This window comes from Fluviicola taffensis DSM 16823 (assembly GCF_943372375.1).
Taxonomy (GTDB): Bacteria; Bacteroidota; Bacteroidia; order Flavobacteriales_D; family Crocinitomicaceae; genus Fluviicola; species Fluviicola taffensis_A.
Genome location: NZ_CALRYJ010000006.1, coordinates 115,344 through 173,014, shown reverse-complemented (window position 1 = coordinate 173,014; position 57,671 = coordinate 115,344). Strand labels below are relative to the sequence as shown.

Below are 57,671 nucleotides of genomic sequence, written 5' to 3'. Positions count from 1 at the left end.
CCGATGTTGATAAACGTATTGGACTTGTACAGGTTGTAATTCGTTCCGTCAAATGCAATTCCATAATAGGTGAGGTTGGTTCCATCGTTATAGGTTGAAACGATTTTCATGTCCAAATTCTGTGCTAAGCTTGGATTTTGATTCAACTCTGAACAAAGACCACCGGTATTCAAGACCACATTCGTAGAATATGCCGCAGGTGCAGGTGAAGGCGCACCTTCATAACCCTGAATCAATACCTCCAGATTCGATGCAGAACGTCGGTTCAAGGATAAAGTTGCGTTGGTGTACTCTTTCAAAAGAGGAATCCAGGTAGCTCCACCATCCGTTGTTCTTCGGATGACTTTCACTCCATTTTCAGTGATTCGTGCAATCCCGATAGTAGCATTCAACATGTGAATCTGGTCAATCAATCCCTTTGCATCCGATTTTTGAAGACGCTGTCTGTATGAACTTGCTGCAGTACCATCCACCCGCGATAAGTTTCCGTCCGCTCCTCCAATAAATCCAGCTGTCGTAGAATAGAATGAAAGTGCATTGAGGTCTCCCACCTGTACTTTATCTATTTTAAGTCCGCCACCGGTAGTTACCGTACTGATAAATGTTGCATCGAAGGTTTCAACACCATCAGAAACAGTCAACAAGTATAAAATACCCTTAAAGTCTGTGACATTTCCCTGCAGTGTAAAATCCTTCACTGTTGAAACCGTATATCCCGGAATACTTCCCAAAGCATTCAGGTAAACACTTACAACTCCAGCAGGAGTAACTTTGAAAATTCGACCGTTGCGATTCAAAATATAAGCATTCACTCCTACCACTTCCATCGCTACGTATTCTCCGTAATTCGGAATGGGACCAGGGCTCATATCCAACAAGTCCCAATTTAATCCCCCATCTTTGGTAATTAAATTCAATCCTTCCAATGACATCGCATAACCGGCGGTGGTAGAAACCATTTGCACTTCTTTTAAATCCGTACCTAAGGTATTCGTTATACGCACCCAGTTCAAACCGCCATTGGTTGTTTTGAATAAATATCCGCGATTGGTCAATGGAGCAACTCCTGTTGCATCCATGAAACCTGTAAGATAACCTTGGTTCGCATCAATCATCTGGATTCCAGTAGTTGTTAACGCAACCGGCAAACCATTCGGCAAAATCGGTTCAAACACCTTGATTGCATCCTGATCCGGCATATTCTGAGCCACCAACTGGTTCAATGAATTATACAAATACGTGGTCGCCATCCGGTGATTCGTGATCACCTTGTGGGTATTATTCAGTCGGTCGGCTTTGATTCCGGTTTTGATAGTAGGATCACTAATATCAACAAATTCAACCCCTTCCGGTGGAATGGTCTTGATCAGATTTCCTGCCTGGTCGTAATAATACAAGGTGAAATGGTGTTCAATTTCGTTGTAAGACAAGGACAGTCCTTCAGTAGCCTTCATACAATGAGCAATGTAATCCTGCCCCAATTGGGTATAAAAGTCCTGAATTTGCTGATTGTAATGGATTTGTGCATTTACCTCGTTGTTACTTGCATAGAAAGCGGTACATGGGTCTTCAAAGGCAATTTCAAATGTTTCAAAATTTGTCGCTACGGTGTCTGTTACGCACGGAACTTCTCTTCCGGATAAACAGAATACCAATAAATCCGTCTGTTCATCTTCCTGCAAATGATTCAATGTCAAACTTAGGCTTGAACAATAATCATCCACACAATAACAGAGGTCATTTTCCACGAACACATCGTAATCCACAATTGGTAAGGCAGTTGCACCGCTATTGTCATTGAAGTAATTCGTGCAACTTACGTATTGATCATATTGTGTGCTGCAGGTATTTGTTGGTTCAGCATCCATTAAACCACAATAATCTGAAATACTCATTGGATGACTCAACTTTTCATCCGCTAAAGCAGATATATACTCTAACAGATAGAATGCATAATTTGCAAAGCAACGACATTTAAAGGCAGATGACGAAGCCACATCAAGATGAACCCCGTTAGCTGAAGCCCATGCAGAATTATTAAAATAACCAATTAACGCTACATATTGGACGTATACTTCAATACAAAAACTACTTCCTGCGTTTTGCCAATCAGGAATAGTACAAGTTGTGATCTCTCCAAGTCCATCAGCATCAAAATTAGCATCAATACTACAACCACTTGTATTTAAAGAATATAAATCATTGAAATAATTCACTACACCATAAAAATTATCCTCGCAGCAATACCCATAGGTAACGAATTGCTCATAAGTCAGGATTGGTTCATTGATCGTAACACTTATGCAACCAGCATGCATCATTTCCTCAACCTTGTTATTAATAAGGGCGAGATAATCCTCATACAAATCCAGACAATACAATTCAGAATCATTGTCAATCTCCGTAATCAATTCTTCATTCAGGGTACTCAGGTCAACAACCCCGTCCGTCTGTTCTGAGGTTGCAGGATGTACTTCTTCTGTATCATTCGGTGTTCGTGTACAAGTCTCACATGTTTTCAATTTGAAACAGGAAGTTCCTAAAATGGAATCCTGGTAGAAATTACCACCGTAAGAATAAGTCACATATAATTTGAAATCGTTGAATGAACCATAAACCGTCTGGTTCAACAATTTAATGTCATTTACAGAAACGATGTTATTGAAATTGAAATTCGGGCTTGATCCGTTGTAGGTCAAAACCAAATCACAGGATCCTGGAAGGTCATAAGTCAAGATATCTCCCGTTGGATTATCAACGTCTCCTATAATAGTAGTTGGTGTGCTCACTAATTGCTCATTCAAAACAGATGTCCAGAGTGGAGTATTGTAAAGGCTGAATGGTTCATTTTGGTTTTCAAGCGAGAATTCCAGCACAGCCATTAAATCATCATAGGTTTCGTATTCCAAACCGGTACAAATAATAGCCTCATCCAATCCGCATTTTCCAACCGGAATTGCTATGTTGTCCGAACGAATCAACTCACATGAAAGGGTTACCAGGTAAGTGTTCAATGAGTTTTTACAAACCAGTTCCATGGTATTGTTTGCTCCTGCTTTCAATTCATCAATAAATGCAATGGTGGATAATGAGGATAAACTGAAAGTACTTGGATTTGTACCTGTAATTTTGATATTGATTGTTCTTGTAGCATCCGTCAGTACAAATCCAGGAATTGCCGCATCGTATTTCCATTTAATAGCTGCTCCTGCATAAGTAGGATTCACGGTGTATTTAACGGCATTATTTAAAAAATTACTATACGGAATTGCCGTCAAATCAATATAACTCGTGCTCGACAAGGTTCCCATTTGAGCCAAAGATTTGGTCAAATTTTGAAGCGTTTTTCCGAAATCATTCAATTTACACACATCCGGGAAAGAGCAATTTCCGATTTTAAAGGTCGTTGTTCCTGTCAGATGCTGTATAACAAAATTTCCACCAATACTCACCTTTACATCAACAGTAAACTCATAAAGTGAACCAGTTAATACTGTGAACTGCAAATTATTGAATGAAACTACATCCGACCAAGCATATGTTGCACTTCCAAGAGCCTTCGACAAACTGAAAGTTGCAAATGTTGAGCTGGTTTCCTCCAGGGCCAATTGCAGTGAGCTACTCGTATTGTTACCTGTTAATACTGTCCAGGTCAAACTCGGAATGGAAGTAGGAATTTCAAAATTTTGCATTGCCATGATCAATCCTGACAAACTATTCATGGTATTCGTAGCCGAAAAACCGGTATTTGCCAAATTATGGTCTGAAGCGGCTTCCGATAAAAAACGTTGGAATGCACTTGCAATTGGACATTGACCGGTCTGCAGATACATCTGGTAAGCAACTTGCGAAGGATCCGAATTGACATTTACCAATTGATTTCCAAAACGCGGTTGTTTGTGCGTGTAATATCCTAAAGTATAAATGGAACATGGCTGATTTGAGTTAAAGAAACCACCGGAGAAAAAAGGTGTGGTTGCCGGTGCGACAACCAAGAATCCATAATCAAACGCACTAAAGGACGAATTCCCAATACAACCGTTGTATCCAGGATCCGTGTTTATGGCGTACGTTCTTGCAGCTGTATATTGAAGTTCTTGTTTTGCAGCCAGGTACAAACCTCTGAAAGTCATCCATTCCGCATCACGCAATTGGGTGTTTTGAAGAGTTGAATATCCTGCGACATCGATTCCCAAATCCAAATCTGTTGAGGTCGGAACAGTTCCAACCAGGTTATTACCTCCACGGTTCATCATGGCAGCGACCTGCATCATGGAATAATTTGTCCCGTTAATGGTGGCATAATTCATGATTTTGGTATTCAATGCAGCAGTTACTAGTCCGTAAGGATCTCTCAAAAATGCTCCCGGAGAACCAGCCGGTGTATCCCAGAAATGATTGATCCGGTTATTCACAGCAACTCCTGAAAGAGGTGTCGTTGAGGTAATAAAACCAGCAATTTTAGCATCATCCCATGTATTGAAAGTCATCATGTATTGCTCAAATGATTCGGAAGAATACGGATCTGCCGGATTCGCTTTTACATAATATTCTTTGTACTTCGTTAAATAAGGATACTCCGGGTGGTAATAAACCAATGAATTTGCCCATTGTGGATTAACGCTATAATAACTGATAAAATCACTCACCGAATTCAAAAACTGCGGATAGGTATAATAATTTCCGGTAGCATTATCCAGGAATACGTTCGTTCCAAGTACCGGCGTTGTTAACAATGCAGGAGTAGCTCCCGGAGACACTCCTGTAAATACGACGTTAGTCAACGGGATACGTGAACGTGTAACTCCATCTTCATCAAAGTAATAATTTTGAATAACTGATTCCGCATCATAACGTGGATTTCTCCAGTTCGCATTTACTTTCGGAAGTTTATTAGTTGCCGTTGCATTCAAAACAGAAAGCGGATAGATGGTAACATCGATCACATTTTGATTATTCAGGTATTGCCCATATTGTCCATCCGGAGTAACATCCATCATTAAGATCGCACGCATGTTTTCATAGTACGAAGCCCCTTTGCACGGTGCATTACATTGTTCCAATTCATAGTTGTACTGTTCTTCCGTACCACCGGCAGTAATGTATTCCAATAAGCTTCCCAGGTTAGTGACACATTGCGCACAACTGAAATCCTCCGAACAATCATCGATATTCGAGCTTGCGCCTACTTGGTCCAGGATATCATCATATTGGTCGATACACGTATTGATCCCAAGAGAGGAAGTATCCGTATACATTTGCAGGTAAGTTTCCAAAGCCTCCTGGTTTACCGTCAGTGTCTTGGTGATCTGGTAAGTTCCAACCGGTAAGGCATCCGTTACAAATGTGTTCGTGTAATTGTAGTCTTGACAATCTGTCAGGAAAGTAATCGCTCCTCCAGGTCCTTCTGTAAAGCGTCCGACCATCTTGGACGACATCGCGACAGGACTTTCCAATTCTCCACATAAATTTCTTACTTCAATGGAAAGATCGTATACACAGTTCAAACATAAGCTTCCCAAACATGGGCTTGTAAAGCGATTGACTGCTATATCATACCGAATAGTTAAGGTCGAACTGGAACTCAATGAAACAGTCTGACTGAACTCCTTTGCCATCCCATCAAACGACAGCTTGTTAGCTGTTGAATTTCCATTCGCATCCTTTGCAAATAGATCCACAGATAATGGTGCTGACGTTCCTGCTGATGGAAGCGCAACTAAATTACCATGCTCCTCTCCAGCAAGGGAAGTTGCAATCACTCGCCCTTCCTGATCCAAATAAGAAACGCTCACTTGTCCGTTCGGATCCACCACCATATTTTTCTGGTAATGGGCTGCATCTCCAACTTCCGATCCGAACAAACGGTCCAGTTGTTCCTGGAAAGGATGTGAATAATAGTACTCTGTCGGATGCGTTGTTACATCTGCTTCTAGCTGAAAATCTTTCCCAACTCCACCTTGTCTACGAATACGGCCTGTATTGTCAGGAGTGTATTCCACCTGGCTGAACGGGTATCCGTGTGCATCCGGAACATAACCCTGACTTCCTGAGTTATCGGTATTATTTGTCGAATAATACTTGGAAGCCCCGGCACTTGAACTCATCGGATTAATCTCCATTGCGTGACAACTATCTCCCGGATCCGAAAGATCAAAATCAATTTTCGAATACGATGTCGTTCCAGCCTCATTTTTGTTGAACTCCGGATAGAACTTCAATGAATTTTCCGTATCCGGCACTTCACAATCTGCCGGATCTGTAACTGGAACAGGTAGTATCTGAATCGCTGGTCTTCCTTGATGATCATAAATCGTTTCACCAACAATGGCATTATGATCCGTACTTATTTTGGTCACCATCTGACGGTTGCGCAACGAACCGTCATAAAAGGAAACTACCTCTTTCTTCTTTCCTTCCTCAGCGTAAGTAGCACTATACTGCCAGTTTTTCTTGACATCGTAAGGATCCACGTTTTGTTTTGCATCTGTTGAAATGGTTGACATGACTTGAGGTCCATCCAAAATAGACCATGCTGAAAACAATAAATTATAAGGCGAAGTACTTGATCGTCCGACTGCACGGACACGGAAAGCAACAATCCCCCGATCAAATAACAAGGAAATCTTATAACTTAAATCTATCGTCGAAATACGGGTTGAATTATTCTTGAAATCAACCTTCAAATTATTAATCTCCGTTGTTGTGAGACCAACCGTATTGATAAAGGTCCATTCCAATTGATACTCTTCCGCTCCGGGAACCGCATCCCAGGAAACGGTTATCTCATCGTCCACTCCATCACAATCAACGTCAAATGGATGATCAGCAAGCAGATGATAGGAATTGAAGGTTACTTGTGAAGCAAAATCGTAGATGCGATCTACAAATACATCTGCTTGTAAATAGAGGTTTGCAGGTAATGTTGTTTGAATCACTCCATTTACTTTAATCTGAGTGATCGTGACTTTCACCTTCTCCACATTGTCAATAGTAAGGGTGTTTTCATCTACATAACTCAATGAATCAACCGGATAGTAATAAACAGTCATGATCTTCGTTTCGGTCGAAGTTGGAGTTGTCGCGGAATAAGTGCTAAATTTCTCTACAAAAACGGTTATTTCCGTTGTCGATTGACTTACATAACTTGAATAATGGTGATCTACACCAAAGGTAATAACCCCTTTTCGGGTTAAATCAACCGTTGGAGTCAATGACCAACCCGGAGGTGTTATAGAAGTCGTTCCCGAAGCCGTGGAACCGGTTAATACCACTGCAGTATGTGGCACTAATGCCGCAGTTGCATTTAGGCTTGCAAAGAACAGAACTAGAAGTGGTATGAATCTTAAAACAAACATGGATTCGATTATTTAGGTGATTTGTAACGTGAATCTTTTAATTGAAAACCTACCATTTTAGGAGATAGTAAATATTCTCCTGTAGCAGTTTTCTCTAATATATTTTCCAGGGAAATCAGGTTTGCCGTTTCCTTTAGTTTTTTCATGGGTTCGAAAATGATCGTCAGGTAAGGTGATTCGACACTTTCATCTTCCATCGACTCGGAAAAGTAATTTCCGGGCGGATAGAACATATTGAGTTTATACAACTCTGTAGATTGTGTATGGACGTAAAACTCCATAATTCCAATGGAGGCATTTTCCGGTTCTGCCCGCAGTATATAGTAAGTCGGAAAAACAATCTTCTCGAGCTTATACCCCTTCAATGCATCTGCAGGAATTTGCTGTAATTGCGTCACCTGCTGCAAGGTTGAATCCACATTGCTGATAATGACGATTCGTTCCAACGAATCCACCACCACATTCAGGTTTCTTGTTTGAAAACTGATCATTCCGGGATTCACCATTTTATATTCCAATCCTTTTCCGCGAATAATCTGTCCGGAACTAGATTCAATGATTACAGACGAATTGATATCCTTAAAAATCTCCTTCTTGAACTTTACTGAGATCAACTCGGCATTCATTTTTTTGCCCAACTGAACCATTTCGGCGTTGAAGGATTTTGCATCCAATGTTTTTCTTTCCTGACTAAAACAGCCAATTGAAAGACATAAACAAACGAGTAATGTAATTTCTTTCATATTTAATATGATCCTTGTACAGATGAATTTTCCTTATTTTCCTGAATGGTCATGATTCCTTTCTCCGTCTCTTTTTTCACACGAATCAGTTTTCCTTCTTCATCGTATTCGTAGATCTTGGCAAAATTTCGTTCATCCAATTCAGCTATTAAGCGCATGGTCACCGGATCGTAAACATAGCTCACCATTGAACCTGCAAATGGGATCACCCGGATGTCATCAAAGTAGCATTCATTGCCGGCAGATGCACTTAATTCGATAGCAAAATCACCCGTACTGCTCGCAGTGATAGTCTTTTCCATCCGTTGCCAGCCATCAATAATCTGCCCAGAAACCGGAATTACGGTTGGCACGCCACTTACAATAACCTTCATGAAGCATTTGTCATAAGCAGTTTTTGCTTCCCCATCTTTTTCCTTCACCCATCCGGTAACAACATATTCACCATTAGCAGGTTGAAATTTAGGGATACAATTTTCACAGTCAAGAGTATATCTGGAACAGTTTAAACTATAGTCCTTTAATGTGAATGCAACTCTTCCCGCACAAGATTGCGAGGTAACTTCCAACACGTAATGCTTATTTCCGGTTAATGCGGATGTCATAGCAATTACAGCTGCCGAAGGTCCTCCTGCAGAAATCGGAGCAACAGCATTGTTCTCTATCCAAGTAGCGTAATCATCATTTACATTAAATGGTCCAAACAATTTATAGCTGATTGTAACCGGCGTTCCTGTCCCTGCATTTGCATATCCTCTGAAACTGATGGTTGAAGAAGCATAATTGACTTCAGGTTTGAAAAGAAAATACTGCTTTGTGACTCCATTGTTGCAGATAAAACCTGTTGAAGAATTATATAATACTGCTGACGGATCAGAACACATCACCCAAGCCCGGTTGGCCGAGTAATTTCGTAAAATGGTATCTTGTCCGACTGAGGCAAATACATTAAAAATGATAAAAATGAATGCGATATATCTCATAAGTGAAACTGATTTTTAATATTGAATGTTCTCTGTAACAACTACTCCTCCTACTACCTTGTATTTTTTTGCTGTCTTACAACCAGCCGCGTCAGTTAACGTTATCACTAAAGTATTTGTAGCAGGTGATGCACTGATGGTTGGGATGATTTGAGTTGCTGTAGTCATTTCAGCACTACACGTACCTACCACTTCATAATCCATTGTATAGGGAGCTGTTCCACCAGTGATATTGATGGCTGTACAACTTACCCCTCCAGTAGTACAATTCAGCACCAAGGAGCAAGGAGGTGTAACCGTGCAGGTTGTTACTACATTTTCAAACTTCACAGGTGTTGAAGATGTAACTCTGATACTGGTTTTTCCTGTATGGGAGTTTGTTGTAGAAATAGAACCCGCAGGAATAGTTACCAAATTCGTACCACCTGAAATCTTTGCTTTTGAGAAGAAATTCTGGTCCATACAGTTCGTATAGGCCAAATCTTCAAAGCTTCCACTTGCAATCTGTGTTCCTTTTGAATTCGCAGCAACTGCCGAAGTCAAGGTATTGTTATAGCTGAATAAACTAGCTGAATACCTTCCTAAGGCATCTCTTGTCTCCAGAGTCATTCCATTAGGGGAGAATTCCGTAACCTCTGAAACAAAAGTCCAGTTTTGTCCATTTTTCTCCCAACCGGTAGGTCCAATTTTGTAGAACGGGGCGTACCCTTTGAATACTCCGTCTTTGCGGATATTTGTATTCCCATCGTAGTTCGTTTGAGTTCTCTCTGTCAAATAAGTATATGATCGGATTGGTCTCCAATTCCCTTTTACTCCTATAACATAAGGATTTGAAGATGCATTGAAACAATCACAATAAGTTCTCCAGTCTTGTCCAAACTCAATAGCACCGGCATTCAAGACGTCTTTGAATTGATTTAACTTCACCCCCACAATCGGATTATTGAATGAGGTCATACTCGCCATGGAAGTCGTTTGTTTATTTCTATATCCTGAACGAATTACTTTAATCGTCACATTATTTCCCGTAAATGGTGTACCATTCTTCTCAACAATTCGAATTCCGCTTGAGTTGACATCCACTACCCATCCTTTTTTAATGGTGGATCCTATGCTCACAGAAACCTCATCGCCCTCTGCAAAATAATTGTATTGAGAAGGAATCGCAGCAAAACCATTATTGGTCACATTGCTTGCTTTATAAGAGTACAATACGTTTTTCGAGGCTTGACCGAATGAAGGGTATTTCCAATAAGCCGGGTAATTCAATGAATATACTTTATCATTAAAATTCGTGGTTGTTTGAGTGACTAATACTTCACCTGTATTTTTATCAAAAGCCAGATTGTTTGTTTCCACAATACTTCCATCCTGATTGGCAACTGTCTTATCCAAAACCGCAAAACGGTTAATGGTTTTGTTCATGGTTGCGCTTCGGAAACGGTTCGTTGTCTGATCGTATCCCGGATAAACAGGTGGAACTGCAATCACCAACATGGCTAAAAGGAAACTGTTCGTATTAATGTGTATTTTCGGAACGCGTGATTTGGTTTCACTTTCTCTGAAATCTCCAACCAAATCGTAACGAACACCGACGGTTGCTGAAGAACTCACTCCTTTTTCGTCAATAACCGTAATATCATTCTTTAAACGTTTGTTCGAAACTCCATCCAAATTCAAATCCTCACTTTTGTAATAATATTCAACCACCGACAATGGTTTGGTTTGGTCTTCACCATAAACACTTTCCTTCTTGGATTTTCCATGCATGTTGTTTAATTCAATGGAAAAACCTTGGTTTGCGGTCAAAAACTGGTATTTAGGTCCGATCGGGAATAAACTGTGATCCGTAAGCATGTCTACATCTGTGCGCGATACAATCGTTGGAAAGTCTTTGGCTGTATAGAATTCTTTCACCACCTTTCCTGTTGCAGTTCGCTTCACACCTTCATGATACAAGTCTTTAACAACGACTCTTGAATATCCAACGGATGGAGAAGGGAATTGAGATTCCATGATCGGATCGTCAATATACATCTTGTCATCCATTGCCAATCGTTTCTTATTGTTAACCATATAAGCCGTATGCCACGGATTCTCATCACCACCCAATTGTGGTTCATAGGAAGCCACTCCGGAAGAAGTACCGTCTTCCAAAACATACTCGTATTCCTGTCCGTAGGTGCTGGAAGCCCCACCATCCATATCTAACCAGTTATCTTTGATCTCGATTTTAGCGACCCGGCTTCCTCCACCGAATTTGTGACCGGAAGGACAATCCAGACGGACCCAGGATTTATTGAGAATGATGTTCTTTCCTTTTCCCTGATCATAAATAGCCAAACTCGGACCCGTTACCAATTCCTTAAAACTCGTGATCATGTTCACAGTTGCATTCACAAAACTGATGATAGCCTGTTCGCTTTCTCCCGACTCACTGCTCGGTGTAAAATTGTTATTGATTGTTCTTGAAAGTTGTGTCCGCCCCAATAAGATGGCTTGCGCAATCAACGGACTGTAATCTGATGAAAAACCATCTTTTAACCGTTCTCCCTTTAATTCGATACATCCGTAAAACGGACCCGTACCCCCGATTTGGATCTTTGAAATGGATTCAATGACTCCATACCCGGAAACAAACTCTGTCTTTCCTTTAAATCCGTTACCAGTTGGGATCAATTCGGACAATACCCGGAAATAGAGTTGTTGACCGTTCTTGCCATACTGGGAAATATTGTCAGCCTGATCGTTCAATTCAAACAATAGACGTCCATTCTTATCACTGCCATTCACTAATGATTTGGATACGGCAGACCCGTCCGTAACCATATCAGTTGTTCCGTTTGCAAACCGAATCCCCATAATCTTGAACATTTGTCCCGCCTTTTTGTGCTGGACATACGCATAATCATCGGATTCATAAGTGACTTCGATTTGTCCACCGGAAGGTAAATTGATCGTTTTCAGAGACCAGGCACCTGCATTTGCATCAGCGGTTGTTTTATCCTGAATAGCATACGGATAATCCGAGTTGTTTAGTGGTGAATCCATATCGTCTTCACTTTCTGTACTTGCGACTGGTGTTTTATAGGTTCCCCAACGATCAGACCCTTTTAGATTATAATTTGGATTAGCTGCTGTTCCGGATCCGTAATCAAACTCGTAATCCCGGTACTTCATTTTTTTGGAATTCTGGTAAGAGAACTTGATTTTCTTCAAAGTCAGCTTACCCGTTTCAAGCGGATTTGTATTCGATGGACTGGTTTGATCATTTCCCGGATAATTTCTACACAGACTGTAATCGTATTCAAACTCCACTTTTTGGACTGGTGTTGCATTTGCAAGGCTCGTATTTACATTCGCATCGTATTCTGATCTTGTATATAAGGTAATACTATTTAGTTTTCTTGTACTCAGATTGTCGGCGCTATTCAATCCTCCGTTTCTGCCTACAGCACTTCTACCATCATGACGTGCTTCGGTTTCAAAAACAGCCACGTAATTTTTTGTTCTGATGACATGCAAATACTTGAGGTCCTTTTTTCCGTAAACAAAACTTGCCTTGTCATCCGTTTTGTCTGATCGCATTCCCTCATTGTGATATGCTTTCCCAGCTTCAATCGGAGTGCGCCATTCGTGACCAGTTACTGTTTCATAATCGAAAGCAACATATGAACCCAAGTCATCTTTACTTGGTCCGGGTGTAACATCCGAATCCACATAATCATCACTCAACACTGCTGAAAGCATATACGAATGGGCATACGGCGGGACTTTCGAACTACTGAAATAATGGTCAATTCCTCTGTCATTTCCCGGAGAAGCATCACCATATGTCTCATTTCCTGTTATCACACCAGTGATTAGACCGCTTTGATCATTCTGGTAATTAATTCCACCGGATCCTAAAAGTCCATCGCCACAGGCGAAAGTTGCATCTTCCTGGAAATGATTGTACACAGGCATTGCAAATACGTACCTTCTTCCATCCTGTCCCAATTGTGTAATTTCACCAATGTGATGCGCTGGTGCTACTGAAAATAAGTTACCGCTGTTAAAGGGAATCACACCAAGTCCTTTCTCAACTTCAATACGACTTAGAAAATACAGCTGATTATTTGCATAATCACGAAGTGACTTTTGGTTCTTGGTAATCGCTTTAATAGTTCCGCCTTGATTTAAACTATTGTTCAAACGCGGCGAAATTGCACTCCCCCCCAGTACCAGACGCTCTGCTTGTGTACCGAAGAATTGCGTATTCATTAGATCATCTCTCGTCACGGAACTTTCACTTGCTTCAGTGAATGAGAAACTCGGAACAATGTTTCCAACACCGCCACTTCTGAATTTCAGACTGTTGTATGCTGCATTGTCATCAGACCAGGGACCGTTTGTAGAGATTGTAATCGGAATGTCAATATCCACTCCAATATCGGTTAAGTTTCCAAATCCCAATTCAACTCCCACATTGGCCCCAATGTCATTCGCAGAGCTAAAAGGATCGTATACATACCCCACGTCATTACGCATTGGGCGAAAACTTCCCCCCGTTCCCTGAGCCGCTACAGTGAATAAGTCATAAGTTTGAAAAGCTGACGGAAGATTGACACTGTATTTTGAAAATGCCTGATCGTTATCGCGGTTAAAATCCAACTGGTTACTGGTGGAACCCAAACCGTTCTGTGAAAACAAATATCCGTAAGAAGGAACATTGATCGTTTGATGCTCCTCCGGAATCCAGGAACGCGACATGGAAACTCCAATGTTTCCTTGACCATCTACACCAAATACGGATCCGGATATATTCATACGGAAAGCAGCAGATGTAGCAAACTTGCTGTGCTGCGGTGTTGGCAGATATTGAGCCACTCCGAAATCGAAAGCCCCACCCATACTTGCAGATGTACTACCTGATGGCGTACCCCGAAATGTATACTCGTACCCATCCCCAAAAAGATCTTTTTTTGTCGTATTATAACTAATCTTCGAGGCACTAAATCCATAACTTACCTGCTGCAAACCGGCACGGGAGTTAAAAGCAGTACCAATAGTTCCTGTTTTTTTATTGTCCTGCGCCTCACTGACTTTTTCTTTATAACTCAAACTCACGTTCGGTGAAAAAGATGCTCCATTTTCACTACTTCCCGATAAGGAAAACCCGGCAGTCAAATTACCTCCCAAAAATTTTCCAAAGTCAAAAGAAGGACCAATACTTACTGTAGAACTGTACCCTGAATAGTTATTGAAACCCATTCCGACACTCAGGTTCAAACCTCCTCCTCCACCGGAAGGCAAGCTGAATCCTACGATTTCAAGCCCAAGCCCGGCATCAATATTGATATTGAAATTGGGTTTGGTGCTTAATTTTTTCACCACTTGGTCCCCGTTAAAATCATCCGGTAATCCACGAAGTCCACGGGTAATTGCTCCTGCATTCAGGTTCCATCCCAAACCAACCCAGGAAGCATCCTGATCCATGCTCACGCCAGAATTATAAGCAATGTTAATGGGATAGCCTTCAATATCCATCAAGGGAATATTATAGGTGAAATCACCAGTGAACGGATCAACCATATCAGAAACACCGACCGGTGTAAATGCACTCGCTTCCGGTTGTGTAGGTCCACCCGCGTAACTTAATGAGGGTTGAAAAGTTGACCACAGAAATACGATTAATAAAAACCAAGAGATGCTTTTGGTTCCTTGTGATGTTTGCTTCTTATTCATAATTTTTTTAAGATTCAAAGTCGGTACGTTATTTTTGGTTTATTCAGGGATTGAAAACTCAAAAAGTGAGTTATTAATCAGTCTATCGTAAAATTAAAGGTGTACTGCCTTTTGGTTTTTAAATTCCAGGAAACTTTATACACTCCTTTTTCCAGATCCAGGTCTTTCAGATTCAACATGTAAAAACGCTTAGTTCCTTTGTATTCACTTACTTCATCTGTCTTTTCCTCTCCATTCAACAGTTCATTCAAATAAACCGTCTTGACAATCTGACCTCTTGTAGAAAGGGTGACTTTCAAATTCAAGGATCCGGTTTCATCGGTCAACAAGCCGATCTTCTCGTTGACAATCGAAAGCATTTGCCCATCATTCTTAAATGCTACCGGATAAAAATTCGGTAGTGGATCTTTTGGTTTTAGAATGGTAAATTGATACGGCTCCGATTGATCGACTATCAAACTGTTAAACAAAATGGAAACCTGCCAAACATAGGTATGACCTTCTTCCAAAGGAGTTGCACTCGATGAATACGAATGCATGGTATTTTGATAATCATCCAAAACCAAAATAGGAGTATTTGCAGCTATTGCATCTCCCTTTAATTGGTTCTCTTCCAATTCACATAGTACGTAGCGCTGCGAATAACGTGGATCTGTTTGGAGTGCCGTGATATTGGTTTGCCAAATGAAATTCGGTTCCGTCTCTATAATCGTATCGTAATCCATTGGATTTGATAAGGTGACTGGAAAAGCGCTTTGTTGAGCGTTCAGATTACCGAATGCAAACAGCATCAGTAACAATAAATAGCCGGCTAATTTCACTTATTTCAATTTAGTAATGATACAATACTTCATTAAAACCGGGCTTTCAGCGCATAGTAATAGCTGGTAAACAATCAATGGAAAGCATTAATTGAAATCTACTGTAAAACGCACTTTTGAAATTTATTGAAGATTTAAGGGTGGCTCAATGAATATCTGAAAGTTTGGTTTTTATCTATGAAACAAATGTAATAGAAAAAAGAATTACACAACCAATTGTTAATCATTTTTTTTTAGAAAAATTTAACAACTAAAAAAACAGTCGTGACTTTGCCTAGCAATATCAATTCATTGCAGATAATTAAGCACTTGAAAAGTATTTTCTTCTTAGTTCACTTAAAACTTCATCACCTTTCGGCTATACCAAACTCCATTGGATTGACAACGCAAAATATACGTTCCTTTTTCCCAGGCAGCAGTTTCAATGGATGAAATTTGTGAACTGGAAGCATAAACTTGCTTACCTGTTAAATCAAGTACTTCAACAAACTCCAATGAGACGGCAGCATCAATTTGGATTAACTCCGTAAATGGATTGGGGTAAATGGAAATATCGGTGTTGCTTTCCAAATCTTCCACTCTCAAAATGCTATAGATCGATGGGCTTCCACTTGCCGGAAAAGCTGTGTCACTGCCAAGTTTCACAATGAAAAGGGAACTTCCTCCCGTGCTGAATCCCGGATCTGTATGATAACCAACAAGCACAGCGTATCCATCATTGGTTTGAACAATGTGGTTGACCTGATCTTGTCCAACGGCATTGTATCCTGCTCCGTACCCATCCCAAAAGAACCCGAACGCGAAACGGTTGATTACAAAGTCTTCTCCTCCGGGATACGAATATTGCGGATCATTTCCTTGGGTTACCACAAAGTACTTATTTCCGGGTGCAGCAGTGTAATTCACAAATCCGACATAGCGACTCGGATTAGCCATATAATTATCATCCGTCAAAATTAAACCTCCTGCCAGCGTCAGAAAAATATGGTAATTATCGGTATCCGTTTTTCCTACTTTCAAACTTTCTCCAACACATTTCAATTCATTTGAAACCAACTGGACATCATTCAGAATGTATTCACCATTACTCCCTACCAAGGTGTCCCAAATCAAGGAACCATCGATATGATAATAACCCACATATCCTTTTGATTTCAAGGAATCTGCGGAATAACCGGTTCCGACAACTGCAAATGTGGTATCCGTAACCAAAACAGCTTTGTTGAAGTAGTCAATTCCTACTCCTCCCGACTGCTGGTCCCAGATTACATTTCCATCTTTGTCGATTCGAGTGAAATACTGATCCGTAACCTGTTCCGGATTCGCATCTGTTTCTCCCAATAGCACAATGCTTGTGTCAGGCAATAGAATTGCATCATGGAAGCGCTCCCAACCACCGTTATCGTACCATTTTTCCCATTGTTGGTTTCCACTTAAATCCGTAAAAACCACATATCCATCAAATCCACCTGTTCCGTTACTGGAAGAAGTGCCCACGATATAATACCCGTAATTCGGAACGAAAAGGACTCTTCTTCCCTCTTCAAACTCTGCACCACCGTATTCTTTTGACCAAACGTGAAAACCTTGTTTATTCAACTTCAGTAAAAAAGCCTGTGAAGGAGCATCTTCAAAACTGGAGGAAGATCCGGTTACAATGTAACTGCTGTCTGGCAATTGTGCCACACCTTCTGCTTTATCATAGCCATTCCCTCCAAATACGCGGTAGAAAGCAATTTGTCCCTGAGATTCCAAAGAACATAGGAATAAAAGCGAAACCAATAAAACTCTTAGAATAACCATGACAAACGAATTAATGCTGATTGACCAAATCCCTTTTTAGATACCAAACCGTAAATGTCGTCCGTACCCAACTGGATCCCAATTTTATCTCCATGATATCCGAGCATCAAACCTCCACGAACAATGGAAGATCCTCCGAAAGCCACATTGGCAGAAGCCGAAATACGCGGTACAAACCGATAGAACAATCCGACAAAACCTGTCGGAACAATTCCGATTGTCGGGAAAAACCGGATTCCGAAGAAGGTTTGTAATTTCTTAGCTGAAGCCAGATCGACCAACTTCATAATTTGAATGGACGCCGGAACCATTACCCAGCGTTTCACTTGTTTCTTCTCCACATTCAAGGAATCCAACAGCGAGAAATCATCACCGAACAAATTGCCACTATTCTGGATCTGATCCAATGTAAAACCACTATACCGGTAAGTTGAATCCACTTCATAGCGCGATTGCGATTGGAACATGTAAGCCGCTCCCAAATTTTGAACACTGAACAGGAACGTAGCCGAATCCTTCAACCAGGGAACTTTCAAATAGTAATCAAAGTCTATGGCAAATCCGATTCCCTTACTGAAATTCTTGCCGGTCGAATAGGTCATATCCCCATTTAAACGCAGACTGATGGAATCGATATTCGGATCCTGGGATAATTTTCCATTCCGGATATACCCACCAAATTGATTCTGTACATTGACCACATTTAAAGTCAAGGAACTTCCTGTTTTCTTATGATAAAATCCGAAACCCGCTTTTTGGAACTGCATTCCGGAAATGCGTGTACCTGTGAGGTTTGCAGTATCTGCGCCTAAATAACTATTCCCGTAAAAAGTCAGCTTGAATGCATCCTTCGTATAGTTTACATTTCCAATGACGTAATAACCTCCTTTCACCAACCAGGAATATTTTCCTGATTTGAATAAATTGGTTGCACCCGAAACATAGGTCACTTCACCGGATCCGAAAACCCCGATGCGATTATTTGCACGATGCGATTTCAAGGTACGATCCTTCATATCGGAATCAATGGTTCCACCAAATGCCAGGGTGTTTACAAATTCCTTTCGCATGGAAGTTCCTGTCAAATCAAAATTCCCGTTAAACAACAAGCGGTTACTTTGCAATGAACTGTCACTGAAAACCGGGAAAGTGGTTTGACCAAAAAGCGTACTTCCCGCTATGAAAAAAGTGAGTGATGCTAAAACAAGTTTGTTCATTACAAGTGATTTTCAAGAGTTAGATTAGCACCAAGTTTAAACTTGAAAAATGCATTTGCCGGAATAGGAACTTGAGTATTTACACCATTGGCGTCATAGGTATTCAACTTGAGCTTGATCATGCAGTATTTGACCTGACCAATATCGTCACAAACTGTTTCAGAAACAGGAAAATAGACTACACTCTTCTTTTGCATGATTCCATTGATCATGGAACCGAAAATACTGGATTCAATTACACTTGTTCCGGACACCACTGCCACTTGTTGATAATTGGCATCCAATAGATGGAGTTCCAGGTTTCCTTGAAATGGGAAAGCATTCATCGCATTCACCCAAATCTGTCCGGATTTCACATTGGTCTTATTCGGGTCATTCACTAAACTAAGAGCGAAGGTATCCTGAAAAATCAGATCACTTAGTCCGACATTCAACGGAAATAGTCCATCCAGTTTAACACGCAAGGGATACTCATCATAAATTTCATCCCAACCACCGGAGACATTTCCCCATGGATTCATCTGAAGCTGGAAGCTCAATTCGTTCTTCGATCCATGATTCTCGATATATTGTTCGAAATTGCTGTTTCCTGGGGTGAAACTTAAGGTTGTATTACTTGGAGTGATATTCCCATTCGACCCGGTTGCAGCATTAATCGTATTCCAAGTACCGATATTCGGATGAGTCAGTGATACCGAACTGCCCGCTGCATTGATATTTTTAAGTGAGTTAATTTTGAATTTTCCGTTCACTTTCAACCCATTTTCAATTGTCAGGTCAAAAGTCATGGCATCCACATCCAACAATCCGGTCGTGATGTTATTCATCGCATCGATTTGGGCATATACCGTATCCGACACCAATTCATTTCCAAAGTAACCACGTGCATAATCCAGTTGAACATCATTCATTTCGAATTCAAAGATGATGGCATCCGTTGTAAGGACTGTCACGGTTGGTCCGGCAGGATCGGATTTCACCAGCATTTTGGATTGAATCCGGTTATAGGAAGTTCCGAATTCACCGGTCAAATCCAGTTCATACCCACTCAAGTCTACAAATCCGGAAGCAACACCGGGATTGCTTTGTGAACCTGCCGGAGCTATAAATTCTTGTGATAAAACAACTCCGTTCTTTGTAACTCCGGGCAATTGAATCGTGAAAAAAGTCTTTGTCGCAATCGGATTGAATACTTTCAGTACAACTCCACCTTGCTTTACCCGAACTTTCTTCAATTGTACTTCTCCGACATCAATTACATGTTCCTCTACATTGTTTACAAAGGAGGTGCCGGGAGCAGCAGTAATATTCAAAGCCATATTGAATGTATTCCGAACACTTGTGTCAGGCAATTCAACAAAATCACTTAACCGAAACTCGAACAAGGAAGAATTGATATCCAATACATAATTACCGGAAACGACTGTTAACAGTGAATCTGCGACCAAATTAGACATGGTCAGACTATCATGTACAAGTGGAACTTGCCAATCAGTATCCCAAACGGCTTTATCGCGCTTCTTACAAGAAGCAAAAGCAAGACCGATACAAAGCAAAAATAGGAGTTTTTTCATGGTATGATAGAGATACAAAAATTCTACATTGGTTGGAATTAAACCCGTTCAATCACTGTGGCGTAACCTTGGCCTACTCCGATACACATCGTCACCAAGGCATATTTCCCTCCTGTTCGCTGCAATTGATTTGCTGCAGCAAGTAAGATTCGTGATCCGGACATTCCAAGCGGATGCCCTAAAGCAATCGCTCCGCCATTCGGATTGATCCGTGAATCGCGGTCATCCAAGCCCATTGTTCTGGTACAAGCCAGGACTTGAGCAGCAAATGCCTCGTTCAATTCCAATACGTCCATCTGGTCCAAAGTCAATCCGGCACGTTCCAATGCTTTTCTGGAAGCTTCCACCGGTCCGATCCCCATAATACGCGGTTCAACACCCGAAACAGCTGCAGAAACAATCCGTGCAATGGGTTTCAGGTTGTGATTTTTCAATCCTTGATCGGATGCCATTAGTAAAGCTGCGGCTCCGTCATTCAATCCGGATGCATTTCCGGCAGTTACCGAACCATCTTTTTTGAAAGCAGGTTTTAAAGCTCCCAAAGTATCCAGGGTTGTTCCCGGTCTCATGAATTCATCTTTATCAAAAACCAAGGGATCCTGCTTTTTTCGAGGAATGGATAAGCCGACAATTTCTTCAGCCAGGATTCCTGCATTTTGTGCGATCACCGCTTTTTCCTGAGACCAAACAGAAAATTTGTCCTGATCTTCTCTTGAAATTCCGTGCATTTCCGCCAAATTCTCTGCAGTCATTCCCATTGGATCCGTTCCATATAACTCGTCCAGCTTCGGATTGATAAATCTCCACCCGAAAGACGAATCATATAATTGTTGGTCTCTTCCAAATGGAGCTGAAGATTTGGACAGAACCCAAGGTCCTCTCGTCATGTGCTCCACTCCTCCGGCAACATAAATATCTCCGGCACCAACCTGGATAGCCCTTGCCGCATTCACAGCAGCAGACATTCCGGATGCACACAAACGGTTCACGGTTTCTCCTCCGACAGAAATCGGGTACCCGGCCAACAACAATGCCATGCGGGCAACATTTCGATTGTCTTCACCTGCCTGATTTGCGCACCCCAAAATCACATCTTCTATCACACTTGGATCCAAGTTTGGAACTTTTTTCAACAATGCTGCTAAAACGTGTGCTGCTAAATCATCTGCCCTTACCGGAGCAAGAGTTCCACCAAAATTTCCGATTGCTGTTCTTACACCAGCTACTATGTATGCTTCGTTTGTTATCATTAAATCCTTAGTTTAACTTCTTTTCAATTATTCGAATACGAATTTACGGAATATTCTTTGTGATTCGGATTCTGTTAAAAGGTTCTCTGCACTGTTGATAAGTATTGACTTCACTAGGGTGATATTTTACTAAATTCGATACCCTAAACCAAATTACAAGCTATGAAAAAATCCATCTCAGTGATGGCTGGAATGCTATTCTGTAGTTTTATATCTTTCTCCCAGGTGGAAAGTATGACACCCGCAGAAATAAGGTACCGTGATTCAATTACCAAGTTGAATCAAAGTAACGCAGCAATTGCAGCAAGTCAAGAAGCGTACAACAAAGGAATTGAGCTTTTTACCCAAAAGAAGTACAAAGAGGCGATTGCTTCTTTTAACAAATCCATCGCATCCGACCCCAATTTTACAGCTGCCTATTACAATAAAGGAGTGGCGGAAAATGAAGCGGAAATGTATATGGAAGCCGTGGCTACTTTCACCACATTGATCGGAAAACAAAAAGGGTATTCGAAAGCGTATTTCCAAAGAGGAAGAGGATATCAAGGTTTATCGGATTATTTAAAAGCAGAAAAAGACTACGATGAATCGATCAAACTGGATGCAAACAATCCAAAAGCGTACTACAACTACGGAACTTTAAAATTCTTGCAACAAGATTACAACGCTGCAATCAAATACTTTACAAAAACCATCGAATTGGATGCTAACAGTCCAATGGCTTATAACGACCGTGGAAGTTGTTACCGCATGATGGAAAATTATCCGAAAGCAATTGAAGATTACGAAGCGGCACTTCGTAAAAACCCGAATCTTGCTTTCGTATTGAACAATGTGGGAACCACTAAAAAGAAAATGAAGGATTACTCCGGTGCATTGATTGCATTCAATAGAGCTATTTCAGTGGATGCGAATTTCTTTTTGGCATACAACAACCGTGGAGTAGCGTTGATCGAAAAAGGAAGTTTGGACGATGCCATCAAGGACTTTGAAAAAGCTTTATCCATCAATCCGAAATATGCACCTGCAGCTTCCAATTTATCCGGGATCTATTTCAAAAGAAAAGATTTTAAAAAGGCGGAAGATTTGGCTTCCAAAGCAATCAATATCGATCCGAACTATGCCGCTGCTTATGTAAACAGAGGAATGGCCCGTGAAATGCTCCGAAAAATGGAAGAAGCTTGCGGTGATTGGAAAAAAGCAAGTGATCTGGGATCAACAGAAGGAAAAACATGTTATTCAGGAAACTGCAGCAATTAAAATCAAAACGATGAAAAAAATATTGACACTGATCGTTATTGGTTTAACGACAAATCTATTCGGACAAAATGTAGATTTCAAATCTGCAAACTTTAAAGACGACAAGGAAGGTTTAAAAGCGGCAACTACTGCAATCGATAAAGGAGACGAGTTCTACAAAGTAGGAATGGAAGCTGTTTTTGCTGTTCAGGATTATGGAACGAATTTCAAAAGTGCTTTAAGAGAATACGAAAAAGCCCAAAAATTCAATCCGAACAATGCCTTGATCAATTACAAGATCGGAGTTTGTTATGCCAATTCAACAAACCCGGTTGCTTGTATTGACTTCATCAAGAAAGCTCAGACATTGGACCCGAAATGTGATCCGTTCCTGAACTTCTATTTAGGATATGCTTCTCAATTGGAGAGTAAGTACGATGACGCTTCAAAGTATTACACCACGTTTGAAACAGAATACAAGAAGGCGGATAACTTCATGAAATTTGTAAACCAACGCAAAAAACAATGTGCAACGGCTAAAAAATTCGAAGCATCTGCTGTTCGTTGCTGGATTGACAATGTTCCTTCTTTAAATACAGACCGGGACGAAATCGCACCTTCTATCTCTACTGATGGTTCTGAAATGATCTTGAGCTCCAACAGACCGAACAGCCACGATGCGAATGCACTTGGGGTTTACGATTATGAAATCTACTCCTCCACCCTTTTGGAAAACTGGTCAACTCCGACAAAACTGAATGGACCGATCAACTCAAACAACGACGATATCTCCAATTGTCTTTCTTACGACGGTACGAAAATGTTATTGCACCGGGATGCCGGAGGACAAACAGATATTTATGAATCCCGATTGAAAGGAAATGAATGGTCAGATCCTAAAATCCTGAGCATGTTCATCAGTACAGACAAGAACAACGAGCGTTATGCAAGTTACAACGACGATGGTTGGAAAATCTATTTCAGTAGAGACAATGACGTACGTGAAACCGGTTCTGAGGTTATGTTCTCAGGGATGCAGAACAAAATGAAGCAGGATTATATGGTTGCGACCATGTTGACCGGGGTAAACTCGAAGTTCAACGACGGACCGATCTACATCCATATTGATGGAGAAAGCATGTACATCGCTTCTGAAGGACATGAAGGAATGGGTGGATATGACATCTTCGTTTCCAAGAAAGTACAAGGTCAATGGACTACTCCTGTAAACATGGGATATCCGATCAACAGTCCATACGATGATTTCTTTTTTGCTTCAACTGCAAATGGAAAATTCGCATACATCTCTTCCAACAGATCCGGAGGAAAAGGTGGTTATGACATCTACAAAGTAACTTTCTGGGGACCTGAGAAAAAACCAATTTCAGAAACGGAAGATTATCTGCTTGCAAGTATTGTAATGCCGGTTAAAGATCATACGATTGAGAAATCAGTTGAGGTGAAAAAGAAAAGTTTGACTGTATTTAAAGGAATCACCATCGATGCGATTTCTAGAAAACCGGTTGAAGCTCAGATTGACATTACGGATAATGCAACAGGAAAGGTAATCGAGACATTTACCACCAATTCAGCAACAGGAAAATTCATCATTACCTTGAACTCCGGAAAGAATTACGGTATTGCCGTAAAAGCAACTGGTTACCTGTTCCATTCCGAGAACTTCGATATCCCAACAGGTGCTGATGACAACCTGGTAAACAAGGTGATTGAATTGAAGAACATTGCTATCGGATCGAAGATTGCGCTTCGCAACATTTTCTTTGATGTGAATAAAGCGACGCTTCGACCTGAATCGAATGCAGAAATGGAACGATTGGTTCAATTGATGAAAGATGTTCCCAGGTTGAAAATTGAAATTTCCGGACACACCGATAATACGGGGTCTGCAACCTTAAACGAAACACTTTCGCAACAACGTGCTGAAGCAGTTGTAGCATACTTGACTCAAAAAGGAGTTGCTGCCAATAGAATGGTTGCAAAAGGGTATGGTTCATCCAAACCAATTGCTTCGAATAACTCAGAAGACGGAAAACAACAAAACCGCCGAACGGAGTTTGAGATTAAAGGAAATTAAAATCCATCGAAAAAATAGTAGGGCTGCGATTAATCGCAGCCCTACTATTATATATAAATAAGAATAGTTAGTTAATCCATCGGAGTACACACTTCAATCAGGAAGCCGTCCAAATCACGGATATAAGCGACCATTTGACCCCACGGTTTTTCTCGTGGCTCTTCCAAAAGTGTGGCACCTGCAGCAAGCGCTTTATCCACTAATGCCTGCACATCCACCGTTGTAATTCCCAACTCTATTCCGAAAGGCTTTGTTTTCAGGTCACTTTCCTGAAAGCCATCTTTCAAATTGGATTTCGCCAATGGCAGCGCTGCAAAAGACAAGGTGGTTGTCCCTGAATTCAATTCCGCATATTCATCGCCAGGAGCAATGAAGCGAACTTCAAAATCAAAAGTTTTGGAATAGAACTCAGCTGTTTTCTTTACATCTGAAACGTATAAAATGGTATATGCAAATTTGATCATGTTCTTGAGGTTTTAATCGTTTTACAGCCACCTCTCCCCTTATGCTTGCGCTAAAGCTTCAGCCTAGGCGCAGAGTGGAGATTGAGAGGGGTGACCATCCCCCTTATTCCCCCTTCAAAGGGGAAATGAATATTTATTAATCTTCATCATCCTCCGGGGCATTATCCGAATGGGGCAATTCCAAAGCTTTCACTTCCTGCACCGCATTTCCCGCAATCCCTTTAACGGATCCATACATATCGATTGTATTGACAATCACTTTTTCAATTTGTTTTTCACGTTGTTTCCAAATGCGCTGCATGGATCGTTTTTCACTTTCCAAATCGGCCTTCATTTGTGTAAATCCTTCTACAATGGCTTCCACTTGCATTCTGAACGTAGAGCTGGTAAGGAAATCATAAAGCAAATGCATTTTATCACCTTTGTTTTCCTGAGCAACCAATGTACTACTAATTTGAACAATTGTCTCCCTTAGAACCGAGCAAAGTCCTTTGAATTCTTCATAGGTGCAGATCCAGATTCCGTCCTTCAATCCCATTCGCTGCATGTCAGAAGGCATCACTTCAGTAACCAACACCCCGATATCACAGCCTTTGTCGCGAATATCCGCCTTGAATTTTTCGATCCACAAAGGTTGAAAATCTTTCGCTCGTTTGGACTCGTAGTAAATCGTACCACAATTCTGTTGCGACCGGGTATGCACCGTTTGGATACAATCACCGCCACGAGCCCCTTTCCGAATCTCATCAATGGTATCCATCGGGAAATTCGCCATCAGCCACTCCTCTATCGCCAACTCCTGAACTTCACCTTGCAGCTGCATGGAACCTTGCTCCTGCTTGCGTTTCATCTCTTCCGTAAGCTTTTTCTGATCCTCCAGTTGTTTCAATAATTCCCTAACACGTAATTCATTACGTTCTTCTTCCGTTTTTCGGATCTTTTCTTTCTCTTCCTGAATTTGAGCAGTCAGTTTTTTCTGAGATTCGGCTTCCACCACCTCTTTCAACTCGTCTTTCTCACGTTTCAACTTTTCAATTTCAGCCTTCGTCCGGTTCAATTCCTTGATCTGTTCGGATTTCTCATTCAATTCCTTCTGAAGATCTGCAAATTGCTCACCTTGTTCCTGAATCAGTTTCACTTTCAATCGTTCCTCGATGGTTTTGCGTTCCTCCTTCAGTTTTTGATCGAAACGTTCCTGAAAAAGTTCATTTTCTCGGCGCTTCTTTTCCTCAAAGTCTTCCTTTTCACGCAAGAGGACCTCCTGTTTCTTCGCGAATTCATCCCGCGTCTCATTCAGTTGGTTTTGATACTTCCGTTGGATCTGTTCTTCCAGCTGATGAGCCAGAATATCATTCACATCAATCGGGGTACCACAATTCGGACAAGCAATTTGATTCATAATAGCAAAATTGAACAAACTTAAAATTACTAAGGTTTATCAAATAATTTCCGATTATCTGTACCAAAAGCCTAAATTCGTTCTTATTCCATTGAAAACTCAACCTTTAGCGCATGAAAACAGCACGAAATTATTCTTATCTGATAAGAATAACACTTCTCTTTATTCCTTTTTGTGCACTAGTGTCGTTTGGACAAGATTGCACCACCAAACTCACCTATCAATTGGAAAATATCAAAGGAGGTTTTTAAACCTGTTCATATGATCCTATGCGGCTCTTATATTACAAAAGCATAACAAAGTGGGTGAAAAATATGTGGGGACGTGATGCTTCACGTCCCTACATATTTCACTATTTTTACTGAAAATCCACACAATGGCAGAAACTCTGGAAGAGAAACACATTCAATTTTTCAAAAACCTACTTGATAACCGCATTCAGGTTGGATCAGCGATAGATGCTCACTATGCATCAGATCACACGGAAGATTTTGTGTTCTACCCTTCCATCGTTCTAAAACCCGAAACCGTTGAGGAAGTCTCTGCCATCATGAAGTATTGCTATGCCCATGATTTGATCGTAACTCCATCCGGGGCAAGGACAGGTTTAAGCGGAGGTGCATTAGCTAATTATGGCGGAGTTCTGCTCAGTTTGGAGCGAATGAATAAGATTATCCGGATTGATGAGAAAAATCACCAGGTAATCACGGAACCGGGAATTGTGACGGAAGAACTTCAGAATGCCTTGAAGGCGGTTGGATTATTCTACCCTCCTGACCCGGCTTCAAAAGGATCTTGTTTCATAGGAGGGAATATCGCTGAAAATTCCGGCGGACCGAAAGCCGTGAAATATGGTGTCACCAAGGATTGGGTACTGAATCTGGAAGTCGTTTTACCCAACGGGGAAATTTTGTGGACAGGAGCAAATGTGATTAAAAACGCAACCGGATACAATCTTACTCAGCTTATCATTGGAAGTGAAGGAACCTTAGCCATTGTGACCAAGATCGTTCTTCGCCTGATTCCGCATCCGACTCACAATTTGTTGTTACTTGTTCCATTCAGAAATGGTGTTGAAGCTTGCGAAGCCGTCGGAAAAATCTTCATGGCCGGAATCATTCCCAGTGGCTTGGAATACATGGATCGCGATGCGATTATCTTCACTACACCTTATGTGGATGATGCACCAAACCTACTCAAAGACGATCACGATGCCCACCTGCTAATTGAATTGGATGGATTCAACATGGAGGTTCTGATGCAGGAATGCGAGAAAATCATGGAATTGATGGAGCAGTTTGATATTGATGAGATCCTATTTGCCGAAACCGAAGCTCAAAAAGACAGTTTGTGGCGTTTACGTAGAAAAATCGGAGAGTGTGTCAAAACGCATTCCATCTATAAGGAAGAAGATACGGTTGTTCCGCGAAATGAATTACCGCAGCTTCTGAAGAAAGTGAAGGAATTGGAAAAGAAATACGGATTCAAATCGGTTTGTTACGGACATGCCGGGGATGGAAATCTGCATGTGAATATTATTAAAGACAACCTGGATGATGACACCTGGAATAACCAACTTCCTTTTGCCATTCGTGAGTTATTTACCGAAGTCGTTCGCCTGGGAGGAACTATCTCCGGGGAGCATGGGATTGGATTGGTCCAAACACCGTACATGGATTTGGCATTCAACGAATCCGGACTCGGTCTGATGCGTGCGATCAAGCAGGTTTTCGATCCGAAAAACTTATTGAATCCGGGAAAAGTCTTACCAATCGGAAAGCAATGAATCGTGTAGACCGTTTATTTGGAATAGTTACCTTACTTCAATCCCGCAAATATGTAAGTGCTGAACGCATTTCTGAGAAATTTGAGATCAGTGTCCGAACAGTTTACAGAGATATCAAAGCCATTGGTGAAGCCGGAATTCCGGTTAGTTTCGAACCAAATAAAGGTTATTTCATTATTCCGGGATACTTTACCCCTCCTGTTTCGTTCACCTTGGAAGAAGCAAATGCCCTGCTTCTATCACAAACATTAATCGGAGGTTTTGGAGATCGCTCTGTCCAATCAACATTTGATAGTGCATTAACAAAGATCAGAGCTGTCTTGAAGCAGGTAGACAAAGAAAAGGTGGCGCTCCTGGATCAAAGCATCAAGTTACAATTACCGGAACGACTTACTTTCGAATTTGAATACCTCTCAAAAATTCAACACGCGATTACAGAGCAAACTCAGATTAAGATCAGCTATCTAAGTTTGAAGGATGAATTGCTGGAACGTATAATCGAACCGATCGGCTTGGTGTTTTATGCTTTTTCCTGGCATTTAATCGGATATTGTCATTTGCGGAAGGATTACAGAGATTTTAAAGTCGAGCGCATCAAAGATCTCCGTAATTCAGTCACTGCTTTTGAAATCACCTCCCACATTCCGCTCGGTGAATATAAACTTCCGGTGAATTATTAATTCAAAAAGCAAAACAGCAGATCTCCGGACCAACCATTTTGCATTTTTAATTTTGAATTCAAAAAACAGGCTGCCATAGGGTTGTCAGTGCGACGTTGTTTCTTTGTTTAAAATTTAGAAATCATGACAAGAAAAGAGCAATTACAAGCACAGTTAGCTGCCGAGGCAGAAACCACCCGAAAATTCATTCAAGCATTTCCGTTTGATAAAAAAGAGTATCAGGTACATGAGAAAAGCATGAAACTGGGAGATATCTTTCTTCATGTTCTTGATCTTGCTCTTTGGGCAGAAATGGCGGTTACAACCAACGAAATCGATTTTGAAACTGCTCCTTATGATCCAAAGCAATTGAATTCGGTAGAAGAAGCTATGAACTACTTCAATGAATGTGTTGAAAAGGGAATGAATGCTTTAAAAAACACTGAAGATTCGGTTTTTGATGAAAAATGGACCCTTCGTTCTGGTTCAACGATCTATTCTGTAAATACGAAAGAAGAAATTGTACGAATGGCACATAATCAAACAGTTCATCACCGGGCTCAATTAGGAGTAAACTACCGATTGCTTGGAATACCTGTTCCACAAAGTTATGGTCCAACAGCAGATTATCCAGAATTTCAATAACAAAAAATGGCGGGAAGATTTTCCCGCCATTTTGTATCGTGTTTCTTTTTTATGACCTCATTCATTTTTTATTCTTCATACCGGCAATTTGTCATTACCGAACTCAGCTTAGCTTTCTTAAACTTTGTTTACTCTTGCCTCCAGCTAAATCTTATTTCAGCATATTCACATGCCCTTCGAATCTGCGAGCTTTTTTATCGCCTCCTCCTTTAGCAACAATTGTCCAAGTATAAGTACCTTCTTTTACTGTAGTTCCATGATAGGTTCCATCCCAACCAAATTGAACATCGTGAGATTCGAACAATACTTCACCCCATCTGTTGATAACCGTAAATGTGTAGTCATCTAAAACCATTCCTTCCGGAACCACTGGTCTAAACACATTGTTAAACTCATCCCCATCCGGAGTAAAGGTATTTGGCACAAAGATCAAGAATTCTTCAATAAATACTATTGGTTTACAGATATCATTTCGACAACCTTCCGGAGAAGTGACCGTTAAACAAACCTGGTAACTTCCGGCATCGATATCTCCATAATTGATAATTGGATTTTCTAATGTCGATGTTCCAAAAGTTCCGAAGTCCCAATCATAAGTAGCGGCATTCACAGAGTTATCGGAGAAATGAACCGTTGAATTAATCGTTGTTGGGGGAACCGGGCTCCAAGTGAAGTTCGCTATCGGATCCGGCACCACACAAACAATATTAGCTAAAGTGGTATCTGTGCTACAACCATCTGTTGTCGTAATCTGAACCGATACATCGTAACATCCGACCGGAGTATAGACATGCGAAACATTTGATGTTCCATTTCCTGTCGAACCATCACCGAAATCCCAAGTTGCGCTTGCAATTGAACCGGCAACTACCGCAGGGAAATTAAATGTTGTAGTCAATGGTGAACATCCTGAAGCAGGTGTCACTAGGAATTCCGGACTAGGTAATACATAAATTTGAACCGTTACCGGTAAGGTATCGTATCTGTAACATTCATCGCGTGCTACCATCAATACCGTTTCCGAACCATTTGGAGTGTAAGTGTAAGAAGCCCCATTTGCGAGTGTATCAAACGTAGTCGGAGTTAACCATTCGTATGTGTATCCAGGCAAACCATCTACACCGGAACCTGTCATAGTAACTGCTTGTCCCGGACATGCCATTACAGGAGTTGTCACAGATGCAACAAATGGAGGTCTGACAGTTACGTTTGCTGTCTGCGCATTCGATGCACAACCATTCTGATCGTAAACCGTGCAGGTAAATGTTGCAGGTGCAGTCAAGTTCACATTCAAATACTGAGTCGTATCTCCCGTGTTCCAAACAAAGTAATATGGTGCTGTTCCACCGGTTGCATTACCGGATAAAGTACCATACCCGTCATAACAGATCAACAACCCATCTTCAGGAATAAGTCCTTGAACCAATGGTTGTGGTTGACCAACAGTGATCGTACCTGATTGGGTACATCCTGCCGCATCTTGTATTTGGATCGTGTATGTATTGGCACAAAGTCCTGTGAATGTATTGGCAGCTTGGAATGTGGTTCCGTTGTTAACGCTGTATCCAGTTGCCAGATTCGAGTTAATTGTGATTGTACCATTGCAATCACCGCTACACAATGCATCTGTTGCACTTGTACTTGTAATCACCAATAATGGTGGCTGAGTGATATTGAAAGGTTGAACAACAGTACACAAGTTGCTATCTGTAACTGTCACATCGTAAGACGCAGCACACAATGCATTCGTTGTATTAGAACCTGTCGCTCCATTTGACCATGCAAAACTGTAAGGGGTTGTACCACCATTTACTGTAGCAGTAGCATCACCATCACAAACTCCGTGACAACTAGCATTGTTCGTTGCAATATTTTGAACAACCAATTGAGCAGGTTCTGTAACGATTACAGATGTATTTACCAAACACCCATTCGCATCCTTCACAACCGTATTGTAAGTACCTGCACTTAAGAATTGAACAGTAGTTTGATTGGAGAAAGAAACCCCATTATCCGTACTGTAAGTATAAGGTGCTGTTCCACCTGAAGCATTAAAGGCAATTTGTCCTGAATTGTTATTGAAACAAGTCAATGCTGTCGGTGTTACAATAGCAGCCAGTGGCGCCGGTTCGGTAACAGCGATCGGTTGCGTATCCGTACATCCGTTTTGATCTGTAATAGTCAATGTATAGTTTCCGGCACAAATATTTGTAATCAATGATGCAGCCTGAGGAGTTCCTATTGAGTAAGAAATTGCTCCGGTACCTCCTGAAACCGTCACTTGCAACTGACCGTTACAAGCAGCATTACAAGTAACATTCGTAACAGCAGCTCCAATAATGATCGGTGAAGCCAAATTCGAAATCGAAGCTGAAGTGCTTGCTTCACAGTTATTCGCATCGTGAATGAACACATCGTAAACTCCTGCCGGTAATCCGGTATAAGTTGATGTTGCAGAATAAGTAACCGAGTTATCGATACTGTAGGTATAAGCACCTGTTCCACCACCTCCTGTGATTGCCAATTGACCATTGGAAGCAGCACATGTCTCATCCGTTGGAACAACATTCAATGTAACAGCCGTTGGTTGTCCAATCACTTGAACAGCCGTAATGAAACAGTCATTGTCATCTTTTACTTGTAGATCAATGTTTCCTGCACATAAGTTTTGAAGTGTTGCTGAAACAAAATAATTCAATCCATTATCCGGGCTATATAAATATGGAGCTGTTCCACCTGCAGCATTCACAACAATTTGTCCATCACACACACCATTACATTGTGCATTTGTAGGAGTATAAGTAGCTGTTAATTGTGCAGGCTGATTCACTATTGCAGTTCCGGTAATTTGACATCCGACAGCATCCTGAGTAATCAAGTTGTACGTTCCAGCTGCCAAATTGAAGAACGATTCAATTGGTGAAAAAGTAGCTCCGTTATCAATACTGTATTGGTATGCACCGGTTCCTCCCGTAGATCCGATTTGAATTCCTCCTGAGTTATCGTTAAAACAAGTCAAGTCGAAAATAGTAGTTGCCAATGTTAATGGCGGTGCCTGAATCAATGACACGGTTGCAAAAACCATACATCCATTAGCATCCATAACTGCCAAATCATAGGTACCTGCAGCTAAACCTGTGAAGTTCGGACTCGCCTGAAAGTTTGCTCCATTATCAATACTAAATTGATGTGCTCCTGTTCCTCCGGTAACATTGATGAAATCAATTACCCCGGTATTTCCACCATTACAACTGATATCGGTGATGTCTGCAGCAAACTGAATTTCTGCTGGTTCCAGTACATTGAATGGAATTGTGAACACACAGAAACCACCATCATAAATCGTTACGATATGAGATCCGAAAGGCAAACTTGGGAAGAAACCTGAAGATTGAGTAGTACCTGAGTTATCCAATTCATAGGTAATCGGAAGTGCCCCACTTACGTTTTGAACTTCAATGGTACCATCGGCAACTCCAAAGCAATTCGCATCCGTTTGGAAAAGGGTGATACCATCCATTTCAACGTCATTGATACCAAAGAAAACAGATTCAGAACACCCTAATTGGTCCACCGCTGTAATTTCATAAGCTCCTGCGAACAAATTCGTATAAACCCCTGATGGATCAAATGGTCCACCATTCATTGAATAAGTAAACGGTCCATTCGTACCATTAGCAACAACAGTGATTGCCCCATTATTAAATCCACAGTTGGATTCAACAACTACAGTCGTATCAATTCCAAATCCCGGAGGATCAACTAATGCCTGAACAGAAGTAAATTGACAACCATTTGCATCTTGAATCATAATAGTATTGTTTCCACCACATGCTCCGGTAATTGCATTCGAAGCTTGCAAAGCTCCACCATTCAATGAGAATTGGTAGGTTGGTGTACCACCGGAAGGTGTCGCAGTAATCGTACCGTCACAAGCCCCGTTACAAATCGGATTAGTATTAACAAATGTACCTGATACAGGAGTTGGCTGCGTAATAACAACGTTCGTATTAGTCAAACATCCGTTAGCATCCTTAACTACTATAGGAATTGTCCCTGCACATAAACCAGTCAATGGATTCGCCAATACATAAGTAACACCATTATTGGATGAATATTGGTACGGAGCTGTTCCTCCTACTGCATTCACCTGAACTTGTCCATCACATACACCGTTACATGAAGCAGGTGTAAGTACCGTAGTAAATGTTAACTGAGGCGGAGTAGTAATGATAATTGTTACTGTTCCAGTACAGTTATTCACATCTCTTACAGTTCCGGTATAGGTACCGGCAGTCAAATTCGTGAATGTATTGGATGATTGAAATGGCCCTCCAATAGAATAGGTGAACGGAGAAGATCCTCCGGCAACTCCTAAAATCACTGATCCGTTAACACCTCCAAAACAACTTACGTTGGTTTGATTTAAAATCGATGCAATCGGAGCATTTGATGACGTAATGGTAATTGATAAGTTTTTTGTACATCCGTTTGCATCGGTTACAACCACATTATGAACACCTGCTGTCAAGCCGTTAAATGTAGGACTTAGCTGACTGGCACCACCGTCTATTGTGTATGAATAAGCTGGTGTACCACCTGAAGAAGTAACTGTCACCGATCCATTATTTGCACCACAAGTAGCTGGAGTAATTGATCCTTGTACCAAATTCAATACCGCAGGTTGTGTAATATTTTGATTTAGTAATACCGTACAGTTGTTAGCATCCCTGATCGTTATAGCATATGTACCATTACATAAACCTGTAAATGTATTGGACGCTTGAAAAGCCCCTCCATTTATACTATATTGATAAGGTGCTGTTCCTCCTGAAGGAGTAACTGTTATTGTCCCGTTACAAGCAGCATTACATGAAACATTCACAGCTGCAATAACACCAGTTAATGCGGTAGGTTGAGTAATAATGACATTTGCCGTTGCAACACAACCGGAGTTATCGGTCATTGTTACTGTATAGGAACCGGCTCCTAAACCTGAAGCTGTTTGAGATGTCTGACCTCCACCCGTCCAAGAATAAGTATATGGTGCCAAACCGGTAGGTGTCGCTGTAGCTGACCCGGTACTTGTGCCATTACATAAAATGTTCGATCCAGCTGCTGTTACACTACAGCAAACGATACCTGCACCAATTGTAAATGTTCCATTCGTTGTACATCCATTTGCACCGGTTACCGTATACGTGTAATTTCCGTCCGGTAAATTCGTAAAGTTAGCTGTAGCTCCGGCAGTATTGGCCTCGACGACGGAGCCTGTGGCTGGTCCGGCAATATTGACGGTATAAGGTCCCGCCCCCGCAGGATTATCAATAATCACCGATCCATTGTTATAGTTTGCACACGATTCCGCGGTTGGTGTAACGGTTGGAGGCGTTAAATTCGAGAAATTCACTGTCAGAGCATCACTGGCAGTTACTGTTGTTCCGTCACAACGGTTATAGGTAACCACTGATGTATAGGTTGTTGTGGCGGTTGGACAGACGTTGATCGTATTACCTGTTCCGATTTGCGTAGCCCCTTGAAACCAAGCAACCGAATAATTCGGTGTACCTGTTGGAGTAAAACGCCATCCTTCCGGAGTAACAACCGTCCAGTTTGCCCCTGCATTTCTACCTGGCGCTGCAACTCCCGCAGTACCAGCCGGATTTTGAATTCCGATAATCGCACGACCACCGTTCCAGCCGGCACAAGTAGCTTTATTTTGAACGTAAATATCAATCACGTTTGTCGTCTCATATAACACCATCATAGTCGTACTGCGCAATGCATTACAACTGAAGTGGCCTAAGTCATTGTAAGAAACAACGAAAATACGACAAGGAGCCGTACCTAATAAATACCAATTTACAGTGCCGTTAACAGTTGGATCAATATCATGATATACACCGAAAATATCTCCGGCAGTAGTCAATGCTGTACTTGGACAACTTGCCGTGTAAGACCATGGCTGGAAAGTCCCTCCTGCTGTACCTCCACCAAATTGAATCGTACCATTCGACCCCACATTGATTGTACTATAGTTGGTCCCGTAGTAACAGAAGTTAAATGGCAATGAAATCGGGTTTGACCAAACGTCATCCGTTCCAACCGAAACAGCATTACCACCTGCCTGATTATAAGCAATCGGTGGAGTATGCGGGATAGCACCAACGGAATAAGTTGTAGTTGCACCAGTCGCAAACGGTGTTGCCGTCAAGTTCGTACAAGGTGTCGAACATGGCAACGTTTGATCCGGACCAGCATTAATCGCCGGACAACCAGGGAATTGCGCTGAGGATACTGTTGAAAAACCCAACGTGAACAATAGCAATAGTAGCGAATTGCAGATTGATCTGAAAGCAGTAGTTATTTTCATAGTCATAAGAGTCTAGTTCAATGTATTGACTTGTTTTTTTTAAAAGGGTTGCCTTGAATTGTTAATTATTTCAAATAATTTAAAATCCAAACCTTTTGTTTTTTCTTCATTTTATACTCGGTAAATGTATTAGAAGCAAGCTGCTGGTCTAAAGAATAAAGAATCACAACGTAGTAATAATTATTTGACTCATTGATAACCAGATAGGACGTTGGATATTCACTCAAATTCTTGGACAACATCACATCCGCATTTTGTCGGTTAGAGAAAACACCTGTAATCACATAAAAACCATCCGGAGATTCGCTTTTGTCCAGATTCACAAAATGATATCCTTTTGCAACGGGAATCACTTCAGGTGTTGGAGTTGGCTTTGGAGTTGTGACTTTCGGCTTCACCGTATCTACTGGCACAGGTTTTACTGGTGTAGGCGTGACCTTAGCCAAATTAGCCAATGAATCTTTTTCTTGTTGTAATCGGTCCTTTTGCGCCTGATCTTCCAGGATGCGTTTTAACTGATCTTCCAATTCATCCTTTAACTTCTGAACGGAGTCACGCTCTCTGGCAGCCAAATCATCCACAACTTTCACTTCCTTCTCCACGATCTGAATTTCTTTCTCGCGTTTCCCCTTGAATGAAAATCCCAGGAAAATCTCATGGTTCATCCCCGTACTGTATTGCTTGATGGAACCTATTAATAACTCATAGCTATAACCGACTCTCAAGAAATCGAGTACCCGAACACCTGCATTGAACTGAACGGCATAATCCGATTTATAGGTTGCTGAAGCCCAAATCATATTATTATACAATGCCATCGCTGTCACATCGTATTGAAGCGGAATATTCGGCATGTATCTCAAAACAGCATTCGGTCGGACAATGAATTTTTCCCCAACGTGAAAATCATACTCCAAGGACATCATGTAGTGTCTTTCCAACTGATAGTATCCTCTACTCTTTTCACGGGCATATTTCACCTTTCCACCAATGATTTGCGGTACAGAGATCCCAATTCTTAAATCTTTCCAATTGTACATCAATCCGACATTCATATCAAATACCGGAGCCGTTGGTCTTAAACCTGTCAGATAAGGATCGTTTAGTTCTTGCGCATTGATCTGATTGTAATCGATTCGATTATCCAAAACACCGGCTGAAACTCCAAATCGGATATTTTGTTCATCGTTGATCTTCAGCTTATAGCTGTAATTCAGACTGGACATCAACTGTTGCTGAATCCCTTGATTCTGATGAGCAACAATCAAACCCAACCCCATATTTCCTTTTGCAATAGGACCTTCAACTGTCAAATAATTATTGACTGCTGTTGAACCAAAAGAGGAATAACGTTGATTACGAACAAAACTGGCATTCACATAATCACTCGCCCCAGTTGAAGCAGGATTATAAACAAATGGATTTATTAAATAATGATTGTAAAAAGGAACTTGTTGTCCGTATAAATTTCCCCAGCACAAACAAACACAAAACAGTAGTAATTTATTCATTTCCCAATAGTGTAATTGTTCCTTTATATTCTTCTTCAGTCCCACCTTTCATAACAACGTAATAGTAAGTTCCGTTCGGCAATTTAGAACCGTTAAAACTACCATTCCAGTCATTCTGATAATCTCCATTCTCATAGAGCAATTTTCCATATTGGTTAAACACTTTGACCGCTGTCATCGGGAAAAACTCCACTCCGGTAATATTCCATGTATCATTCACATTGTCATTATTCATTGTGATGACGTTTCTAATATTGAATTGAATCGGATCCATTACGGTAATCAGCACAGTATCACTTCCAACACATCCTAAACCATCAATCACATAATAAGTATAAACGATAGATGAAGTTGGTGTTGCTATCGGATTGTTGATTGTTGAATCTGAAAGAGTTGAACCTGGAATCCATATTCCTGTAACTCCACCAGATCCATTCAGTGTAACAGATTCTCCAAGATAAATAGAAGTATCTTCACCTGCATCAACAATTGGCAAAGGAAGCATGACAATTGCAACAGAATTGGAAGTTGTGGGGGAGCAAACACCATTTAAACCGACCACTTGAAACTGAACATTTTGAATAATCGGGAATGTATTGTAATCTACTGTATCGGAATCAGTTATCGTTTGCCAAGTTACTCCGTTATCCACCGAATATTGCCAGAATAATGAATCAGCTGCTGAACCTACCAGATGCAAATCTTCTGATCCATACTCACAAACACTTCCCGTCTGATTCAAAACACCCATAACAGGTACTGAATCTATCTGAATAACGGCTGTGTCAGAATAATAATCCGGACAAAGCTCTCCGTCCAATCTTGCACGGTAAATGGTCGTTAAACCTTGTCCGCTATAATCGTAAGAAGTGGTTGTATTTGCAATAGTTGTCCAGGTATTTCCGTTGTCAACGGAAGAATCCCAGTTCAAAACTGACGTTGTCGCACCTGTCATATTCAAGATACCGGCTACGGAAGAAACGCAAAGCGTATCTGAAAGACCGATTGAAGGTGATACCGGAAGTGGTTGTACATAAATAACTGCCGTATCGGAAACCACATCCGGACATTGACCACCTTCAGTAATCATCCGATAGAATGTCGTTTGTGTCAGATTAGTGAAACCTTGACTTCCTGCGGTATTACCATTCGCAGTCCAAATAATACCATCAGTAGAATATTCCCAGTTCAATACAGTTCCAAAGGTTCCTGTCCCACTGACGAAACCGGTTGCATTTGTGATACACAAGGAATCACTACCTGCTAAAACTGTTTGCGGATAAACCGGATCAACATAAATCATAGCTGTATCTGAATAAGAATCAGAACAAGCTAATCCATCAACAAGCACGCGATAAATGGTTGTAGTTGTAAGCGAAGAATAATTATTGGTTGTTGTTGTATTCGCAATAGTATTCCATGTTCCACCACCATTAGTAGAGTATTCCCATTGCACAACACTTTGGTTATTTCCTGAAAGATTCAAAACACCACTCGCCATATTTTCACACAAGGAATCCGCCCCCGAAATAGTTCCGGTAATTGCTGGCATCTGAGAAGTTATAGTGGCATATCCGGAAGTATCGTCCGGACAAAAACCTCCATCAATTACTACTTGATATTGCGTATTTTGAACCACATTCGTGTATGCGTAAGAAGGTGTTGTATTAGCTATTGGAGTCCATGTTGATCCTCCATCCGTAGAAGATTGCCAGTAAGTAATTGATCCATAAGACCAACCGGACAAAGACAACGTTCCTGCATTTGCTCCTTGACAAACACTAATATCTGAAGTTACTGTTCCCGGAACAATTATACAGTCGTTTTGAACCACCCATTCCATGGTATCATTATCTTGATCCAAATCTCCAGGTCTACTAACCCAAGCTTTCATCGTATGAGTTCCACAGGCAGACAAATCGGCCTTTACCGCAAAACTAAAATTCCAAGATGACCAACCAATAAGATTTGAAGACAGTGCCTGATTAACCGGAGCCCCACCATCAACCGTATAATACATTTGAATGGTATTTGACGGCATGAGAACTGGAGAATTATTATTTACTAGAACAGTAACTGTTTCTATGTTTGATAAGGCACAACCTGAATCAGGAGAAAAAGCATTTTGTAACCAAACATCCTGCGCTCTAGTTATAGAAGAAAATGTGGTAAGTAAGATCAACAAAAATAAGTATCGGCGAAGCATAGAGTATAAGTGTTGATGAGCTATAGTATTTATATTCTCTAACATTAACTATCGAAATTAACAGTTTTTTACAATTATTCCAAATGGACAATGTTTACATTTACGGTAGAATAGGTGTTTTGGTTTCCAAAAAGAGGATATAAACTAACAAAAGCCTATTTTCATTGTGTAACAGACCTTTGAAAATCAATGAACTACATCAAACATTTCACAAAGCAGATTGCATTACTGTTTTTTTTAACATTTTTATCCAACTCATTCGCTCAGAAGGCTGAATTGGGTGCTAAATCGTTTTACGACTCGATTCAGAGCAAAAAAAATCAGCTGCTGGACGTAAGAACATCCAATGAATATAATCAAGGTCATATTGCAGGTGCTTTCCAAGCAGACTGGAACAATCCGGACCAGTTTAAGGAACGTGTAGCTTCGCTAGACAAGCAACAACCACTTTATATTTATTGTCTCGCCGGATCCAGAAGTTCAGCTGCACAAAAATGGCTTATCAAAGAAGGTTTTAAAACGGTTTTCAATCTCCAGGGAGGAATAAATGCCTGGAATTTGGAAGATTTACCTCTCGAAGGAAAAAAAGAAGTGAAACAACTAAGTATCACTGAATTTCTCGCCTCTCTTCCGGCAGACAAAACCGTGCTTGTTGACATAGGGGCTGAATGGTGTCCACCTTGTAAAAAAATGAATCCAATTATAGATGAGTTAGGTCAGGAAGGGATTGAAATCATTCGTGTGGATGGCGGATCGCAAACTCAATTGGTAAAAGAATTGGGAGTGATTGCTTTTCCTACATTTATTACTTTCAAAAATGGCGCTGAGGTAAAGCGAATTGAGGGTGTTTGTTCTAAAGAGACTCTTAAAAAACTGCTAGATTAATACTCTTAAAACATCATTCAATGAAAACATGATATCATGTTTTCATTATATCACGAATACGTGTATTATCGAATGCATATTTGTGAAATCACTTCATTACTGACTCAGCAAACCAATCGCCTCTTCCCGATCCTTCCAAATCTCGTCCAAACTCATTTGAATTACGGGATTTCTATTGAGCCAACCTTGCAAATAGTGTTTATGAATCATGATTTTCCAGTCGCTGACCTGATTCGGATCGATTCGCTGTTCACGGACTATTTTCGGAGCAATTTTCTCTATATCCAAATCCAAAGCGGTGAAATCCAGTCGCTCCCCTTTATAATTCAGATAGCAATGAGCTTCCGGAATCGATGTATATGATTTATCACTGAAGAAGCCTTCCAATGAAGGATTTGTTTCGGGACTCATCAAAAAGATACCGACGATCAACTCCAGGTGTTCTATTCCATTTTCCAGAGCCAGAGAAGCCAATAATGCATGTTTGGAAGAACAAGTTCCCTTTCCTTCGCTCAACACCAATAGAAAGTCGAATCGATTGGCATTTCGCCCGTAAGGTAATTGATGAATGAAGGTACAGGCATCGGAGAACGTATGAATTCCCAGCTCACGAAAAGCAGTTGAATATAGTTCGTTGGATGTGAGATTGAAGTCTAGCATAATTGAAAATGGAGAATTTTAGAATTGAAAAGGGACTTCGACTAAGCTCAGCCACCTTCTTTTCAATTTTGAATTTTGCATTTTGAATTAGAACGCAAAGCATTGCGTTCTTACTACATTCCAGGCATCCCGCCTTTCATGCCCTTCATTTGTTTCATCATGCCCATCATATTCTTCGGATTACTCATCATTTTCATCATTTTCTTCGTATCCTCGAACTGTTTAAGCAATTTGTTCACCTCCTGAATATTTGTTCCCGAACCATTTGCAATGCGTGTTTTACGCTGACCATTCATCAATGCCGGATTTGCGCGCTCCTTAGGAGTCATGGAATAAATGATAGCCTCAATGTGCTTGAATGCGTCATCTTGAATATCGACATCCTTAACAGCTTTCCCCATTCCCGGAATCATCCCCATCAAATCTTTGACGTTACCCATCTTTTTGATTTGTTGGATCTGCCCTAAGAAGTCATTGAAATCAAACTGGTCTTTCTGGATGCGCTTCTGTAATTTGCGAGCTTCTTCTTCGTTAAATTGTTCCTGTGCACGTTCCACCAATGAAACAACGTCACCCATTCCCAAAATACGATCTGCCATACGTTTCGGATAGAATACGTCCAACGCATCCATCTTTTCTCCCGTACCAACGAACTTGATCGGTTTATCAACAATCGTTTTGATAGATAAAGCAGCTCCACCACGTGTATCACCGTCCAATTTGGTCAATACGACCCCATCAAAGTTGATTCGATCGTTGAATGCTTTTGCAGTATTTACGGCATCTTGTCCGGTCATGGAATCCACAACAAACAAGGTTTCAGTCGGATTGATCGCCTGCTTAACGCGTGCAATCTCATCCATCATCATTTCATCGATAGCCAAACGACCTGCTGTATCGACGATGACCACATTGAATCCTTTGCTTTTGGCAAAAATGATCGCATCGGTAGCAATTTTAACCGGATCCTTTTCTTCTTTATTAGAGTAAACATCAATTCCCAGTTGTTCACCCAGAACGTGAAGCTGATCAATCGCAGCCGGACGGTAAACGTCACAAGCAACCAATAATGGTTTTTTATTCTTTTTTGTTTTTAAGTAGTTCGCCAATTTCCCGGAGAAGGTAGTTTTTCCGGAACCTTGAAGTCCGGACATCAATACAATTCCCGGATTCCCCTGAATTTGGATTTCACTTTCGTTTCCACCCATTAATTCTACCAATTCCTCATGACAAATCTTGATCATCAATTGGCTGGGAGAAATCGCCGTTAATACGTTTGCACCCATTGCTTTGTCTTTCACACGAACCGTGAAATCCTTGGCAGTTTTAAAGTTGACATCGGCATCAAGCAAAGCTCTGCGAACTTCTTTCAATGTTTCTGCAACGTTAATTTCAGTAATTTGTCCTTGTCCTTTTAAGACTTTAAAGGCGCGTTCAAACTTATCGGTAAGATTATCAAACATGCTATTGAGCGATTTTTTTCGAATACAAAGATAGTCAGTTATTAGTGATTAGACAATAGTTATTAATGATTAGAAAATTTGGTTCTCCGATAAAGTGCAACTTAATTGAAACGCAATCACCATGGCTCTCAAAATGAACAAGGAATTATACAATTTACCAAAAGACGATTCCACTATAAAATCTTTTCAATTGTCCATTCTTAATTTTGAGTTTAAATTCGTGCAAAAAAATTCAGACATGCGGCTTTTTGTTCTTTTTCTATTCTTCTGTTCATTGAACGGTGCTTTTGCAAGCGAGCGTGAATTTATTATTCAACCAAATAAAACCACAGAAGTATACCTGAAAGACACCCTGTCAAAAGATCTGAAAAATGCTTTCGGGCTTATGAGTCGCCACTTAGCAGAATTAAACAAAGCAGAATTAAAGCAAATAATAAATCCAGGACCGACAACACGTATCTACCTGAAACAAAACAGAAAACTACATCCTGACGGATTTAAAATCACTATTCGGGAAAATAAAATGACCATTGAAGGTGGAACAAGAAAAGGAACAACCTATGCTGTAGTTCACTTACTTGAGATATTGGGATGCAAAAAAACAGGTCCGAATATGGGGCATCATGGTATTTGGGAAGAAATTGCTTTTTCCTGTGGAGTTATTGAAGACAAACCTGCCAATGACGTACGGATCATCAATCTTTATTATCCGGAAGATGCTGAATATCGTGACTGGATGCGTCTGAATACGATCGAAGAAATTTATCCGGATGGTTATTTTGTTCATACCTTTCACCGCTTGGTTCCCCGTGAAATATACTTTCAGGATCATCCGGAGTATTTTGCTTTGGTAAATGGTAAAAGAACGGCAGATCAGGTTTGCCCAAGTAATCCGGAAGTTAAAAAGATCATTTCAGGAAAGCTGCGGGAAGAAATGAGTAAGCAACCTGATAAACAGAAATGGTCCGTCAGTCAAAACGACAATTTTTCTTATTGTCAGTGCGACAAATGCAAAAACATCATTGTAGAAGAAGGAAGTCCGGCAGGACCAATTATTCACTTGGTAAACGATATTGCAAAACAATTTCCGGACAAAATCATTTCCACACTTGCCTACCAATACAGTCGGAAAGCTCCAGCTAAAGTAAAACCACGAAAAAATGTAGAGGTCATGCTTTGCACAATTGAGTTGCACCGACATGCTCCCATTGAGACAAATCCGGAATGCGCCGATTTCAAAAAGGACATGGAAGACTGGGGAAAAATCTGTTCCAATATTTTCCTTTGGGATTACACTATCAATTTCAACCACAGCATCTCCCCGTTTCCCAACCTACACATTCTACAACCCAACATTCAATTTTTCACTAAAAACCATGTAAATGCATTATTTGAGCAATCGAACAGCACCATCGGATATGAATTTTCAGAATTAAAAGTTCATTTACTTTCGAAACTCATGTGGAATCCAAAGCTGGATTTTGAGCAGGAGAAGCAGTCCTTTCTTCATACTTGTTATGGGGAAGGATATCAGTATATCTCTCAATACATCGATGCGCTGGAAAAAAACCTGAAAGAAACCGAAAGCAAACTCTGGATCTATGAACACCCGGTAGTACACCAAAACGGTCTTTTTTCAGAAGAACGCATGAAAGTATACAACTCGTTTTTCGACATGGCGGAACAAGCTGCCAAAACCAACCCCTTATCATTAAAAAATATTCAATTAGCTCGTTTATCACTTCAATATGCTGAAATGGAGATTGCTGCAAACAATATGTTCTCGAAGCGCGGATGGTATCTTATTTCAGATGGAAAAGCCCTTCCAAACTATAATCTACGAAAAACACTCGACCAATTCGAACAAATCTGCCACCAAAATCAAGTTCCCACCATCAATGAATCTGAAATGAGCCCGGAAAACTACATTCGTTCCTTGCGAAGAATGATTGATGTCAATATTGAAGGAAACCTGGCTTTTGGTAAGAAAGTAAATTCATCTTCCCCACCCGACAAAAAATACCAGAGCGGAGATTTATCTTATCTCACCAATGGGGTCAGTGGTGCAAGCGATTATAACATCCATTGGCTGGGATGGTTTGGAAATGACACCGAGCTGATTTTAGACCTCGACACGCTAACTCAGGCAAAAAACATTTCCATCCACTCACTTTGGAACGGAAAAAGCTGGATCCTGCATCCCTCAGAAGTTTCGTGCAGTATTTCTGCCGATGGAAAAACCTATTCCCCAATCGGCACTATTCGGGTAGAAGGAGAACAGCAGAAGGAAGATCCAATCCGCAATTACCCGTTTCAAACAGAAAATAACGTTTATCGTTACGTAAAATTCACAGTGAAAGGCACCGGCAAATTATTCAACTGGCATCCATCTGCCGGAGAACCTTCCTGGTTTTTCCTCGATGAAATAACTGTGAAAGATTAGCCTTTTAGCTTAAAAATGCACCAAAGAATTGTACCCGACCAAACCGAGTGATTGTGTAATCATTGATAAAGGACACCGTTCCTGCCAGGCGATAGCTATCAGGATTTAAATTTCAGGCCTAGCTTGGAGTTCTTTCTACTATAAACAAAATAGATCACCAAACCGACACAAAGCCAGATCACAAATGCGATCCAATTCCGCAATTCAATCTGACTCATCATATAGAGACAGGAAAGCAAACCTAACAGAGGAATCAAGGATAAGTTCTTGCGGATAGTCACGACAGTGATAAACAAAGTGAACAAGATGAAAATCCAGGTCGGAATCTTATGTGCGAAATGTGAAAAACCACTATTATACAAGCGTTTTCCTGAAACATCAATGGTCTTCAAAGCCGATTCAATCTTCACTTTTGGCCCCTGACCATAATATTTTTCAAGGTCTGAATCCATTAGTTTCAATCCTTTCTCGTCGTATCCTTCCAGGAAATGAATCAATCTATCTTTTGTTTTTTGATCCAATTGAGAGACTGTTTCCGCCTTGGATGGACTTTTAATTCCTTTCAAAGAAGATTCCAAATCAATTTTCGGCGCCTGCTCAAAATAAGCCAGTAAATCTGAGCCAACGAGCGCCAACCCTTCTTTATCCACATCAATAATAATCTCTTTCAATTGGGTTGATTCCGGTTCCGATAGATCCACTATCAAATCTTTGGTTTCTTTTAATTCTGATTCATTTTTCAGGAAACCAGTCAGTTGATCCTTATATTCTACAAATCCATAAATAATTCCTCCAATCACTAAAAACGGCAATACATATTTTCCGTTCACATAAGGCGTTCTGAACTTTCCTCTTGGAATATCAGTTCTGTTCTGAAGAATCAAAACTCCTCCACAAACCAATACAAATGCAAACAAGGTTCCGATACTGCACAAATCCGTTACCATGGTCAAATTCATAAATAATGCAGGAACCGCCACTACAAAACCAACAACGATGGTTGCAAATGAAGGCGTTTTGTATTTCGGATGTACTTTGGAAAATTTCTTAGGCAAAAGTCCGTCTCTACTCATGGACATCCAGATACGCGGTTGCCCCATTTGGAATACCAATAAAACAGAAGCCATTGCAACGACTGCAGAAACAGCAATAATTCCCGACATCCATTTCAGATCAACTTCTCTAAACACGAAAGCCAATGGATCTCCCACATTCAATACATTGTACTGAACCATTCCAGTTAAAATCAAAGAAATAATGACATATAAAACGGTACAAATAATAATTGCCCACATCATTCCACGAGGAAGATCCCGCTGCGGATTCTCACATTCTTCGGCTGTTGTAGATATGGCATCAAATCCGATATAAGCAAAGAAAACGGCAGAAACTCCTTTTAAAATCCCAGAAACTCCATTGGGCGCAAAAGGACTCCAATTTTCGGTATCGACATAAAAAATACCAACTGCAATGACCAATAGAATGATTGCCAATTTAATGACTACCATGACGTTACTGGCATTTCGGCTTTCCTTCATTCCGCGGTAAACCAACCAAGTAATCAATACAATAATGAATAAAGCAGGAAGATCAAAAATGATGTGAAAACCAAAAATAGTGGGAGAAGTTGTCCATGCCGTATGTGCTGCCTGCAAACCAGAATCCAGATTTTCAAAGAGTTTCCCTCCCTGTCTCAAGGCATTTGCTTCCTCGAATCCGTTATGTGCAGTGAGGTAATCCGTTTGAATCCATTGCGGAAGATGAATGTTTATTCCTTCGAGCATTCCTGTAAAATAATCACTCCAACTGATGGCGACGGTTATGTTTCCAATGGCATATTCCATAATGAGTGCCCATCCGATAATCCAAGCAATAATTTCTCCGAATGCGACATAGGAATAAGTATATGCTGAACCAGCTACAGGAACCATGGAGGCAAATTCTGCATAGGCAAATGCTGCAAATCCGCAGGCAATGGCGGTAAATAAAAACAAAAAGATTACTCCGGGACCACCTTCGGCACTAGCCGTACCAATCGTACTAAAAATACCAGCCCCAATAATTGCAGCAATTCCAAAAGCTGCCAAATCTCTTACTTTGAGATGCTTCCCAAGTGCTTCATGTCCATCAGCATGTCCCTCTTGTGTCGAGGCAAGAATATCCTGAACTGTTTTTTTCCGGAAGAGTGAGTTTTGTTTCATAGTATTTCGCAAGGGAAGCAAAAATAAGAAGAAAAAGCATAGCTTTTGAAGACGAAAGAATGCTTTTCAAAAGCATTGTCTTGAGGTAAGCGTTAGCTTTTGATACAGGTCCCGAATATTCGGGATCAGAGCAGCCATTATTTATTCTCCAAGCACGAAAAAAGTGCTTTTCAATCCGATGATTTCTATCTGAAAACTAAAAAAGCGTTAGTTATTGATAAAGACCCACAATAGTGCATAAGTGCAGTCATTCTTTGCTTAGTCAACGAATCAATGGACGTTTTCAAACTAGTTATTGAACCGGTTGATTCATAAATATCATTCACACACACCTGATATTTTAGCGGATTCATTACTTTTGGGAACAATTACCTAAAAAACTGGTTATGTTACAAAAAACATTCATACTAACTTTCCTAATATCAATCATCCTCCATAGTGGATCATTTGCACAAGGCAAGACAGATTTCAACCATTATAAGACCTTAGCATCAACCGGATCGATTCCGGAAGATTTCAGTCTTTCCACCTACCAGAAAGTGGATCGTGACATGAAAATAGACCGTCCGGAACTGGCCATTTCATTGAGACGGAAATTCTACACCGGAATTCATACGGCTATCGACGAGATCATCCATTCGGAAGTATGTGTTTTTGGCGACCCGATTTCCGAATATGTGAAGGATATTGCAAAAAAACTATTGAAGGATGATTCGGAAACATTCAATAGACTTCGATTTTACACCCTGAAATCCAATGAAACAAACGCCTTTTCAACAGACCAGGGAATCATTTTTGTTACAACGGGATTGATCTCACAAGTGAGCTCTGAGGCACAAATTGCATATGTGCTTGCTCATGAAATTTCACATTACAAGCGCAAACACGTATTGGAGCGATTCAAACAAAAAACGGTCCTCAAAAACGCAAATTACTATGAATTAAGCACCTATAGCAAAGAACGTGAGTTGGAAGCTGATTCCGATGCGATTGAATTATACAAAAAGGCTGGATATGATGAGGCATTGATCGAACCAACTTTCGATGTTCTGATGTATTCCTACCTTCCTTTCGATGAAGTAAGAATTCCTGAAAACTTTTTCAACTCAAAGGATTTTTATGTGCCGAACTTTAAATTTCCAAAAGAGATTTTTGCAATCACAGCTGAAGAAAACTACAACGATAGCAAGAGTTCACACCCCAATATTTCAAAAAGAAAAAAACAGGTATTGGAGGTCCTTGAAAAAGGAACAGGATGGTCCGGAAGCCCGAACTTGCTGGGTGCGGAACGCTTTAATGAAATCAGAACTATTGCACGTTTCGAATCCATCAGAAACAGCATTCTGGCTTTGGATCTAACCAATGCATTGTATTCCGTATTCGTTTTGGAAAGAGAATTTCCCAACTCTGCTTACCTAACCGCCATGAAAGCGAAAACCTGGTTGGCATTGGCTCAGACAAAATCGGCATCCATATCCAAACCTTACGAATCCAAATTGCATAAGGAAGGGGAAATCGCCACTCTTCATGCCATGTTGAAAAAAATGGACAAACTCGAAATGTCTTCCATCGCATTGAGACAGATTTATGATATCCGTTCTGCAAATGCATCAGACCTGGAGATTCAAGCTATTTATGACCGAATGGTTGAAACGGCTGCAAACACCAAGCAATTTTCATTGGAATCATTCTCCAAATTCGATTACCATCAAGCCATCATCAAAAACAAAGCATATAACGATTCAATTGCTAAGATCCCTGTTGACAGTTTAACCAAAATAGAGGCTTCCAAACCAACAGAGTCCAAGTATGACAAGATCAAGAAAAAAAGATCCGCTGACGGGAATATCGATGCTCAGGTTTTTGACTCGACTTCTTATTATTTATATGGAATGAAGGATATCATGTCGGATAGCAGCTTTGTGAAATCATTCAAATCTGCCCAGAACAAATCCCTGAATGCTGATAACAAAGAGAACAAATCAAAACTGATCCCTGCAATTCCTGACCTGAAAACGAAAAGCATTGCCTTGGTTGAACCGGAAGTCGAAATTGTAGAATCTTCCAAAAAAACCATTCAATTATCCGAATCAATCAAGGAGAATTCCACCGAACTCATTATCCAGGAAGCAGCAGACAACGGTTATAATCTCAGCACGGACAATGCACCGAGTAACCTTACGATTGAAGGAGTGAATGCATTTATGTTCCTTAAATCTGCCTTGAGACAAAATGACGGATATTCCAAAGTGAATTTCTTCCCGGTTGACTATGCAGAATTGGAAAACATGTCGAAAAAGTACAATTCGGATGTGATCATGATCCCTACTATTTTCTATATCGACAATAAGAAAAGTGATCCCATGACAGTTGCAAGACCGGTACTGGCAACCTGGTATGTTCCGCCAATGGCGCTCATTCTTCTTACAGGTAAATTGCTCGATTCACAAAAGACATTAATCAATTTTATTGGCGTTGATTTAAAGAACGGACATGCTGATTACTCCAATGTATATATGATCAGCGGCAGACCTTCCAAGATTCTTTTGGGGTCAAAATTCTACGAAATTTTCAAATCAACTAACTAAATCCATATGTTACGAAATATATTCATTTTAATTGCAGTCTCCCTATTGAATTCTGCAAATTCCTTCGCTCAGACGAAAAGCACTTCGGAGCCAGGAAAGACAAAAAACCTGAATACCGGATTCTATGGAAAACGGTTCATGCTTCAGTTAGGAGGTGGAATACACCACAACACCTTATTGAAAATAACCAGTTCAGCCGAAAAAAACCTAAGGAATACCGCATACTACAGCAGATATAAAGATCAGATCAAACCCGATCAGTTCAATTACAGTCTCTATGGAAACCTGGGAGTTGTCCTTAAGGAACGTTTCGCATTATCCTTGGATTTCAACTATTACATGGGAAATACTTTCCTTACAAACATTGGAAGAAAGGAAACCTATGATCAAATGGGAAATTACATCTATTCTCCCGGATATGACAGTCGTGTGAAGTATACTACTTTGCGGATCATGCCACGGATTGAAATCGGGTCGAAAGGTTCAAACATGCCTGTCGGTCTTGTAAATGTCTTAGGATTGGGTATCGAGCTTTCCAAATTGAAATCGGGAACATACAAGTCTATTTCTGCATATGATTCCTACTCCTATTACACTGATTCTACGCAAATAAGCAATCAACAACTCAAATTTGAAGATGAATTTGCATTCAATCTGACTTTAATGTACGGCTTGGAATACCGATTGGCGATCTCTAAGAACATTGCCTGGAATTTTGGAGGGTATGTGCATCTAAATATTCCTATCCAGGAACTGATTTCAGACATCGGATTTTATGATCTCTACGGAAACCCTAATTATAATGATGAATACAGACTTCAATTATCGAGATATCGTGCGCAGAATCTATTCAGCGTGCGAACAGGTCTGGTCATTATGCTTTGATTTGGAAAAAACAATAGTTTTCCAACCTTTTTGTTAAATATGTATTCAATAAGTAAACAAACGTTACCATTTAAATAAAAAATGGAATTGGTAACCTTGTAAAATTGTAATTTTAGAAAAAAATAAACTATGAAATTAAATTTACTCTTAGCTACTAGCTTAATTACAGGAGCTGCTTTTGGTCAGTTCACAGATTCAAACATCCCTGTAATTGGAACAAGTACAACTATGTACATTCTTGATTCAAACGCAGTTGATTTTGCAGCAATGACAGGAACAGCTCAAACTTGGGATTACAGCACAACACCTGGAATTTATGGTCAAACCAAAGTGATTTCCGTTGTTGCTCCTTCTTCAACAGCTTATTCCGGAGATTATCCTTCTTCTGAATTTGCAATTGATATCCCTGGATTCGTTACTTCATTTTTCACTTCATCTGCAAGCACACGTAATTCTCAAGGATTCGTATTTGATGCCGGATCATTTGGTGGAACTGCAATTGTTAAACTAAATTCAAATGATGAATTGTTAATGAACTATCCATATGCTTATGGAAGTTCTGCTATAGCAGACGCTTTCTCCGGAAATGCGAACGTAATGGGTACAGATTATCCAACAACCGGAACAGTTAATACGATCGTTGATGGTTCAGGAACGTTGAAATTAAATGCTGCAACTACTGTAACAGGTGTTTTGCGCTATAAATCACATGATGTTGCAGATGTAACTATCCCATTTGTTGGAGCAATTACAATGGATCGTACACAATATGAGTACTACGATTTAGCTAATTCTTCTCTTCCGATCTTTGTTCACGCGAAATTGGTTATCACACTTGCTGGTTCACCAACGACTCAAAACATCGTTATGAGCAGCGTGGTTCCGGATGAATACTTAGCTGTTTCTGAAAATGATAAAGCTACATTCGGTCTATACCCGAACCCTGCAAATGAGTCAGTAGTTATCTCTGGTTTATCAGGAAACGAAACAATTTCAATTGTTGATATGGCTGGAAGAACTGTAATGACAACTCAAAATTCAGGAACTTCTCAAACATTGAATGTTTCTGATTTCAATGCAGGTGTTTACAATGTAGTTGTAATCGCTAACGGAAACAAAACAGTTAAAAAATTGACTATCAACTAAGAAATAGTCTACAAATACTTAGAAAAAGTCTCGCTTCTGCGGGACTTTTTTTTTGCCTTCCAAGGAATGTTTTCTTTTTTACTTTTAATTCCATAAATTAGCCACCAATAGTTTGAAAGACAATTACTATTACTACAATTGAGGTATTTGAGGTTTGGAATTTATTTTCATCCTTTGTACCAACTACTCAGATGAAAATGAAGCTCTCTCTTCTTCTTCTTACATTATACTTGCTGGTCCAAACTGATTTGTTTGCGCAATGCAATGCAGACGCAGGTCCTGATTCAACAGTTTGCGCCGGTGCTTCCATCCAATTGGGAGGCACACCGGCAGGAACAGGTGCAGGCACACTATCTTATTCCTGGTCACCGGCAATCGGGCTATCTTGTACGAATTGTCCCAATCCAACCCTCACAGCAACTACAAATCAGACATACACACTTACTGTCAGTTCATCTTTAGGTTGTACGGACAACAACAACGTGAACATTTCCGTTGCTCCACCACCAACTGCCTCCTTTAACTTCGTTGGAAACAACAGCTGCTCCAATGTTCCGATTCAATTCACCAATACCTCATCGGGAAGCGGGCTAAGTTATTCCTGGAACTTCGGCGATCCGGGTTCAGGTAGTCAGAATACCAGCAATCTCATCAATCCGATCCATCAATACAATGCCGTTGGAGCCGGTTCACAAAATTATACGGTCACCTTAGTTGTCACTAATTCAACCGGATGTACGGCAAGTTTTAGTCAAACAGTCACAGTCAATGCACTTCCGAATCCTGCATTGATCGATCCGATAGCCGGAATGCGAAACTGCGACGGTTCAAACTTCGCTCTGACGGTTTTCGATGCTTCATCCACGACATTGATATCAAACTATACCATTCAATGGGGAGATGGATCTCCGGACTTCAATTCGAGCACTTTCCCCGGAGCCGGAGTTCCACATAATTACACAACTGCAGATATTTTTACATTGAATTATACCGTAACCGGGAATAATGGATGTGTCCAATCCGTTTCATACAACATTGCAAATATCACCAACCCGGCGATCGGTGCAGCAAACCCCGGAGCAACAACCGGTTGTGGACCTGTCACCCTTTGTTTTCCGTTAAGCAATTATTCTTCCAATCACAATACTACTTTTTATGTAGTTGACTATGGAGACGGATCTCCGAAAGACACACTTTCTCATCCACCACCTGCAACCATTTGTCATACTTATACAACATCTTCCTGCGGACAAGCCGGAAACCAATTTGTGTTCCGTATCAAGGCGATTAATTTATGTGATAGCAGTGAGGCATCGATTTCACCTATCCGTGTTTATACAGGTCCAGTAGCAAATTTCAATGTTGCAGCACCCAATAATTGCGTCGGCTCTCCGGTTTTGTTTCTGAATACCACTCAGGCCGGATTCAATAGTGCCTGTAGTTCCAGCACCTTATTCCAGTGGAATTTTGGTGACGGACAAACCTTGACAACTGCAACAGCCACAAATCCGACGCATGTTTATACTGCCCCCGGAACCTATACGGTCACATTGACAACCACCAATAGCTGTAATGTCAATGTAATCACACGAACAGTCTGTATTGAAAATCCTCCGACCCCTTCCTTTACCGTTACACCCACTACAGCATGTATTCCATTCATAGCGCAGGTCACAGACGCATCAAGCTTGTTAAACACTTGCAATGTAACACGGGTTTGGACCGTACTTTTCAACGGAAGTCCCTGCTTGCCTTCTTCGGGAACTTTCTCATTCGTAGGAGGAACAAATGCTTCATCTGTCAATCCACAGATTCAATTTACACAACCTGGAAATTATACCATTCGTCTAACACTCACCAATTCGTGCGGTTCTTTTATAGCAAACCAGGCAATCGTCGCTCAAAAACCACCACAGGTTACAATCAACACTGTGCCAAGTGTCTGTGCCGGATTAAGCGTCAGTCCGACTGCCGTTGTCAATGATTGTCTGGAACCATCCGATTCTTATGCCTGGTCTTTTACGGGTGGATCACCAACTAGTGCAACAACCCTTATTCCGGGATCGGTTACTTATCCGACAGCCGGTACTTACCCTATATCCCTGGCTGTAACGAACGCTTGTGGAACAACAACTGCCAATACGACTGTGGTCATCCGCCCTATTCCTCCACTTCTTAATCCGCAAGTCAATAGTCCGGTATGTGCCGGAAGTACGGCTAATTTCACATCTGATCCTTCGGCTTCCACCACCTATTCCTGGTCAGGACCGAATTCATTTACAAGTAACCAACAAAATTTTAACCTGACGAATGTCACTTCCGCTCAGGCAGGAACCTATACCGTTTTTGGAACACTCGCCGGATGTGTTGGACCCAGTTCATCCGTAACCTTAGTAGTGAACCCGATTCCGGTAATTACAGTAACACCTCCGAATGCAACGATCTGTAATGGTCAGTCCGTTTCTTTAACGGCCTCCGGAGCCACGAATTACACCTGGAGCCCTGCAACAGGTTTGTCAGCGACCAATACTGCTACTGTAACGGCAAATCCAACAGCGACTCAAACGTATACCATTGTCGGATCCAATGGAACTTGCTCAGGTTCCACAACTGCTATTATTACGGTAAATCCATTACCTGTTGTAAACGCCGGACCAAATGTGACGCTTTGCGATCAAGCGATTCCATTTACATTGACCCCTACTCCAACAGGAGGAACCTGGACCGGTCCAAATGTGACATCCGGAGGAATATTTACACCCAATGGAACGGGAACTTTTTCCCTGGTATATTCATTCACCAATGGAAACGGATGTACGAATACAGATACTGTTCTCATAACTGTGGTAGCTCCAACTCCCGCTTTTGCAGGACCGGATTCCTCCACTTGTTTCGGTTCAGCTCCGATTACATTGACGGGTGCTCCAGCTGGAGGAACCTGGTCAGGCACAAGTATTACAACTGCCGGAGTATTCACTCCAACTATCATTGGAACCCATTCGTTGGTTTATACTTTCGGAACGGGAACTTGTTTATCGAGAGATACCATGAGCATGACGGTGAATCCATTACCCATTGTGGATGCCGGTCCAAATTTCTCCCTGTGTATTGATGCAGGAATTCAAAATTTGAATGGAACTCCTTCAGGAGGAACCTGGTCAGGAATTGGGATTACCAATCCGATAGGGGAATTCACTCCATCCGTTGCAGGAACAGGAAACAAAACACTTACTTATTCCTTTACAAATGCAAGTGGCTGCACGGCTTCAGATATTTTGGTGATAACTGTCAATCCATTGCCTATCGTGAATGCCGGACCGGACACTACTGCCTGTGACCAACCGAATCCATTCCAATTAAGCTCTTCTCCTGCCGGCGGAACCTGGACAGGAATGAATGTAACTGCTACCGGTCTATTCACACCTGCCGGAACCGGAACTTTCACTTTGACATACACGTTCACGAATGCGAATGGATGTACAGCAAGCGATACACGAATTGTAACTATCATAAGTCCGACGCAACCCGACGCAGGTCCTGATTTTGCGGTATGTATCGATGCGCCGAATGTTACCTTATCACCTACTCCAACCGGTGGAACCTGGGCAGGTTCATTTACAACTCCGGGAGGAATTTTCAATCCTACAATTGCAGGGAGTTTCAACCTGGTTTACACTTTGGGATCAGGAGCTTGCTTACTGCGAGATACGGTTGTTGCCTTGGTAAATCCACTGCCAATTGTAAACGCAGGAGCGGATTTCCCTATTTGCATTGATGCAGGGATCCAAAACCTGACAGGATCGCCTTCAGGTGGAACCTGGTCGGGAACAGGAATTACGAATCCGGTAGGAGAATTCACTCCATTAGTTGCGGGAACCGGAAACAAAACGATCACTTATTCATTTACAGACCCAAATGGCTGTACCAATACGGATACGAGAATCATTACGGTCAATCCATTACCTGTCGTAAACGCAGGAAATGATACCACTTTATGCAATCAGCCATTTCCCATTCAATTTACTGCAACTCCGGTGGGAGGAACATGGACAGGAACAGGAGTTACAGCTTCCGGATCATTTACACCAAGTTCTGTCGGCACATTTAATCTGACCTATACTTTCACGAATGCTTTTGGTTGTACGAATTCAGACATACGTGTCGTAACGGTTGTAAATCCTACCCAGGCAAATGCAGGACCGGATCTGGAAGCATGTATTGATGCCCCTAATGTGCAATTGAACGGAACTCCTATTACAGGAACCTGGACAGGAAGTTTTGTGAATGCAAGCGGATTATTTAACCCTACAATTGCGGGAACATTCCCATTAGTCATTTCAAATGGAGCAGGAAATTGTTTGACCAGGGACACGATGCTCTTTACGGTTCACCCCTTGCCAATTGTAAGTATCGGGATCGATCACGAATTCTGTCCGAGCGACAATCCTGTTAACTTTTCAGGAAATCCAGCCAATGGTATTTGGAGCGGAAATGGTATTACGGATGCCGTACTGGGAACATTTGACCCGGGAATAGCTCCTGTTGCAACAAATACAATCATCTACACCTACACCAATCCAATTACCGGATGTATTAACCGGGATACTTTATTAGCAATTGTTCATCCGATGCCAGTAGCGAATTTCACCTACAATGCGATTACCTGTATCGGTTTTAATGAACTCTTTACGAATACGAGTACGCTGGCAAATCAAAGTGATTGGAGTTTCGGAGATGGTACCTTTGCCACAATGACTAATCCAACCCATTCTTACAGCGCTTCCGGTTTCTACGATGTCGAATTACTGGTGACCACTTCATTCGGTTGTTTGGATTCCATTACTCATCAAATCGAGGTACGGATTCCACCTGTAGCAGATTTTAGCCTGGCCCCTGATTCCGCCTGCGGACCAATGACGGTGAATTTTACAGATCTGTCACTCGGGCAAAGCCTGACGTACAATTGGAATTACGGAAATGGACAAACCAGTACCAATCCGACTCCGGTTTCTCAAACCTATCCGGCTAGTATCTATACTGACACCAGCTATACCATTACATTGAATCTGACCAATTTCTGCGGAACAAGCAGCCATTCGGAACAAATCACCGTGATGCCTTCACCCACAGCAGTCTTTGGAACTTCGACAAATATCCTTTGTACCCCGCTTATTCTGGATATGGTGAACAACAGTTACGGATTACCGGACACCTATGAATGGGATTTTGGTGACGGAACTACTTCCGACACTTCCGGAACGACGCTTCAGCATACGTTTTATACCGGAACGCAAGACACCACTTATACTATCCAACTGATTGTAAGCAACGAATGCGGTTCGGATACCATACAGCATCAAATCACGGTACTTCCTCCTCAGGTCAATGCATTTTTCAATATTGACAATCCTTCAGGCTGCGTTCCTCATACGATCAACCTGACACAGTTTTCACAAGGCGCCAGTTTTTCTTCCTGGGATTTCGGTGATGGAAACATTTCAAGTGCTTATAGCCCATCTCATACTTTTACTGCTCCCGGAACGTATA

Annotated in this window: 29 protein-coding genes (2 of these 29 cut by a window edge); 12 read left to right on the top strand and 17 right to left on the bottom strand. The window is 41.0% G+C overall.

The window, feature by feature from the left end; translation table 11 throughout:
* The 9 genes from AAG807_RS10825 to AAG807_RS10785 form a co-directional block, all read right to left on the bottom strand.
* Positions 1–7,358, bottom strand: the 5' portion of a protein-coding gene (locus AAG807_RS10825; RefSeq protein ID WP_341903540.1) for an RHS repeat-associated core domain-containing protein. The gene continues 4,951 nt to the left of window position 1, outside the view; only the first 7,358 of its 12,309 coding nucleotides appear in the window; the start codon lies at positions 7,356–7,358; the stop codon falls past the left edge of the window.
* An 8-nt stretch (positions 7,359–7,366) separates the two neighbouring features.
* Entirely contained in the window at positions 7,367–8,101 is a 735-nt protein-coding gene (locus AAG807_RS10820) for a hypothetical protein (RefSeq protein WP_341903537.1), read from the bottom strand.
* Between the two features lie 2 nt (positions 8,102–8,103).
* The gene (locus AAG807_RS10815; RefSeq protein ID WP_341903535.1) at positions 8,104–9,084 is read right to left on the bottom strand and encodes a hypothetical protein; all 981 of its coding nucleotides are present in this window, start codon (positions 9,082–9,084) and stop codon (positions 8,104–8,106) included.
* Between the two features lie 15 nt (positions 9,085–9,099).
* The gene (locus AAG807_RS10810) at positions 9,100–14,811 is read right to left on the bottom strand and encodes a hypothetical protein (protein WP_341903532.1); all 5,712 of its coding nucleotides are present in this window, start codon (positions 14,809–14,811) and stop codon (positions 9,100–9,102) included.
* A 77-nt stretch (positions 14,812–14,888) separates the two neighbouring features.
* On the bottom strand, positions 14,889–15,632 hold the full coding sequence (locus tag AAG807_RS10805; protein WP_341903530.1) for a hypothetical protein: 744 nt from the start codon (positions 15,630–15,632) through the stop codon (positions 14,889–14,891).
* Positions 15,633–15,968: 336 nt separating this feature from the next.
* Complete coding sequence (locus AAG807_RS10800; protein ID WP_341903527.1) at positions 15,969–17,435, bottom strand: T9SS type A sorting domain-containing protein; 1,467 nt, start codon at positions 17,433–17,435, stop codon at positions 15,969–15,971.
* Positions 17,423–18,652, bottom strand: coding sequence for a hypothetical protein (locus tag AAG807_RS10795; protein ID WP_341903524.1), 1,230 nt, complete (start codon positions 18,650–18,652; stop codon positions 17,423–17,425). The genes AAG807_RS10800 and AAG807_RS10795 overlap by 13 nt, the downstream gene beginning before the upstream one ends.
* Entirely contained in the window at positions 18,652–20,226 is a 1,575-nt protein-coding gene (locus tag AAG807_RS10790; RefSeq protein WP_341903522.1) for a hypothetical protein, read from the bottom strand. The genes AAG807_RS10795 and AAG807_RS10790 overlap by 1 nt, the downstream gene beginning before the upstream one ends.
* Before the next feature lie 38 nt (positions 20,227–20,264).
* Entirely contained in the window at positions 20,265–21,476 is a 1,212-nt protein-coding gene (locus tag AAG807_RS10785; protein WP_341903520.1) for an acetyl-CoA C-acyltransferase, read from the bottom strand.
* A gap of 162 nt (positions 21,477–21,638) precedes the next feature.
* Between AAG807_RS10785 and AAG807_RS10780 the strand changes: the two genes are divergently transcribed.
* Positions 21,639–22,736 (top strand): tetratricopeptide repeat protein, encoded by a 1,098-nt coding sequence (locus AAG807_RS10780; RefSeq protein ID WP_341903517.1) that lies wholly within the window; start codon positions 21,639–21,641, stop codon positions 22,734–22,736.
* Between the two features lie 10 nt (positions 22,737–22,746).
* Positions 22,747–24,810: an OmpA family protein gene (locus AAG807_RS10775; RefSeq protein ID WP_341903514.1), complete on the top strand. Its 2,064-nt coding sequence runs from the start codon at positions 22,747–22,749 to the stop codon at positions 24,808–24,810.
* Positions 24,811–24,881: 71 nt separating this feature from the next.
* On the opposite strand, the gene AAG807_RS10770 is transcribed toward AAG807_RS10775, so the two are convergent.
* On the bottom strand, positions 24,882–25,274 hold the full coding sequence (locus AAG807_RS10770; protein WP_341903511.1) for a VOC family protein: 393 nt from the start codon (positions 25,272–25,274) through the stop codon (positions 24,882–24,884).
* 136 nt (positions 25,275–25,410) lie between these two features.
* Positions 25,411–26,673 carry a DUF2130 domain-containing protein gene (locus AAG807_RS10765; RefSeq protein WP_341903508.1) on the bottom strand — a complete coding sequence of 421 codons (1,263 nt, stop codon included), beginning with the start codon at positions 26,671–26,673 and terminating at the stop codon, positions 25,411–25,413.
* Positions 26,674–26,786: 113 nt separating this feature from the next.
* On the opposite strand from AAG807_RS10765, the gene AAG807_RS10760 reads away from it, so the two are divergent.
* The 4 genes from AAG807_RS10760 (at position 26,787) to AAG807_RS10745 (ending at position 29,763) form a co-directional block, all read left to right on the top strand.
* Positions 26,787–26,924, top strand: coding sequence for a hypothetical protein (locus AAG807_RS10760; RefSeq protein ID WP_341903505.1), 138 nt, complete (start codon positions 26,787–26,789; stop codon positions 26,922–26,924).
* A 125-nt stretch (positions 26,925–27,049) separates the two neighbouring features.
* Positions 27,050–28,459 (top strand): FAD-linked oxidase C-terminal domain-containing protein, encoded by a 1,410-nt coding sequence (locus AAG807_RS10755; RefSeq protein WP_341903502.1) that lies wholly within the window; start codon positions 27,050–27,052, stop codon positions 28,457–28,459.
* The gene (locus AAG807_RS10750) at positions 28,456–29,139 is read left to right on the top strand and encodes a YafY family protein (protein ID WP_341903499.1); all 684 of its coding nucleotides are present in this window, start codon (positions 28,456–28,458) and stop codon (positions 29,137–29,139) included. The genes AAG807_RS10755 and AAG807_RS10750 overlap by 4 nt, the downstream gene beginning before the upstream one ends.
* Before the next feature lie 123 nt (positions 29,140–29,262).
* The gene (locus AAG807_RS10745) at positions 29,263–29,763 is read left to right on the top strand and encodes a DinB family protein (RefSeq protein ID WP_341903497.1); all 501 of its coding nucleotides are present in this window, start codon (positions 29,263–29,265) and stop codon (positions 29,761–29,763) included.
* A gap of 151 nt (positions 29,764–29,914) precedes the next feature.
* Here the strand turns inward: AAG807_RS10745 and AAG807_RS10740 are convergent, their stop codons facing one another.
* The 3 genes from AAG807_RS10740 to AAG807_RS10730 are packed head-to-tail and all read right to left on the bottom strand — an operon-like array spanning position 29,915 to position 39,688.
* Entirely contained in the window at positions 29,915–36,142 is a 6,228-nt protein-coding gene (locus AAG807_RS10740) for a PKD domain-containing protein (RefSeq protein WP_341903495.1), read from the bottom strand.
* A gap of 59 nt (positions 36,143–36,201) precedes the next feature.
* Positions 36,202–37,647, bottom strand: coding sequence for a type IX secretion system membrane protein PorP/SprF (locus AAG807_RS10735; protein ID WP_341903493.1), 1,446 nt, complete (start codon positions 37,645–37,647; stop codon positions 36,202–36,204).
* Positions 37,640–39,688: a gliding motility-associated C-terminal domain-containing protein gene (locus AAG807_RS10730; protein WP_341903490.1), complete on the bottom strand. Its 2,049-nt coding sequence runs from the start codon at positions 39,686–39,688 to the stop codon at positions 37,640–37,642. Before AAG807_RS10730 ends, AAG807_RS10735 begins: the two co-directional genes overlap by 8 nt.
* Positions 39,689–40,042: 354 nt before the next feature.
* On the opposite strand from AAG807_RS10730, the gene AAG807_RS10725 reads away from it, so the two are divergent.
* A complete protein-coding gene (locus AAG807_RS10725; RefSeq protein ID WP_341903489.1) occupies positions 40,043–40,738 on the top strand; it encodes a rhodanese-like domain-containing protein in 696 nt (231 codons plus the stop codon).
* Positions 40,739–40,834: 96 nt separating this feature from the next.
* Here the strand turns inward: AAG807_RS10725 and AAG807_RS10720 are convergent, their stop codons facing one another.
* Positions 40,835–41,398, bottom strand: coding sequence for a hypothetical protein (locus tag AAG807_RS10720; protein ID WP_341903487.1), 564 nt, complete (start codon positions 41,396–41,398; stop codon positions 40,835–40,837).
* A 113-nt stretch (positions 41,399–41,511) separates the two neighbouring features.
* Positions 41,512–42,861: a signal recognition particle protein gene (ffh, locus tag AAG807_RS10715; protein ID WP_341903485.1), complete on the bottom strand. Its 1,350-nt coding sequence runs from the start codon at positions 42,859–42,861 to the stop codon at positions 41,512–41,514.
* A 238-nt stretch (positions 42,862–43,099) separates the two neighbouring features.
* Here ffh and AAG807_RS10710 point away from each other — a divergent pair, with 238 nt between their 5' ends.
* On the top strand, positions 43,100–45,304 hold the full coding sequence (locus AAG807_RS10710) for a DUF4838 domain-containing protein (protein WP_341903483.1): 2,205 nt from the start codon (positions 43,100–43,102) through the stop codon (positions 45,302–45,304).
* Positions 45,305–45,402: 98 nt separating this feature from the next.
* On the opposite strand, the gene AAG807_RS10705 is transcribed toward AAG807_RS10710, so the two are convergent.
* Positions 45,403–47,505, bottom strand: a complete 2,103-nt coding sequence (locus tag AAG807_RS10705; protein ID WP_341903480.1) for an amino acid permease — start codon at positions 47,503–47,505, stop codon at positions 45,403–45,405.
* Positions 47,506–47,891: 386 nt separating this feature from the next.
* Here AAG807_RS10705 and AAG807_RS10700 point away from each other — a divergent pair, with 386 nt between their 5' ends.
* The 4 genes from AAG807_RS10700 to AAG807_RS10685 all read left to right on the top strand — a co-directional run.
* The gene (locus tag AAG807_RS10700; RefSeq protein WP_341903479.1) at positions 47,892–50,093 is read left to right on the top strand and encodes a M48 family metallopeptidase; all 2,202 of its coding nucleotides are present in this window, start codon (positions 47,892–47,894) and stop codon (positions 50,091–50,093) included.
* Between the two features lie 6 nt (positions 50,094–50,099).
* Positions 50,100–50,978, top strand: coding sequence for a hypothetical protein (locus AAG807_RS10695; protein ID WP_341903476.1), 879 nt, complete (start codon positions 50,100–50,102; stop codon positions 50,976–50,978).
* A 129-nt stretch (positions 50,979–51,107) separates the two neighbouring features.
* Complete coding sequence (locus tag AAG807_RS10690; protein ID WP_341903473.1) at positions 51,108–52,124, top strand: T9SS type A sorting domain-containing protein; 1,017 nt, start codon at positions 51,108–51,110, stop codon at positions 52,122–52,124.
* Between the two features lie 191 nt (positions 52,125–52,315).
* On the top strand, positions 52,316–57,671 hold the 5' portion of the coding sequence (locus AAG807_RS10685) for a PKD domain-containing protein (RefSeq protein ID WP_341903472.1). Its footprint extends 1,607 nt past the window's final position; 5,356 of the gene's 6,963 nt are visible here — the first part of the coding sequence; its start codon is at positions 52,316–52,318; its stop codon lies beyond the right edge, outside the window.

Bases quoted from the DNA above. Each gene is read 5' to 3' on its own strand.
- AAG807_RS10780 (WP_341903517.1), top strand. From the start codon at position 21,639: ATGAAAAAATCCATCTCAGTGATGGCTGGAATGCTATTCTGTAGTTTT.
- AAG807_RS10760 (WP_341903505.1), top strand. From the start codon at position 26,787: ATGAAAACAGCACGAAATTATTCTTATCTGATAAGAATAACACTTCTC.
- AAG807_RS10690 (WP_341903473.1), top strand. From the start codon at position 51,108: ATGAAATTAAATTTACTCTTAGCTACTAGCTTAATTACAGGAGCTGCT.
- AAG807_RS10795 (WP_341903524.1), bottom strand. From the start codon at position 18,652: ATGAACAAACTTGTTTTAGCATCACTCACTTTTTTCATAGCGGGAAGT.
- AAG807_RS10720 (WP_341903487.1), bottom strand. From the start codon at position 41,398: ATGCTAGACTTCAATCTCACATCCAACGAACTATATTCAACTGCTTTT.
- AAG807_RS10730 (WP_341903490.1), bottom strand. From the start codon at position 39,688: ATGCCGTCAAATACCATTCAAATGTATTATACGGTTGATGGTGGGGCT.
- AAG807_RS10745 (WP_341903497.1), top strand. From the start codon at position 29,263: ATGACAAGAAAAGAGCAATTACAAGCACAGTTAGCTGCCGAGGCAGAA.
- AAG807_RS10775 (WP_341903514.1), top strand. From the start codon at position 22,747: ATGAAAAAAATATTGACACTGATCGTTATTGGTTTAACGACAAATCTA.
- AAG807_RS10710 (WP_341903483.1), top strand. From the start codon at position 43,100: ATGCGGCTTTTTGTTCTTTTTCTATTCTTCTGTTCATTGAACGGTGCT.
- AAG807_RS10755 (WP_341903502.1), top strand. From the start codon at position 27,050: ATGGCAGAAACTCTGGAAGAGAAACACATTCAATTTTTCAAAAACCTA.
- AAG807_RS10765 (WP_341903508.1), bottom strand. From the start codon at position 26,673: ATGAATCAAATTGCTTGTCCGAATTGTGGTACCCCGATTGATGTGAAT.
- AAG807_RS10705 (WP_341903480.1), bottom strand. From the start codon at position 47,505: ATGAAACAAAACTCACTCTTCCGGAAAAAAACAGTTCAGGATATTCTT.
- AAG807_RS10790 (WP_341903522.1), bottom strand. From the start codon at position 20,226: ATGAAAAAACTCCTATTTTTGCTTTGTATCGGTCTTGCTTTTGCTTCT.
- AAG807_RS10785 (WP_341903520.1), bottom strand. From the start codon at position 21,476: ATGATAACAAACGAAGCATACATAGTAGCTGGTGTAAGAACAGCAATC.
- AAG807_RS10735 (WP_341903493.1), bottom strand. From the start codon at position 37,647: ATGAATAAATTACTACTGTTTTGTGTTTGTTTGTGCTGGGGAAATTTA.
- AAG807_RS10800 (WP_341903527.1), bottom strand. From the start codon at position 17,435: ATGGTTATTCTAAGAGTTTTATTGGTTTCGCTTTTATTCCTATGTTCT.
- AAG807_RS10810 (WP_341903532.1), bottom strand. From the start codon at position 14,811: ATGAATAAGAAGCAAACATCACAAGGAACCAAAAGCATCTCTTGGTTT.
- AAG807_RS10820 (WP_341903537.1), bottom strand. From the start codon at position 8,101: ATGAAAGAAATTACATTACTCGTTTGTTTATGTCTTTCAATTGGCTGT.
- AAG807_RS10695 (WP_341903476.1), top strand. From the start codon at position 50,100: ATGTTACGAAATATATTCATTTTAATTGCAGTCTCCCTATTGAATTCT.
- AAG807_RS10740 (WP_341903495.1), bottom strand. From the start codon at position 36,142: ATGACTATGAAAATAACTACTGCTTTCAGATCAATCTGCAATTCGCTA.
- AAG807_RS10700 (WP_341903479.1), top strand. From the start codon at position 47,892: ATGTTACAAAAAACATTCATACTAACTTTCCTAATATCAATCATCCTC.
- AAG807_RS10770 (WP_341903511.1), bottom strand. From the start codon at position 25,274: ATGATCAAATTTGCATATACCATTTTATACGTTTCAGATGTAAAGAAA.
- ffh (WP_341903485.1), bottom strand. From the start codon at position 42,861: ATGTTTGATAATCTTACCGATAAGTTTGAACGCGCCTTTAAAGTCTTA.
- AAG807_RS10815 (WP_341903535.1), bottom strand. From the start codon at position 9,084: ATGAGATATATCGCATTCATTTTTATCATTTTTAATGTATTTGCCTCA.
- AAG807_RS10725 (WP_341903489.1), top strand. From the start codon at position 40,043: ATGAACTACATCAAACATTTCACAAAGCAGATTGCATTACTGTTTTTT.
- AAG807_RS10750 (WP_341903499.1), top strand. From the start codon at position 28,456: ATGAATCGTGTAGACCGTTTATTTGGAATAGTTACCTTACTTCAATCC.